This window comes from Streptomyces sp. NPDC000404 (assembly GCF_040300365.1).
Taxonomy (GTDB): domain Bacteria; phylum Actinomycetota; class Actinomycetes; order Streptomycetales; family Streptomycetaceae; genus Streptomyces; species Streptomyces ramulosus.
Window position 1 is genome coordinate 461,374 of sequence record NZ_JBEPDN010000004.1, and the last position, 57,671, is coordinate 519,044.

The window sequence follows — 57,671 nt, forward strand, 5'->3', positions numbered from 1 at the left end:
GTCCGGGAAGCCGGATCCGGTGTTCTGCGACAGATCCAGCGGAGGGGCGTCGAAGGAGTCGCTGTTGAGGAAGTCCAGAAAGCTCTGGTCCGGGTCGGGCAGCCAGGCCCCGCCCCCCTGCTCCGACGGCGGGAACTGCGGCTCCGAGGTGGACCGCAGAAGCCGTGTCGTCTCCGTCTGCGGCAGGTCGAGATCGAAAGCTTCCAGGTCGAGCGGGTCCGCCCCAGCGCCGTCCCCCATCGCTTCCAGCAGCTCCGGGTCGTTGAACAGCTGGTTCCAGTAGTCGTCCTCGGGCGCCTCGCTCCGGGGCCGGGTACCGGATTCGGAGGCCTCGCCGTGCTGCGTGGGGGCGACCGGCGGGCTGAGCGGGGCGGTGGAGCCGGCGGGCGGGCGCAGGAGCCACGGGTGGTGGGCGGCGAAACCGTAGAACGCCTCCGCGCCGCTGCGGAGCAGTTGCTGCCGGGCCGGCGAGAGCGGCCGGCCCGTCCCGTCTTCCCGGAGGGTGGCCAGGAACGTGGTGTACCCCGTGTCGACGGCCGGCGAGCGGTGGCCGTCCAGCGGATGGGTGCCGACGGTCGTGAGGAAGTCCGTCCAGGTCCGCATCCCTTCGATGAGGAACTGCCGTTGCTCGACGGTGAAGTCCTGCCGCATCCAGAAAGTCAGTGCCCCGGCCAGCCGCTGATCGGTTCCTGCCAGCTCACCGAGGAACGCGAACATGTCCTCGGGCCAGCCCTCGGGGCAGGTCTGCGGCACCGGAGGCAGGTCCTCGGATTCCCCGGTCAGGGGATCGAGGTCCGCCAGGTTCCGGCCCGGGGCGGTGACGTCGGAGGCGGGGAGGTCCGTTGCGGCCACCACTCCCCGGAAGGCCAGGTGCCGGTAGAAGCCGGACACGTGCCGCAGGTCCCCGAGCGCGGTCCGGGACTCCTCGGTGCCGAGCAGCCGGGGACCGTCGTTCAGCAGGTCGGCGCCGAGCGTTTCCAGGTAACCCCACCAGCGGGTCAGGAAGGTCGCCTTGGCGCTGCGCACGATGGCGCTCTCCTCGCGCTCCAGCCATGACTGGGCTTCCCGGACGGCGGTGCTCGCCGGGCCGAAGGCGTCCTTGAGGTCCTCCAGAAGCGCCCGTTCCCGGGGATGCCGGTGCGCCGGCCCGAGGGTTCCTGCCTCGTCCTGCACCGCTTCGGTGCCGCCGCGGCGCTCCGGCGCCCCTTCCGTGTGCGAGGTGGACCCGGTGCCCAGGGAGGCCATGAACCGCACGACCGTGGCACGTGCCGCCCGGGTGCTCAGCGTCGGGGACAGGAACTTCGAGCGCTGCAGGAACCGGATGAAGCCGCCGGTCCCGACCGCGGCGACCGGCTCCGTCAGCAACGACCGGCCGTTCTCCCGCAGGTACCGATGCCACAGCAGGACATGCCTGACCTCCGGGAGGCCCTTCCCCCGGGCCCAGCGCCGTACGGCGTCCCGCTCCTGCGCGTCGCCCTCCATCAGCTCCAGGACCTCCCGGATCGCCCGGGGCAACCCGAACAGGCGGGGCCCCGGGGCGTTCCGGAAGGGGTCCGTCTCGATGAAGCCGTGCTGCCGGAGATAGGCGTAGAACCTGCGGGGGCCGAACAGCGCCCGCTCCAGCTCGTGCCGCCTTCCCGTTCCCTGCCGCAGCTCGGAGCGGATCTGCGCCACGTACTCCGTGACCGTCTCCCGCGGCGGTGCGAACAGATCGCCTCCGGCGAGGTGACGCCACCACGACCGCAACCCCAACGCGTTCTGCCCCTGGGTGTACCAATTCACGATGTCGCCGAGGAAGGCCGCGGTCCGGTGAACCTCGTCGGCGCCCCTGCCGTGTTCCACCTCCATGTCGAGGAGGAGTGCCCGGACGCTGGGAGGCCAGCCGGAGAGGTCGAGGGTCTGGAAGATGGACGCGGGCGCTCCGGCAGGTCCGGTGGCCTCGGGTTCCGGTTCCGGAGTCAGGCTCAGGACCTGATCCAGGTGCGCGTCCACATCCATGGGCAGGGCCGGTTCCTGGCCGTCGTACAGTCCCAGGAGGGCGTCGAACTCCGGGTCGGGCGCCGGGAGCCCTCCGGTTACGGGGCCGTGCTCCGGGTGCGTGAAGAGGAACAGATCGAGCCCGAGGTCGAAGTCGTGGAGGAACCCGGCGTCACCCGGACCGGTGCCGTCCGCCTCCTGGTCCGGGGAACCGGATACGGCGTCCCGCTCCGCCGACCAGGGCGCCAGTGCCGCGTCCAGCTGATCGCGCAGTTCGGCCGCCCGGTCGTCGGGCACCCGGTGGGGTCCCGCCCCGTCCAGCTCCTGGCGGTAGGCCAGCGCACGGTCGGTCCACTCCGACCACGCCGACCGCATTTCGGCCGATACGCCGCCGTCCCCTGCCACGGCACGCAGCACCTGCAGCACCGCTTCCACGTCGTTCGTCCACGCGGTGGCGGTGTCCTCGCCCGGTCGCCCGGGGAGCAGTTCCGGGTGTTGGGACAGATGTCCGTAGAAGAGGGTGACCCATCCGCGCCGGGCCAGGCACACGCGCTTCGCCCCGGCACCCGTCGTGTTCTGGTGCGCCGCGAGGTAGGCGCCGAACTGCCCGTCCAGCATCGGCCGGCGGTTCGTGTTCAGCGGCCCCTCATCGGGGTTGCGGCCACGAAGGTAGTGGCGCCATGCCTGGAGGGCGCGGGCGCGCATGCCCCGCTCCCTGGCGGTCAGCGCCTCCCCGCCCAGCCAGCTGCGGACCGCCGCGGCGAGCTCGGTCTCGTTCTCCCGGTCCAGCTGCACCAGGAGTTGTGCCGCCTCTCCGATCCACTCCTCCGGTGCCACCGCGGCGGGCGAGCCCCGACGCGGTGTACTCCGTATACCGGCGGTGGGCACCGGCCGGGTGTCGTCGGCGCGAAGCCGGGCCAGCGCGCCATCGATCGCCCTGCTGTATTCGGCGCGCATGCTCACCAGGAAGTGCGAGGCCGTCAGGTCCCGCCACAGGTCCCGCCGGAACTGCTCGCCCACGGAGATCCGGACGTCCCTGAGGTTCGTCCGCGTCAGATTCTTGATCCGGAACGGTAGATACGCGGTGCCGGGCGCGTTGAGGAAGCTGCCCAGATAGCTGAACCACTTGGTCCAGGCGTCCCGCCCGTCGCGCTCCCGCGGCAACTGGGATGAGGTGTGCGGCACCGGATCCGGCGCCGTGCCCGGCGTGTCCAGCCGCCGCATCTGTGCGAGCAGCCGGTCGCGGAGACCGGGATCGGCATCGGTGAGATGCACCTCGTCGTCGGCGTCCGCGAGGTGGCGCCAGCCCTCGTCGAGCTGAGCGCGGGTGACCGGGCCCTCGTGCTGCTCGGCCCAGGCGAGGAAGGACTCCGCCTCGTCGGTGTCGTGCTCCTCGGCCGGCGAGTCCTCCGTGGCGCTCTCGTCGTCCGTCGGATGCCCGCCCGCATCAAGACCGTCGTCCTCCGGCATGAGGGGGCTCGGCGGGGCCGGCTCGGTGAACTCCGCAGCCGGTGTGACGGAGGGCTCGCGCAGGCCCGTACCGAGCGGGTCGAGCAGCCCGGGGTTGTCCCGCAGATACTCGTAGAAGTACTGGGCGGCCCGGACCCTCTGCCGCTCACGGAACATCTGCTGGTGGTACGCGTTGGGGCGGGAGGTCGCTTCCGACGCCGGCAACGGCTGCTGATGGACGCCGGCGCGGAAGGCCGCGTCGTCCTGGGGCGGGGTCACCCCCGACATCCTCCGCGGCACCTGTCCCAGGTGTGTCAGCCAGTAACGGACGCCGCGGGTGAGCTCCGACGAGAGACCGATCATGGCCACCCGGCCGAACCAGACCGTGAGCGCCGCGGCCAGATCCGGGTCGCTCATCCGCCGTGTGTCCACCATGTCGTACATCTCACGCGACCACCCCCGCGGGATCCGGCCGGGGAGGGTCAGCCGGCGGGCGGCCTGCACGACCTGCAGGATCTGCGCGTCGCTCTCGGTGCCGGTGAGGCGGAGGCTCACCACGGGCCTGGGGGAGACCGTCACAGGGGGCGGCGCCGGACTCCCCTGGGGACGGGGCCGGCGCTCCGTGGCGGACGGCGCCTCGGGCCCCTGAGTCCCCGCGGGCTCGGAGGGCCAGCCGAGCGGCCCCGACCGCAGCACCTCCAACTGCCCCAAGGCGCGCAGGTAGTCGTGGTAACCCTGTGCGTGCTTGATCCGCTGGGTCACCTGGTTGCCGGAAACGGGATAGTTGGTGATCCTGTCCTGCCGGTAGTGCCTCGCGTACCACACGAACCCGCCGTCGCGCTCCGGGGCGAGGATCGGCTGTTCCTGCCGGTGTGCCTCACTGCTGCCCAGGTAGTCGAGCCAGGCCCGGACCGCGGCGCCCATCAGGCCCCGAACGGACTTGGAATGTCCCGAGGCGTGCTGCATGAACCCGGCGATCGACCTGGCAACGGCCGGGTTGGGGTGCGTGGTGATCATCGTGCGGACGCTCTGCGGCCAGTCGTCCCGGTGCCTTCGCAGCACCTCCGGCAGGTCGTCCACCGGCCCGCCGGTACCGGGCTCCCGCACTTCGGCCTGATGCGGCTCGTCACCGTGCCACAGCTCATCCGTGGCGAACGGAACGGAACCGGAGTTCCCGGACGCCTCCTCCGGCGCACCGGTCCCGTCGGAACTGATCGAGATGACGGACATCTCGGACCCGTCATCCGACGCCATGGACGCGTCGGACTCCTCGTGGCGTTCGGACTCCTCGTGCGCGTCGAACCCGTCGTATGTGTCGAACCCGTCGTACGTGTCGGACTCCGTATGCGTACCGGGCTGCTCGTGCGCGTCGAATCCGTCGTACGTGTCGAGCCCGTCCCTCCCGTCGTCACCGCCGGGGCTCAAGGGCTGCGGCTGCTCGTGAACCATCGCCTCCGGGGTCCCGGGGTCTTCCTGGACCTCGTCCGCCTCGGACGGGGCGCGCTCCGCCACGGGAGTGACCGGCGACTCGTCCCGCACGGCGCCGAGCGGTTCCACGGGGGTCGGCGGGGCCAGGGCTTCCGTGGCGGGGGGCTGCGGGGTGGAAAGGTCCGGCAGCACCGCGCCCTGCGGCACCCGGGCGTTCGGCGGGGCGCAGCCGAGCGGCCCCGACCGCAGCATCTCCAACTGCCCGGTGGCGCTCAGGTAGGCGTAGAAATCCTGGGCGAAGTTGATCCGCTGGTTCACCTGACCGCCGGCAACCGGATACCGGGACGGCTTGCCCTCCCGGTAGAACGTGGCGAACTCCGCGAACCGGTCGTCGTCCTCCGGGGCGAGGATCGGCTGTTCCCGCCGGTGTGCCTCGTTGCTCCCCAGGTAGTCGAGCCAGACCCGGACCCCGGATCCCATGGCGCGCCGGTCCTTCTCGTTGTAGCCCGGGTGCTCCATGTATCCGGTGATCGACCTGGCGACGGCCGGGTTGGGATGGGCGAGGACCATCCGGAAGACCTGCACCGGCCAGTTGTCCGGGCACCCCGGTAGCTTCTGTCGCGCCGACGGGCGGGACGGCCACCCCGACGGACCGGTCGGCTGCGCCGAGGGGCGGGACGCCGGGGCCGTGAAGCCGTGCATCGTGAGGCCGCCGCCGGAGCTGGACCAGTGGCCGGTAACCGGCCCGGTGTCCTGGCCTCCTTCCGTCGTCCCGGTCGTGCTCCGCTCCGCCCGGTCCGTCGGAACGTCGTCCGTCGTGGGCACCTCGTTCATGAGGGACGCGAGGTTCATGGCCGAACTCGCCGTCCGAGCCTGCGGCGAGGACGGCTCGTCCGCCGTGGGCACCTCGTCCGTCACGGGCGCCTCGTTCATGAGCGACGCGAGGCTCATCGCCGACCTGCCGCCCGTCCGGGGCGGGGCAGGCGACTCGTCCGGCTCCGCCATCACGGTGTCGAGCGGCTCCATGGGCTCATCGGTTTCCTGGCCCCCTTGGAGCGCGTCGGTTGCCCTGGGGTGCTGCCCCCGCGTCACCGCGGCGGCCCCCTCACCGACCAGGTCCAGGCCGCCCGGCCCGCGGAAGGAGGAGGGCCGCGGGGGATGCTCCTGCGGCGCGGCGTTCCGCCGGCCCCGCCCTGCCGGTCCCCCGGACGACGAAAGGCGCAGGGTGCCGACAGCCTCGAACGGGCGGCCCTGGGGCCACTCGCGCTCCAGTGAGCGGTAGAAGGCGCGGAGGATCCTCAGGTGGCGCAGGCCCCGGTCGGTCAGTTCGGGCACGCACCGGAGCTCGATGTACTCCTGCACAAAGGCGGGCGACGGGTTCACCGTGCTCTGCCCGTTGCGCTGGGCCTCCTGCCACCACGCGTCGAAGACGCCGGCGCGCCGGGCACGTTCGTCCTTGTTGCGGCACCGCTTGATCCAGACCCGCAGCGGATCCGCCAACACCGCGTCCGGCCCGGAGCTGTCGCGCAGCGCGGCGATCAGTCCCTCGACGTACTTCGCGCCCCTCTTCTCCCGGAAATCCGCTCCCCCGGCAAAATCCGCGAGGTTCTGCTCCAGGTATGCGTCCGCGGGGTCCGGCTGGGCGGCCGACACCGGGAAGGCGCCGGCCACGCCACCGGAGCCGGACGAGGAACCCCGGCTCTGCGAACCGGAGGCCGCATACGGGTGGACCCGCCACTGGCTCCTGCGCCCGAGGCCCCGGGGCGCACCGCCCGCCACCCGGCTCCCGCGCTGCGCCTCGGTGCCGATCCAGGAGACGGCGCCCGCCTGCTGGTCCTGCGGCAGGCGGAGCACGGAGGCGGCCCGTTCCCGGTCGGAGGCGCGGCGGGCGGCTTCCTCGGCGGCCGCTCGGCCGTGCCGGAACAGCGCGTCCGCGACCTCTTGGAGTGCCTGGTCGGTCGCGGCACGGCGCAGCTTCGCCTCGGTGTCGCGGCCGATCACCATCGGCCAGCGAAGATGACCGGACGCCAGCCGCATGCGGGCCGCGGCGACGTCTTCGTCCAGCAGCGCATCGATCAGTTCCGCCGGGTCCCGCAGCACCGGGCCGTCCGGGGTCTCCCGGACCATGTCCACCAGGCCCTGCGGGACCATCTGCAGCTCTTCGGCGAGGGCCAGCAACGGACCGGTCTCCGTCACCCCCAGGTCATCGGCGAGCTGTTGCAGGGCGTCGGCGTCGTACCACTCGGGATTCTCGTCCGTCAGCCGGGACTCGCGCCATTCGTGGACCGCTTGGGTGGCCATGTCGACCGCGTTCGAGAAGTACTCCCACAGACCCCGGCGTGCGGCGTGGGTCGCGGTGTCGTAGTTGCTGATGTTGTTCTGCGCCCCGATCCCGGAGAAGCGTGCCAGGTAGTCGCCCAGGGAGGGCAGGTCGCCGAGGCGGATGTGGTGGGTGCCGAGCGCCGTCAGCAGCTCGCGCAGGTGCCGGAGTTCGCCGTCGTGGCCGCGGTGGACGGCGTCCGTTTCGACGCCCAGGGCCGTCCACTGCGTTGCGAGGGTGTGCTCCGGCCAGGTCCGGGGTGCCCCGCCGTCGGACAGGTGGTCCAGCAGGGAGGTGCGCAGGCCGCGCAGCAGGTGGTACTCGTCGGCGCCGAGGCCGAGGAGCTGGGCGAGGTCGTACAGGACCGGTGCCAGGGACCGGGGGACGTGCAGCGCCCGGACCAGATCGTCGAGCTCCTGATCGGGGAGACGGCCGTGTGCGCGGACGAAGTCGGCCACCCAGGCGTGCTCGTCGGCCGCTTCGATCTCCCGGGCGTAGGCCTCGATGGCCTCGGGCGTGAAGCCCAGGTCCCGGAGGGCCTGGAGCTGCGCCTCGGCGGCGGCGCGCCGCTGGGTCTCCTGGAGCAGCGCCTCGACGCGTGCGTCCGCCGCCCGGTGCGGCAGCTGGGCGAGGTACACCGACCGGGGCTGGTGCACCCGCTCGGTGACCCAGGTGACCAGCGCCCGGAACGCTGCGGTGCTCCCGGCCGGGACCGGTGCCAGTTTCTGGATGGCGCGGCGTTCGTACCGTTCCACCTGGCCGGCGCCGTCGTCCAGCGCCTCCAGGACGGCCGCGAAGCTCTCGGACGCCCGGAGCTGCTCCACGGTCAGGCCGTAGGGCAGGCCGTTGCGCAGCCATTCCTGGGAGAACTCCAGGAGCCGCAGGATCTGCGACGGGGCCCGCCAGGTGCCGTCCCAGGCACGGCCGGACAGGTCGCCGGGGCCGACGAGCGCCGGGTCGGCAAGGAGCCGGTAGAGCCAGGCGCGGTGCCGCGGCGCCACGTTCAGGACGTCGGCCGCGTCCCCGAGGACCAGCTCGACGTGGTCGCGCTCCCGCAGCCCGAACGTCTGCCGGAAGTGCTCGGCCGCCGCGACCGGGTCGGACACCTGACCCGGCTGCAGGGACCAGTGCAGGTGGCGTTGGTGTGCCTGGGCGGCGACCATGCGGGTCAGTGCGGCAGCGGCCTTGTGGACCTGCCGGCCGTGCCAGACCTGCCCGTTGTTGAGCGGCCGGAAGACCTTCCGCAGCTCCGCGTGGTCGAGCAGCGGGAGGACGTCCAGCCGGACCGGGCACCGCTTGAGTACGCGGTAGAGGTCCCGGGCGGTGACGTCCAGCCAGTCGGCATACATCGCCAGCGCGTGGAAGGGCGGCACCTCACCGGTGGTCTGTGCGAGGCGGACCAGGTTCGCCATCCGCCGTACGCCCAGGCGCCGTTGGAGGTCGTCGAGGCGGGCGATCTCCTCGGCCGTGAAGCCGCGCAGCAGGGCGGCGTGACGCTCCCAGGCCGCCCGGACGTGATTCTCGTCCGGGTACAGGGGCGCCTCGTCCCCGTCGCCCACGGGAACGTAGGACGGCGGCTGCTCGTCGGGCCGGAGCGCCGTGGACGGGGCGCCCGGCGGGGCGGAGCCGGCCGGCTGCGGGGCGGGCTCTTCCGGCGGCGGCTGTGTCGCCAGCCATGCGCGGGTCGCCTCGTGCGCGCCCTCCGGCGTCATATCGGCCCGGCGCTCCGGGGCCCGTAGCCAGGCGTCCAGGGCGGCGAGGGCGGTGGCGTCGGCGCGCAGCTCCCGGCGGGGCCGCAGGGCGCGGTGGATCGCGTCGGTGTACTCGACGGTGGACGGGCCGCGGTGCAGCAGCTCGGGGAACGACCTGTGCAGCCCCTCCAGGAACGTGCTGATCCGCAGGTAGCGGACGGTGCCGAGGAGGTTCTGCCCCGCCGCGGTGCCCGTGTCGCCCCTTTCGCGGCCGGTCATCGACGGGCTGTGCGCCACCAGGCGGGACAGTGCCACATGGTCGGCCGGACCGCGCAGCCCGAGGCGGTCGAACTGGCTGTTCATGAGGGTGACCCACCAGTCCGGCGGCGTCCAGCCGGCGGTGCCGTGCAGGCTGTCCCCACGGGTGGCGGAGTGCAGCTGCTGCACCTCCTGGGCGAAGAGGTGGTGCAGGTCCAGCGGGTCCGCGCCGAGGGCGCGGGCGGCCGCGTTCACGGTGGAGCGCATCGTCTCGTCGGGGATGAAGTGGCGGTCGAACGCGTCGCGGACCGTGTCCGGTCCGGGGCGGTTGGCCAGCCAATCCGTCACGATCGATGCGATCTCTTCCCTCGTCATCCGCCGCAGGGCGTCCGGCGACGTCCCGGCGCCCGCCACATGGCTCCGGAAGTCCAGCAGGTCGGCCAGGGTCAGCGGGCGGCCGGCGGCGGTGAACCAGTCGAGATCGGCGGGGCGCAGGTCCAGCAGGGCGAGCCGGGTGCGCAACCGGTACGCGCCGAGTTCGACGCGCTCGTGCGGTGCGGCGCCGCCCAGCCAGGTCAGCTCGTCGGTGAGCACCGCGAGCGCCTCGTGACTGACGCCGAGGGCATGGGTGAGGCCGGTGAGGTCGGCGGGGCGCGCGCCCGTGTCGAGGACGAGGAAGAGCTGTGCCTTCGGCAGGTGCGCGTTGTCGATGACGCGGCGGACCAGCGTGCTGATGCGGTTCTCGTCCGGCGTGCCGCGCAGGGCGCGGTCCAGCACCTGGGCGCCGTCGATGCCGACCGGCAGCGTGGAGTGCCCGTTCAGGCCCTGACGCCAACCGTTCAGCAGGTGGGCGAACCGGCCGCCTTCGGTCGGCCGCGAGCCCCGGGTGAGGGGCCGGACGGTCCGCGCGGACTCCAGGTAGCGGCGGAACAGCTCGTGCGGCAGCCCGCTCCCCCACTCCGCAAGGTCTCGGAACCAGGTCAAGTCCCGCAGGGAGTCCAGGCCGTGGTCCTTCAGATGGGCGATGAGCGTCGAGGCGGTACGGGCCGCGCCCCGGGCGCCCAGCAGGGCGATGACGGAGTCGTGGTCGAAGAAGGACAGCGCCTCCGAGCGCTCCCGGACCGGGGACTCGTGGTCGAAGAAGGACAGCGTCTCCGAGCGCTCCCGGCCCTCCGCCACCCGCAACAGGCTCGCCAACTCCGTGATCTGCAGGGCCGTCCGGGTGGCCGCCCCGGCGTCCGGCACGTGGCCGCCGTCGCCGTCGTTGTGGGACGGCACTTCCGCGGCGTGGGGGGCCGGGGCCGGCTGCGGGGTGAGCGGGGCGGGGGCAGTGGGCGGTACGGGCTCCGTGGCGGCCGATGCCACCTCGCGGGCGTGCCGGACGAGCCGGGTGGCCGCACGGACCGCGGGCATCGACCCCTCGGTCAGCAGGACGCGGGCGATCCGGTCCCGTGCGGCGTCGTCCAGCTCGTCACGGCCCTCGGTCCGGTACCTGTCCAGCAGCCCGTTCGCCAGTTCGCGCCGCTGGGACGCGCCCGCGGAACCGGTGAGGTCGCGCAGCAGATCGGCCGGGTCCTGCCGCAGCTGTCCGGCGATCCGCCGCAGCTGCCGCGGCACCCCGTGGATCTGCTCGGCCAGCGCCAGCACCCCGGCCGGGGACAGCGGGGCGGCCGAAGGGATCCCCCCGGGGCCGTGCGCCACCGCCAGCAGCTGGTGGACGTCGAACCACGTCTGCCCGTACTGCTGTTGCAGCGCGTCGTACCGCGACCGGTCGATGCCCAGCTGCGCGGTGCGCCAGGCGGACGCCAGATCGTCGGGGATCCGGTTCCAGACCTGAGGGCGCAGGGGGGCGGCGAGCGCGTCGTATCCGGTGTCCGCGAGTGTGCCGCCCGCCGCTTCGGCCAGGTAACGGCCCAGCTCCGGCATTTCGGCGAGGTGCGCGCCCGCCGTGTCCATGACCCGCAGGAGCTGCTGGATCTGCTCGTAGGCCTGCTGCTGTTCCTGCTCGGGCCGCTGTCCGGCCTCCGCCAGCAGCGCCTCGGTGTTCACCCCGTGCTCCGCGAACAGCGGCAGGACCTCGTGCCAGAGCCAGTCGTAGACGTCCACGCCGTCGCGGCGTGCCTCCAGAGCGGCGTCGCGGAGCGGCCGCATCAGCGTGTGGTCCTGCTGCCGGATACCGAAGTTGAGGGCCACCCGCAGCAGTCCGACGGCGGCCGTCGGCGGGATCTGCAGCACCGTGGCGAGGTGGAGCAGCTCCTGGTGCGGGATGTTCATCCCCCCGCCGACGAATTCCAGCAGGATCCGCAGCTCGTGGATACCGGCGTGGTGGCTGCCCGCCCCGTTGTCGAGGCGGCGGAGGTACTCCACGACCTCCGGGACCTGTACGCCGCTCCGCCCCAGCTCGGCGTGGGTCTGCGGCGTCAGGCCCAGCTGCTCCTGGAGCCACCGGACGAGGCCCTGCGTCACGTCCTGCTCGTCCGGCTGCTGCTGCGGCGGTCCGCCCTCGGTGTCCGGCGTCAGCGGGATGCGGATCGGCTCGCCCGTCGTCAGCTCGTGCTCCTGCGCCATCATGTGCAGGAACTCCGCGGCCGTCTCCGTGGCCATGTCCGCCAGATTGGCCAGGCTGTTGCCGCCGGTGAGGGTGTCGGGCTCGGCCCGGGCACCCCAGCGGAGCAGCGTCAGCACATCGCCGGGGAGGATCCGGCCCTGCCGGCGGGAGATCGCCGACAGCCGGTCCTCGTCCAGCGAGCCGACGGCCTCGGCGAGACGGTAGAACGCGGCCCGGGTACGCGCGTCCACGGCGCCGCCCAGGAGCATCGCGTCCCGGAGATGGTCGTCGACACCGGCTCCCCAGAGCTGGAAGCTCTGCATGAAGTACGGGTGCGCCACCAACTCCGCGACCTGCTCCGCGTAGGCGATGACCTGCCGGAGCCCGTGGACGATTCCGGTGGGGGTCGCCTGTACCGGGTGGTTCTGCTGGAAGAGCGCGCCCCCGCGTCCGTACTCCGACAGCAGGTCGTCGAAGCTGTGGAGGGCCGCCTCGAAGTCCCCGGCCTGCCGCAGCGTCGCGGTGCCGCTGCGGGGCCACCGGTTGCCGCCGCGTCGCGGGGAGGTGGCCCAGACCAGGGCCGTGAGCGTCTGGGACGGCGCGTACCACCGGCCGTTCCACTGCTCCGCCCCGTGGCCGGGACCGGCCACGGCGGGGTCGGCCAGGAAGTGGTAGAGCCAGGCTCGATCGCCCGCCGAGTGGGCCCCGGCCGCCGCGAGGGCCTGCTCCAGGAGGTGGTGGACGCGCTGCTCATCGGGCAGGGCGAACCGCTCCAGGAAGGCGGACCGGATCACCGGCTCGTACCCGCCCGCCCGCTCCGGTTCGCCCCATCCGGGCCACAGCGACCAGTGCACGGACGGGTCGGGACGCTCCAGGCCGTCGACCGGGGCGGGCGGGTCCGCGTCGCCGGCCGGGCCGGTCCCGGACGGCCCCGGGTACGCCGGTGACGGCACGTCGTCGTGGAGCGCCGGGGGCCGCAGGCCGGAGTCGTGCGGTGCGGACGGCGGGTAGGGCGGCGGCGGGGTGTCCGGGCCCTGGTACGCCGCGGCCCACTGCCGGACCAGGTGGGCGAGCGGCTGGTCGAGGAACCAGCGGCGGATGAGCTCCACGCGGTACGGCGGGCGCCACAGCGCGGTCGTCCAGTCCGGCGCGGGGATGCCGTCGCGTGCCGCCAGGAAGAGGTGGTTGGCGAGGTCGGCCACGGCCCGGGGCGAGCCGCGCAGTGCGGGGCGCTCGTGGAGGCCCGCGAAGACCGACTCCGCGATGCGGGACCAGGAGGAGTCCCGCAGCGTCGCGAGTGAGAACTGCCCGGGCAACGAGGTGCTGTCGCTCACGATCCGGGGGTCGGTGGGCCGGAAGGAGCGGAGGAAGATCTCCGCGGTGCGGTACGCGGTCGTGCCCGGATGCCATGGCGCGTCGTCGGAGGTCCGGCCGGTCGGGTGCGGTGCCGGGGTTTCGGAGCCGTGGGTGAACAGTCCCTGGTGGCTGCTGATGAAGTGGAGGAACCCGGCGCGGTCGGCGGGTCCGTGCAGCCCCGCGCCGCGCAGCGTGGTGGTGAAAGCGTCGAGCACCGCCTGCGTCGGCAGCCAGCCCCCGGCCGTCCCCGATTCCCGCCGCTGGTGGTTGACCCGCTCCAGGTCCGGGCGGAACAGCTGCACGAGGTCCACGACGTCGATGCCGAGTGCCTCCGCGAGGTGCGCCGCGGTGTCGGCCAGCTGGGGGGCGACCGGCCCGCCGTGGGCCAGCACGGTCCGCGCCAGCAGCACCCGCCGCTCGTGCCGCCACACCGTCCGGGGGTCGGCGTCGGCCGGGGGCAGTTCCCCGGCCCGCAGGGCCTCGGTGGTCTGTGCGACCAGTGCCGCGTGGGCCTCCTCGACCTCCGCGGCCTCGGCGGCCTCGGCCTGCCGCCACGCCGCGACGTGCTCCTGGCCCGCCTCGGGGCTCAGGCCGCGCAGGGCGGTGACGGAGGTCCCGGCGGTCTCCAGGTGCCGGCGGAACGAGGCGAGGCCGGACAGGGACAGATCCCGCAGTCCCTGGAACCACACGAGGTCCCGGGGCTGGAAACCGGTCATCGCCAGGCGGTTGGCCAGCGTGATCGCGGGGATCACGCCCCGCTCGTCGGGCCGCAGGTCACCGGCCCAGGAGAGCAGACCGGAGACGGGCAGCAGCGTCTCGGGGGTGATGCGCAGCCGCTGCAGCGTCCTTTGGAGCTGCTCGGGCGTCAGACCGAGGCGGGCCGGCAGCATCTCGGGCTCCCGCGGCAGCCGGCCGTGTTCCGTCACGAGCCGGAGCACCTGCGTCGTGCCGTCGACGGTGAGCCGGTACTCATGGGCCAGGCGCAGCAGGTCGCGGCTGTCCACCGTGTCCGGCAGGCCGTTCCATTCGGCGATCAGGTCGGCGACCTGGAGCGGTACGCCGAGTTCGTCGGCGAGCTGCCAGTGCTCCTCGTCCGCCTCCGGGACCGTGGCCAGGCGTCGCCCGCCCCCGGGCGGTGTGGCCTCGCCGGGCAGGCCCGGCTCAAAGGCGCCGTCGCTGAGGAAGAAGGGCTGGTACCGGTCGTCGCCGCCGAGTGCGCGCCAGCTGTCGAGCAGCACCTGCTGTGCGGCGGGTACGTCCCGGTGGAAGTGCCGCATCGCGCCCGTGAGCATGAGGTGGTCGGCGAAGCTCTGCACCGAACCGGAGGCCGGCTCGGAACCGGGCGGGACCGGCGTCCAGCTGAGCTGTTCCGTCCGGGCCACGCGGAGCAGTGCCCGCCGCTGCTCGGGGGAGGGTGCGCCGAGGGCCGCGAAGTCGCGGCGGAGCGTGTCGACGAAGCCGTGGTGGGCCCGGGCCGGGCCGAAGCGGGACGGTGCGGCGGAGCCGCCGCCCAGCGTACGCAGCCGTTCCGGGAAGAGGTGCACGAGATCGCGCGGGTCCGCTTCGAGGTCGCGCGCGGCGCGGTAGAGGTCCTTGGCGTCGGACATGCCAAGGCTCCGGGCCAGTTCGGGGATGTCGGACGGGAGCCGTCCGATGCTGCGGCCGAGGGCGATCAGACGGCGGATGTCGCGGACGCCCAGCTCGGTGGCGAGCCCGTCGAGCCGCTCCACGTCGGCCCAGTCGTCCTCCAGCAGCCGCCGGACCTCGCGGGGCGTCATCTCCCGGCGGGCGGCCCAGTCCTGGATCTCCCATGCGGTCAGCGCCCGGGGCCGGGGGATGACGGAGTGGGTGCCGTACCCGGGCAGCGGGGCCCGCAGGGCCCTGTTGCGGTAGTCGACGAGGAGTTCGTCGAGACGGCTGGGGTGCATCGTCCGCAGATGTGCCGCGAGGCGCGCGGACGGGAGATCGTCCGTGGCGGCGACGTACCGCAGGAAGGAGCGCATCGTCCCGTGCTGGATACGGCTGTCGCTGCTGCGGATCGCGGGGTCGCTGTCGGGCCACGGCAGCGACTCGCGGGCGGCGAGCGCGATCAGCCATGCGGCGTCGGACGCCCCGTTGCCCCGGACGGACGCGCCGTAGCGCCGCATGTGCTGCTCGACCCCGGCGATGAACTGCTCCGGTGTGCGGAGCAGGTTCTCGGAGTTCACGTCGCGCAGCGAGTGCGGGAAGAGCTGCGCCAGGTGCCGGGGGTCGATGCCGGTGTCACGGGCGATGCGGTACAGGTCCTTGACGACGGGCATCCCCAGCGCTCGGGCGAGCTGCGGGAGGTCCGCCGGGATTCGGCCGAGGGTTTCGCTCAGCTTCACCAGGTGCGCCATGCTCCGCACGCCCAGCGCACGGGCGAGCGGGACCAGCAGCTCCGGCTGGAACCAGGAATACGCGGTCAGCTCCCGGAAGCGTTCCCGGCGCAGCCCGACGGCCCGGGCCGACCGGTGGATCTCCTCCTCGGAGTAGGCACGCGACGGCCCGTACGCCGGCAGCTCCGGCGGTGTCGTCGGGTGCAGCGGCCGCCCTCCGGACGTGGCGGGCTCGGTCTCCTCCCGCGCGAGAACCGTCTTGTACGAGGGGGGCTCGTCGGTCGGCTCCTGGTGCGGCTCCTCGGTCGGCTCCTGGTGCGGCTCCTGTGCGGACGGTCCCGTCGGGGACGGTTCCCCGTCCCCGTCCTCCAGCAGGTGCGCCGTGGTGCGGTCCTCGGGCTCGGCCAGCAGCGCGTTCCAGGCGGGGATCTGCTCGTCGATCAGGCGCTGCAGTCCGGCGAGCTGCGCGCGCAGGGCGGACGGTGCCGAGGCGTGCGGGGGCAGGAGGTTCTCCGGGACGGCGGCGAGCTGCGCATCGAGCGCGTCGAGCCGGCCGCGGGCCCACACCGCGAGGTCGCGGCTGCGGCGCAGGGCGTCGTGGCCGGGCGCCGAGTGGATGTCCGCGGTGCCCGCCGCGCCGCTGCCGGCGTGCTCCGCGAGGCCCGGGTGGCTCAGTTGGGCGGCCAGCAGCAGCTGGAGGTCCGACCAGTGGGCGAGGACGTCGTGCCAGGTCTTCGGGGCGCTCTCCACCCCGGCCAGCAGGCCGGACAGCGCGGCGAACGCCTCGTGGTCGCCGCCGAATTCCGGGTGGGCACTCGCGGCTCCGGTGGCCACGAGCGGGGAGTACGGAACCGGGGTCCGCGGGGTGCCGGACGGGCCGGCGCCGGACTGCCGGAGGTCCGTCCGCTGCGGGGTGAAGACGCGGAACTCGCCCCGCTCGCCGCCCTTTTCGTAGGCGAGGGCGAAGCAGTACTCCTCGCCGGGCAGCACGGTGACGCGGGTGGTGGGCGCGATGGTCACCATGCCCGTCGTGTCCGCCATCTCCTGGGCCGCGAGGCGGCCCGAGGGTCCGACGGTCGCCGCGTTGCAGGAGAGCAGCAGCAACTGGGCGCGCGACCCGTGCCGCTGCCGGAGCTCGATGACGCTGCCCCGGCGCTTCACCCCCTGCCCGGCGTCCTCGCCGCGGAGGGCATGCGTGGTGTCCGGGCCGGTCATCAGGGTGACGCGGCCGGCGCCGCCGTGGAAGAGGCCCACGTAGAGCGGGCTCGCCGGGTCCCAGACCACCGGGGAGAGACCGTCCGCGGGCACATGTCCGCTCGTGCCGTCCTCGCTCAGCTCGTAGTGGGCGAACTTGGTCTTGGACAGGTCGATCCGGGTGTGCGGGGAGCCGCCCGCCGCCAGCGCCTGCGGGCTCAGGAACGCGCGGCCGATCTTCCGGCCGGTGCGGACGTCCCGGATCTCCTGGTGCTGCACGTCCTTGAGCCGGACGTGCCCGGCCTCGTGCTTGTCCGTCCCGACCGTGGGCAGCGACAGGTCCTCGTCGCGGAACGCCTCCCGGGTGCCCTGCCCGTCCTCGTCGTCCGGCCGGGCAAGCACGTCCTGGTCCGTGAGGCCGTGGGCCGGGGGCTCCTGGACCGGTGGCTCCGGCGGGGCGGACTTCTGTACGGGGGCCTGGCGGACGGCCCTCTCCTTCGGCGCCCGGCCGGAGAGCGCCGCGAGGATCTCGTCCTCCTCCAGCAGGGAGACCTGCGGCGGCTCGTGCTCGACGACGGTGACCGGGGTGGTCGGGTTGACCGGGTTGAGCGGGGTGGTCCGCGCGGGCCGCGGTGAGGTGGCCGGGGCGCCGCCGGTGTCGCCGTTGTAGTGGTTCTGTCCGTTGTAGCGGAAGACGACGGCCGGGCCGCCGGGCGGGCCGAGCCGCGTCCCGTCCAGACCGAGACCGGGACGGTGGACGTGGACGCCCACGCCGAACGCCTCGGCCAGCAGCAGGAGCAGCAGTTCGCCGTGGTGCGTCGTCGCATAGGCGTCCGGCCACCTTGCCACGGTGTCCCGCAGCCCCTCGAACTCCTCGGCGGTCCAGCCCGGCGCGTGCTCCCAGACGAACGCGGCGAACGACTGCAACTCGTCGAAGGAGAGCGCCTCCAGAACCCGGGTCATACCGTCCTGCCCGCCCGGCTCCGTCGACGGCGTCCGACCGGGACGCCACCGGTCGAACAGGCGGCGCAGTTCTCCGGGGCCGCTGGTGCGCTCGGACACCTCCCGGAGGCGTTCTTCCCGTGTCGGGATCTCACCGGGCGTCGAACGGTGCACACGGACCAGCGGCCGCGCCGCGAAGGACTGCGGCAGCTCGCGCACGCTATTGCCGAGGAAGTCCATGACGTGCCGGTGGACGAGGAGTACCGCGGTGTCGAAATGGCCGCGCGCCGTGCCGCTCCGGCTCCGCGCGGCGGCGCGCACCGCTTCGGCGTCGCCGAGCAGCCGGTACACCTCGGGGTGACGGGAGAGATCGAGCCGCTGCCGGACATGGCCGGGCGCGCCCACCAGCAGCGAGGAGATCTGGCACCAGCCGTCCCCGGGAACGGGCACCTCGGTGCCGAGGACCGGCAGGGGCGGGGTGTCGGACCGCTCCGGGGCGTGCGGGGGCTCCGATTCGGAGACGGGCGAGGCGGGCGGCTCCTGCTGCGCCGGCGTCAGGGGCCGGTCGGGGGTCGGGGAGCTCGGGGAGTGCGGCGGGGAGGCCGGTGTCGCGGGAGCGGGCGCCGGCTGCGCCGTGCCCGGGCGCGGGATCAGGGCCTTGACCGTGTCCTTCTCCAGCACCACGGTGACGGCCGGGACGCCGGGCCGCCGCGTGCCCTCGGGGCCACCGGGGTGGAAGACCTCGACGCCCGCCCCGGGGCGTACGACGTGGACCTCGACGCCGTACACCAACGCGAAGAGCTGCGGCACCAGGTAGAAGTCGTCGATCTCGTTGTCGTCGGGAGCGCCGCGGCGCAGCTCGCTGCCGGCCGGGCGCAGCAGCTGGAGGGCGAGGAGTTTGACGCGGGCGGCGTGCGGGAGAGGGACGTTGCCGTGCAGGACGCCGTCCTGCAGAAACTCCTTCTCGTGCGCGGGCAGCAGCCGGATGCCGCCCTCCGGGACCCTCTTCCCGGAGGTGCTCAGCAGGACCCCGGCGGCTTCGAGCTCCTTGGTGGTGAAGCGGTCGCGGCCCGGGTCGATCTGGAGCCAGGTGTTGCCGGTGGCCCCCGGGGCACCGAGCCAGGAGCCGTGGTCCTCGCCGTCCGCGAGCAGGCGGCCGGCCAGGGCCTCGTGGAGGGCCCGCGCAATCTCCTGCGGGGTGCCGGTGTGCGGGAGCACGGTCAGCGGTGTACCGGCCGCCGCCAGCGCGGCCAGCGCGGTGTTCAGGGAGAGGAACAGGCCCTCGCCCCGGGTGCTTTCCGGGTTCTCGGTGTCGTGCGGGTCGCGGACGTCGTACACGGTGCCGTCGTCGTGGACGTAGGTGGTGGGGTGGTCGTCCCCGTCCTTCGTCTCCCCGGCGGTGAACTGCACGGGGGCGTCGAGCGCCGCCAACTCCTCGGCGGCGAGGCGTGCGTCCTCGGCGAGATCCTTGACGAGCGGCGGTTCGGGGAACGACGACGGCGTCAGGGACCGGGCGAGCGTCAGGGCCCGCTGCTCCAGCCGGGCGCTGCGCTCCAGCCGTTCGATGGCTGCCAGGTGCTCCCGCACACGGGCGGTCGCCGCCTCGGTCTGCGCACCGGCCGCGGCCTTCTCCAGGGCGTCGCGGGCGGCGGCCAGCCGGGCCCGGTGTTCCGCGAGGTGGCCGTCGAGGTCGGTGAGGCGGACCAGGCCGCCCGTGCGCAGCTGCTCGGCGTACCCGGCCAGCAGCGCGGCGTCCTCGTCCCCCCGGGCGACGGCCTCCCGGATCACCGCCAGTTCGGCGTCGATCGCCTCCCGGATCCGCCGGGCGGCGGTCAGCGCGCCCTCGCGGGCCTGGCGGAGGTAGGCGCTCTCGCCGTTGCGCAGCACCTCCTGGCGGCGTGCGGACTCCTGGTCGAGCGCGTCCGCGGCCGCGTGCGGTTCGGCGGCCTTCTCGCCCCGCACCAGGTCGAGCGCCTGCGCCTTGAGCTTCTCGCGGAGTTCGGCGTGGGCGGGCGGCACCGCGCCGCCGGTCCAGATGCCGCCCTCGGACTCGGCGAGCGCCACCAACTCATGGACGGCGGGGTCCGTGAACAGGTCGTCGACGGGCGGATCGAGCGGCGTGGCCGGGTCGTCGTCCCCGGCGGCCGCCACCGGCCGGCGGGTGGTCTTCTCCTCCTTGTCGTAGGTGTACGCCTCGGGCTTGCCCTCGGCGTCGGGGTTGCCGGCGTTGCGCTCGTGCCACTCGCGCAGTGCGTCGGCGCTGACGCGGGCCTTGTGGAGTTCCTTGCGCAGCCGGTCCAGCTCGGCGTGCAGACCGGCACGTTCGATCTCGTGCTCGACGAGGCGGCGCAGTGCCGAGCGGTAGGCGCGGGCCGTGGCGTCGTCGGAGTGCGACGTGGTGAACGTGTCGTCGGCGTCGCGCCGCCCGCGCTCACGGAGCGCCTCGTACAGCTCCTCGTAGCGCTTCTCGACCCGGACCTCGGCCTCCTTGTACTTCTTCTCCGTCTCGACCAGCTTCTCCCGCACGTCCTTGACGTGGTCGTACGCCGTACCGACGGCTTCGGGGAAGGTGGTGTCGTCGAGGAGCCCGGCGTCGCGCAGCACCCACTCGGGCACCAGCGCCAGGACCCCGTCGTCGGAGGAGAAGGCGGTGGCGGCGCGGCCCTCCCGGGTCTCGACGTGGTCGCGCAGCAGCGCGGCTTCCGCGTCGGGTGCGGCCGTGACCAGCTTCTGCTTGAGGCGGGCCACGGTGTTCTGCAGGGCGCTCGATGCGGGCAGGTAGGCCGCGACGGCCGCCCGGAAGGCGTCCTTGCCGGACTTGAGGCCGTGCTTGGTGACGGTGGCGCCGACGAGGAAGTCCAGCGGGACCTCCACGAGGAAGCGGCGTTCCGCCTTGGGGGCCACCGCGGAGTTCACGGAGTTGGCGAAGGCGCTCTGCGAGGTGGCGACGTCGCTGCCCTGGAAGGCGGGCGGGGTGGCGCGGTGGGAGAGGTTGCCCGCGTCGTTCGCGGTGTACGAGGGGACGACGCCGGCGCTGAAGCTGGACGCGGCGGTGTATCCCTCGGCGTGCTGGAACGTCTGGGTGATCCGCTGGTCCTTGGTGACCGTCGCCTCGTCGAGGACGCCGAGGATCCGCGGCCGGTCGCTCTTCGCCCGGGCGTGGACGGTGACGGTGGCGCGCGAGGAGCCGAACCACGAGCTGTCCTCGACGGCGGGCTGCCGCCATCCCGAACGCAGCGCCTCGGAGAGCATCTCGCGCAGCGCCCGGGAGGTGTTCTGCAGGTTGAGCTGGCGCGCCGCGCCGGTGCCGGGCCGGGTCAGGCTGCCGCCGCCGACGGCGCGGCGCTCCGCGGGCGGGACCTCGGCGGTCCGCTTCTTCTCGGGGACGGTCAAGGTGGTGGTCTTCCCGTCGGCGGCGTCGACCGCGGCGGTGACGTGGCGGAGCAGCTCCTTGGCTCCGCGGGCGTCGAGGAAGACGGTGTGCTCGTGCGCCAGGACGTCGGTCAGGGCGCTGTTCCGCTGCCGCCAGACGTCGGGCGGCACCGGCTCGTTGAGGGGCTTCGGCGGCGTCGGCTGCCCGCTTCGGGGGGTGAGCAGCTGTGGGGACCGGTCCGCCGGCTTCGGCCGGTCGCCGGTGGCGGCGGGCGTGAGCAGCGTCTCCGGGTGCGCCTGGATCAGGGTGCCGGCGTCCTCGATGGCCCGGACGACCTCGCCGGACGCGTCGATGTGGGACAGCTCGATGCGGTAGCCGACGGCGTAGTCGACGTAGGGGCCGGGGAAGGTCAGCGTCGCGGTCTTGCTGACCGCCTCGGTGCGCGTCACCGACCGGGTGGTGGTGGCGGTGACGTTGGCGCTGACCGGGAGGCCGACGCCCACGGCGCCGGGCTGCCGCTTGCCCTCGGGGGTGTTGGGGTGGGTGGCCGGCGTCTGGGTGCTGGTCAGTCCCAGGCCGGCCGCCTCGGACCGGGAGAGCGCCTGCGAGCTGGTGTAGGAGACCGCGCGGTCCTCGTCGACCGAGGCGTTGTAGTGGGTCGCCAGATAGACCGGGTTACCGTCCGGGACGAGCCGCAGCCGGACGCCGCCGACGAGCGGGATGCCCTCGCGGACCAACTGGTAGTGGAGACCGCCGTTGAGGGCGTCGGGGGTCAGCAGGGTGTTCAGCTCGGTGCGCAGCGCGGCGCGGCGGCCCATGCCGTCCGCCGGGAGCACCGCGTTCGCCTTCCCCTTCTCCTCCAGGGCCTTCACGAACGACTCGACGACGGGCTCGGTGTCCAGTGCGCCGCGTACGGAGACGAAGGCGGGCAGCTGCCGCGGCGCCTGCCACAGGGAGCTGTGCGGCAGCTGCCCCAGCCCGTTGGCGACCCAGCCCAGGCTGCGGGCGTCGTCCCAGGTGAAGACGGACGTGTGGTCGCCGGCCACCGTGACGGCGCCGAAGCCGGACCGGCTCCCGCCGGTCCCCAGGGACTTCAGCTGCGCGCTGACGGCCCAGGTGATCGCCTCGTAGCCGACCAGCGCCATCCGGCCGGTCCGGGCCTCGGTGAAGGTGATGCCGATGGAGAGGGAGTGCGAGGTGGTTGTGGTGTTGCTGTGGTTGTGGAGCGTCCACACCAGGCCCCAGCTCTGCGACTCCTGGGTCGCTCCCGGCTCGCCGGCGTGGAAGGCGGTACCGGCCGACAACTGACCTTGGATGTTGAGGGTGCGGGTCACCGCGTTGCCGGTGCCGACGCTCAGGGCGCTCGGGATGGCGTGGCTCGCGGAGAGGTTGGTGTCGGCGATGTCGCGGACCACCGGGTTCAGCGGGTAGGCCTTGAGCCGCAGCCGCGTCTCGAAGCGGAACGCGCGGCCGCGGTAGTGCAGCATGTCGAGGGTGCGGCCGCCGTGCACCGCGGAGTCGAACTGCGCCTCCATCTGCTCGACGAAGGCCATCAGGTCGCCGTACTCCTGCGAGGCCCGGTAGGCGAGCCGGTCGTTGAGGTGCGGTGAGACGGCGCTGAGCACCTCCTTGGTGACGGCGGCGATGTACGGACCGTGGCCGTTGCGGACATGGGCGTGGAAGGCGTTGTCGCGTGGCCGGGGCGGGCGGACGGCGCCGGCCAGGGCCTTCGCCTGCGCGGCGGGCCACTTGGTGACGCCGTTCTCCGGGGTGTGCAGGGTGTTGCGGGCGATCTCCAGCGCGGTGGGCCGGTGCCCGGTGGCCGGGACGGTCTCCGGCGTGGGCGTGGTGGGCGGCGGGGTGGGCTGCGGGAGCGGGCCGGGCGCGCGGTAGGGCCGGCGCAGGTTGTGCGGCATCAGCGAGTCGGGCTGGAAGATCAGGACGCGGACCTTGCCGATGAGCTTGCCGTCGTTGTCGCGGCCGAGTTCGATCTGGTGCGGGGCGATGTCGAACAGTCCGTCGGCCAGGGTGCGCAGCAGTTTCCGCGCCGTCCCGTGGTGCTCGGCGTCGAGCCGCAGCACGCCGACGGCCTCGTAGGCGTGGGAGCCCTTGCCGGTGCTGAGGGAGTACTCCGTGCCGGTCTCCAGACCGGTCTCGGACTTACGGGTGGTGCTGCCGCCGTAGGTGGCGGAGACACCGCCCATCACGAGGTTCGTGGCGGCGACCGGCTTGACCCCGGCGTCGGCGCCGGCGCCGATCTGCCAGTTGGTCTGCGCCTCGGTGGAGTGGGCGAGGTTGCGGGCGCCGGAGGTGCTGCCGGAGGTGGTGACGTCCCGCCACAGCCCCGCGTAGGAGAGTTCGTCGAGGGTGAGGGTCATCGCGACGGAGACGCCCTCGTTGCGGAAGAGACCGGAGCGGCGGAGCACCACCATCGGCCCGGACGTCTCGACGGTCAGGTCGTCGAGGGGCTGGAGCGCACGCCGGATGAGCTTGGCGCCCTGGGTCTCGACGCTCGTCGCGCCGTGGTGGCGGAGGAACGACTGGTCGTTGGCGAGGGCGCGCCGCTGCCGGGAGTTGGGCTTCGGGTACGGGGTCGGGCCGGTGACCATGCCCAGGCGCTTGGCGAACGCCCGCACGGTGTGCTTGGCGACGAATCCCGGGTGGTACTTCCTGCTGCCCGGTCCGGGCTCCACCAAAAGCATCTGCCGGACGTGCCGCTTGTCGCTGTTGACCAGCGCCCTGCGGGCGGCTTCGCGCAACTGGCGGGCGAGCGGACGCGGGTCGCTGGGCGTCGTCGCGGTGACCGGCAGATCCGACGTCTGCGACAGCCGGGTCTCCGGCTCCGGGAAGCCGGCGGACGACGGGCTCGGGGACTGCTCCTCCTCTTCCGGTACGAAGGCCAGGGGCCGCCGGGGCGGCGTGATGGGTGAGCCCGGCGGGGTGCCGGGGATGCCGGACGTGCCCGGGGTGTTCGCCGTGTCGACGGCCATGGAGTCGGGCCGCCGCTTGCGGAGGGGCTCGGGGCCGGCCGGCGGGGAGCCGCCCGCGGGCACGGACGCGCTCCGCTGCATGCCGTGGCTCTTGCCGTACGGGGCGCCACCGATGTTGCGGCGGTATCCGAAGGCCAGCACCGACGCGGCACGCTGCGACAGCGGCCGCGGCACCGGGCGCTGCGGCGGCCGGGACTCGACGGTGGGGGCGTTGATCCGGATGTAGTTGTACGAGCTGAGCAGCAGCTTGAGGTGGTCGGCCAGCTCCTGCGGCTGCTGCGGCGGTACGAAGTCCGGTACGTGCAGGGCGTTGGGGCTGTCCTTGCCGGTCGAGCCGGGCAGGGCCAGCGGGTCGCGCTGCTTGATCACCCGGTTGGGGTCCAGGTCCGCCCATTCGCGGGCGGAGCCCATGGGGGTGCGCAGGACGGTGTGGGCCACGAAGCTCTTCCGGAGCGGCGGGTGGTTCCCGGCCCTCAGCTCCGGCGGCGTGTTGAGCCGGCTCAGCTCGTAGCCGGGCCGGAACCTGACGTTGATCCTCAGCTGGTGTTCGTAGAGCCCCTGGGCCGACTTGTCGGAGAGGCCGATCTGCACCTGCCCCTTGCCGGAGGAGGTCATCGTCCGGCTGACGGCGGCGCCGAGCTGACCGTTCAGGCTGACCTGGGCCCGGGCGGGGCCGTTGTACGCCGGACCGCCGGAGAGGTTGACGGTGAGGCTGTTGCTGATCGTGTTGCTGTGGTCGTCGCCGACCGCGGTGTTCTTCTGGACCTTGTTCTCGCTCTCCTGCGCCGCGATCGTCTTGACGAGGGTGGCGTCCACGGAGCGGACGATGTCGACGCTGTAGGTGAACACCCCGATGGTGTTCTCCTTCTTGTCGACGACCTTGATCTGCTGGACGTCGCCACGGATGGCGGGCACCAGGCTCTCGTGCATGGTGAAGGTGGCGAACCGGTGCAGGATCTCGCCCATCCCCGGCATGTCGGGCGTCAACTGGCCGTGCACGGTGGCGACCTGGAGCGCCCAGTCCAGCAGCTCCGGGGAAACGACGAGGTGGTCGGCGGAGACCAGGTCGGGGAAGACGCCCTGCGGCAGGGTCAGGGACTTGGGCAGACCGGTCGGGGCGACCGGGGGCTTCGCGGTCAGGGAGTCCGGGACACGCCAGGAGAAGCCGCTGTCGACGGAGAGCCGCACGGGGGCGGAGTGGGTCGGCCGCCGCACGCCCCGCTCGTCCAGGGTGTAGGTGCGGCCCTCGTACACCACGTGGTTGACGTAGGTGTGCGACGGGCCTTCCGAGCCCACGGTGCGGGTGTCGGTCGAGGTGACCGAGTGCGCGGTGGTGTGCGTCGCCTGATTGATGTTGCCGGTGACGGCGACGGTGATCATGCCGGTGGCGACGCTGGGCATCATCACACCGGTGTTGAAGCCGATGGCGTGGCTGGACGCCTGGACGTGCGAGGTGGCGTCCTTCTGGTTGCTGCGCTGGCCGCCCTTCACCTTGACGGTGAAGGCGTCCTCGTAGCGCGAGTACGCACCGTGGTTGAGAGCGCGGAGGCCGTACAGCCCCCTCCCGCCGGTGACGGTCTCGTACAGGACGAACGTGCCGTCGCCCAGGGCGGCGGGCAGCTCCCCGGCGCCGTGCTCCGGACGGGGCAGCAGGGTGTGCGGGCGGTGGGTCAGCAGCTGGAGGATGTCCTCGCGCAGCTTCGCACGGGCGTGCCCGGCCACGTCCGTGACGCCGTTGGCGAGCTTGTCGGCGACCTTCCCGGCCTCCCGCAGCTCGATCTCGGTGCCGCCGACCAGCGAGGCGTGCTCCTCCAGGCCGGTGCCGTCCTCGAAGGTGGTCCGGGCGCCCCTGCGGTAGATCTCGTTGATGCCGGTGGACGTCAGGTCGAAGAAGACCGGACGGTCGCTGTCGCGGTGGTGGATGCCGAGAATCAGCTCCTCGACCGGTGTCCCGGACAGCTTGCCGTTCTCGTCACGGGACGCGAACACGACCTCGCGCTGGAGGGTGTGCAGCAGCTCCTTGTGGTGCTTGATCTGCTGCGCCTGCCAGTCGGCCGCCCCGGCGGCGGTGACGGGGCGGCGCAGCAGCTCCTGCTCCAGGAGGTACTTCTGGAGCTCCTTCTCCGAGGAGACGTGCGCCAGCCACTCCGTCAACTCGTCGGCCGTCAGCGCGTCGGGGCGCTTGTCCTCGGCCTTGGCCTTGGTCTTGTCCTTGCCGCTGGTATCGGCCTCGGTTTTGTCGCTGGTCCTGTCCTCGGCCTTGCCCTTGCCCTTGCCCTTGTCCTTGGTCTGGTCCCCGGCCGTGGTCCCGGAGAGGGGTGACGCCGTGGACTGCTGCTCGGCGGGGGCGGCCGGGTACCACTTGCCGCCGAGCCGTTCCGGCACCGGGCGGCCCTGTTCCCGGTAGAGCCGGGCGCGCTCGGCCTCCAGCGTCAGGATCTTCCGCTGGATGCGACGGATCCGGTCGGGGTCGTCGTCCCCCGTGTTCGGCGCGGCCGGGGTGGCCGGCGGCGGGGTCTGCTGGAGCCGCTGGTCCCGGGACAGGTCCGGGTCCTGATCCTGGTGCCGGCTCCGGCTCTCCTGGCTCTCGGTGGGCCGGTTTTCGCGGTGGGCGCCGTTCGTCGGCGCCTGCTGTACGAGGTGCTGGTCGCGCACCTCGCGGTGCGGCGGCTGCTCCGTCGGCGGCTGCGGGCTGTAGGGCCGGACGGCGCGGTCGTGGCCGATGACCGGGGAGGGTGCACCGGAGTCGTCCGAGGACGTGTCGTGGTGGTCCCCCTCCTGCCACATCCGCTGCCGTACCGGCGGGGCCTCGGGCGGGTACGGGGTGCCCCGGCCGGGCGGGTCCAGGCGCCGGAGCATCCGCAGCCGGCGGTCCAGCTCCTCCTCGATGCTCTCCTCACGCACCGGAGGCGTGCCGCCGCCCGGCGTCTCCTCCTCCGAACCGGCAGGCTCCTTCCGGCGCAACGCCGCCAACCGACGCTGCATCTCCTCCTCGGCGCTCTCCTCGTGCGCCGAGGACTTGCCGCCGCCCGGCGTCTCCTCCTCCGCGGCGGCCGGTGCCTTGCCCCGCAACGCATCGAGCCGCCTCCGCAGCTCGTCCACGGTCGTCTCCTTGCGCGGAGGCGAGCCGGGCGGCAGGCCGTCGTCCGAGCCGGAATCCGGCGGGGCGGTGACGCTGCCGGGGCCGTCCTCCAGCAGGTGCGGTGCGGTGCCGGAGAGGCTGACGAGCGAGGAGCCGGCCTCCGGGGCAGGGGCGGTGGTCCCGAAGCGGTTGCCGTGCTCGGTCTCGTGCTGGAGCCAGCGTGCCGTGTCGAGGCCGTCCGGTCCCCAGGTCTTGTGGAAGGTGGTGAACCAGTCCTCGCGGGTGCGGGAGCCGATGCGGGTCAGGTCCTCCTGGGCGATGCCCCGGTCACCGGCCGCGCCGTGGAAGCCGTCGGCCCAGGAGTCCAGGCCACCAGTGGCGCTGATCTCGAAGTGCAGCCGGCTCGGCAACTCGTCGCCGAGGCTCCGGCGGCCGTCCGTCCAGGCGGCGAACGCCTGGTGGACCGGGGACTTCTCGTCCGTCTTCACGGCGCCGGCGGTCGGCTGCTCGCCGCCGTCCGTGGCGGGGCCACCCTGGTGCGGGGTGGTGTCCGTGCCCGGCGAGGTCTGCGCCTCCCCGGGCGTCACGGGCTCCGTGGGCTCGGCGGGCGGCGTGGTCCCGGCAGGCGGCTCGGTGGTGCCCGCCGGAGCGGTCGCGGAGCCCTCGTCCGCCGGGCGGCCGAAGACCGTATCGAGGGTGAAGACCGCGTCGAACTGGGCCGTCACCCGCTCGACGTGCTCGGTGACGAACCGCTCCCGGGCGTCGTGGGCGAGGAGTCCGGCCTCGTCGGCGGCGAGCGCCTCGGCCTCCGCGCGGGCCACCCGCTCCGCCTCCGCCCGCGCCACCGCGAGCGCGATCCGCTGCCGCACCACCGCCGGCTTCGTGTACTCCGACAGGAGAATGCGCGGATAGGCCGCGTCCCGGGGCGTCTTGTCCGCCCAGCTGTCGAGCCGCTGGTGCAGTTCGTCGCCGAGCTTGCGGGCGGCGGTGCGCTGGGCGTCGCGGGAGGCGGTGCCCGTGCCGTCCAGCCCGAAGTCGTCCTTCAGCTTCTGCCGGACGTCCTCGGGCAGCCCGTCCAGCGCCTCGCCCCAGGAGGCCGCCGCGTCCTGAACCGCCGCGACGGCGTCCTTCGCGGCCGTCTCCTTGGCGAGCTGCACCTCCAACCGGAGGTGCAGCTCCGCCTCCCGGGACGCCCGGAGCTGCTCCCAGCTCCGCTCCGACGGGCCGGAGCCGGTACGCGACCCGTTGCCCGCGGCGCCGTAGTGGTGCAGACGGTCCTGCTGGTACCGGTCCAGCCACTGGCGGCGCAGCCGGCGGCGCCCGCCCTCGGAGAGCTGCGAGGAGTTCGCGGCGGCGAGGGCGCCGTCGGACTCGGTCGGCTGCGCCGCGGTACGCAGCGCGGCATGCTCGGCGGCCCCCTCGAAGGCCTCCTCGGCGGCTCGGTGGTGCACCACGTCCTGCACCGCGTCGCCGAACGCCTTGTACAACTGCGGCAGCGCACCGGCCAGCGCCTCGCCCACGGCACCGGCCCGCCCGCCCAGGTGCTGCCGGAGCGTCGCGGCGCTGAACGCGCCCTCGCTCAGCGCGTCGAGCGTGGCGATCAGCCGCCGCGGGTCGGTACGGAGCGCACCGTTGCCGAGCAGCCGCTCCACGATCGCGGCGGCGTGCTGCTCGAACGCGTACTCCGCCTCGGCCAGGGCCGTTTCGCCCCTGGTACGCGGCGGGGGCACCTCGTCCGGCTCCGGTGCGGAGCTCTTCGGGAAGACGGTGGCGGGGTCGGTCTCGTCGAGCAGGGCCCGGGTCTCGGGCGGGAGGCCGCCGCGCCAGTTCTCGAAGGCGGCCTCGGCCCACCGGGAGAGGTGTTCCAGCGCGTGTTCCCGCACCCAGGCACGGTCGAGGTGGGCGCGCAGCCCGTCGGCGGTGGCGAGCGTCTCCTCGCCGCCCGCCCGGAAGTGCTGTGCGGTGCGCTCGCGTTCCCGCTCGTACAGGCGGGTCAGGACACGGGAGCGCATCTCCTCGTCGGCGGCGCGTGCCGTGCCGCCGCCCAGCCGGTCCGTGGCCCACTGCTCGAAGACGTCCTCGAAGAACGCCATCCGCAGGGCGTCCTGGTGGGCCTGGGACAGCTCGGCGTCGTACTGGCCGGCCATCCGCTTCTGTTCGGCCTGCCACCGTGCGGCGCGTGCCGCGGCGTCCTCGTGGCGGGACCACTGCGGCGCCGGGGAGAAGTGCTGCTGTGCCTCGGCGCTCGCGGTGAACTCCGTCAGCAGATCGGTGTGGAGCTGGGCGAGGAACTCCTCCCGCTCCTTGCGGAACGCGGCCTCGGCCGCCCGCTGCTGCTCCTGCGGCGCCGACCCGGCCGTCGGCTGCCGCTCATCGGCCGACGAGCCGGCGCCGGGGGTGTGGTCCCCGGTCTGCCGCTCCTCGTCGGTGGAGGCGTGCTGCGGCGGCTCCTGCTGCCGGGCGGCCTTCTTGCGGAGCAGCTCCTCTTGGAGCCACTCCTGCCGTTCCCGTTCGGTCAGCGGACGCAGTTCGCCGGAGTCGTGCGGGTGGGGGGCGGATGTCCGAGCGCCGTCGACGGTGGTCTCGTGGCGGGCGTCGCGGACCCGGATCATGCGGTCCACCAGCTCGGTCACCGGCTCCTCGCGGAGCGGGGCGCCGCCGCTCTCCCCCGGCGTGTGCGAGGTCGTCGCGTGCGGGCCGCCGCCCTCGGTGACCACGGGGTGCGGTGTGCCGGAGGTATCCGTGGGGTCGGGGAATCCTGCGGTGCCGGTGTCGTCGGTGCTCGCTGCCGGGTGCTGTACGGGCGGGGCGGGCGGTGTGTCGCCGGACGCGGTGACGGGGTGGGAGGCCGAGGTGGTGGACGGGTGCTCGATGGGGGTCTCGGGCGGGGCGGACTTCTGGTGGCTGGTGGTGACGATCTTCCGCGGGGGCGGCGGCGGGACGACGCCGTTGTCCGGCCCGCCGGTCGTACGGTTGCCGGCCTGCGGCGTCTCGTTCCGTGTGACGGGGGTGTGCTGCTGGTGCGGCGCGGTGCTGCCGCCCTGCCCGGTGCCCGGTGTGCCGGAACCGGGCACCGGGGACTGCCCGTCGGTCGTAACCGGGGTCGCGGGCGTCACGGGCGTGGTCCCCGCATCGGTCGGGGAGTCGGTCTGCGGGGCGGACGGGGAGTGCGCGTCGTTGCCGGTGGCGGAAGGTGTCTCCACGTGATCCGCGGCGGACGTGCCCGCCATCGGGCCCGTCGGATCGTCGGAGCCGGTGAGCGGCGCGCCGTCCGTCCCGCCGTCGTGGCGGGCGGGGGAAGCGGGGTTCTGGTCCGTGGTACTGACGGGGGAAACCGTGGGCGGGCCCGCGGGCGGTTCGGCAAGCATCGGTGCGACCGCGTTCGGCGCCGACGGGCCGAAGACCTGGTCCTTGAAGCTCTTGAGGCCGCTGCCCACCGCGCCCAGCGCCGGATGGATGACGTGCTTCTGCACCGGAGGCATCGCGTATTCGCCCAGGCCGCGCCCGGCCGCGCCCATGACCGCGCCGCCGAGGAACGCGCCGCCCGTGGTCTCGAACTTGCCGTTGTAGACGTAGTTGACGACCGCGTCGGACAGGGCGTTGTTGGCGCCGTCCGTCAGCGTGCCCGCGGCGGTCCCGGCCAGGCGGTAGCGGAGGTTGCCTTCGAGGTGGTCGCGGAGCGCCGCGTTCATCGCGTCGGGCACCTCGTGCGTGAACACCTTCACGCCGTCCGCGCCGAGCTGCTTCTCGTACTGCTTCAAGGTGGTGGCCAGGGCGTCCTTGGCGGCGTTCTGCTCGGCGTCCCGGCCCCAGTTCCTGACGACCTCGCGGCCCCAGGCGCGGCCCAGGTCCCGCGCCTCGCCCTCGCTCAGCCCCCGGGCCGCGCCGCCGAACGACTTGCCGCCGCCCAGGTGCTTGGCGAACAGGTCGGCGGACTTCTCGGTGAAGGCATGGGCGATGGTGCCCCGGCCGCCCTCCGCGCCCTTGCCGAAGCCCTTGGACAGCTGTGCCTGGGTGTTGCTGATGAGCGACCCGAAGTCCTTGCCGAACGCCTGGCTCTCGGCCTTGCCGAGCGCGTTCCCGAGGCCGGCGCCCACGCCGGTCTTGGCCGCGCCCTCGGCGGCGGCGTGCTCGAAGACGTTGCCCAGCTCCTTGCCGAGCGCGCCCTTCACACCGGTGCCGATCTTGTTGCCGATCCACTTGCCGAGGCCCACGCCGACCAGGTCGAACGGCGCGGCGATGGCGCCGCCGATCGCCCCGGCCACCGCGGCCTGGGTCAGCAGCTTCTGGTCGTAGCCGTCGCGGTGGCCCTGTCCGATCTGGATGCCCTGGACGGCGGCGTCCACCGCCGCGCCCACCCCGGCGCCGATGGCCGCCTGCGTCGCGATGGACCGCAGCAACGCCGTGATCAGGTTCCGGATGAACTCCCGGACCAGCGTGTACTCAAAGCTCAGGCCGAGCATCACCTCGGGGCCGAGGAAGAAGCTCAGGAACGCCATGGCGGCCTGCATCGCGATGAGCGCGATGGCCTGACCGATGATCGACCACTTCGTGTGCTCCACATCGGTGGCGGTGTCCCGGGCGTTCTTCGCCAGCTGTTCGCACTGCTTCGCCGAGGCGTCCAGGATCGAGGTGTCGCCGCTGCACAGGTAGTCCACCCAGTCCGCGAACTTCTGCGCGCTCTCCCCGCTGAAGTTGAGGTTGACGCCCCGGGCGATGTCGACGAAGTACTCCTCCGCCGTCCGCAGATCGCCCGCGGTCCGCAGGTACGCGGCGTCCGCCTCCCGCAGCAGGTCCTCGTTGGCCTGCGGCCATTTCATGCCCAAGGAGTTGAGAAGGTTGATGACGTCCTGGGAGGGCATGAGGGCCACGGCCGACCCCTTTCTGAGACCACGGGCGGCGGGCCCGCTTGACGGAGTGCACGGCGAGTGCGGGTGGACGGGGAGAGTGACGGAACGCGGGTGCGCGGAAGCCGGGACGCCCGCGCGCCCGCCCCGTCCCTCCGGTGCGGGCGGTAGGCGGCCTCCCGCCGGGGCGGCACGGACCGGGCGGGACGCCGCGGGCGACGACAACAGTCCGGCGGGAGCCCGGCGGCAGATCTAATGCCCCGGCTTGCCCTCCTTCGGCTCGCCCTCGGTGTCCATGGCCTTCCATGCCTGGACGAGTTCCTCGCTGTCCCGCTTGGCCGCGTCGAAGATCTTCATGATGTTGTCCCCGGCCTGACCGGTGGAGTCGGTGAGGTCGGACATCAGCTTGACGACCGTCTCCAGGGCGTGCGTGCCGGGCCCGGCGACGCCCATGTACTGGTCGTGGACCTCGTCGTCCCGTCCGGCGCCGTCGGTGTTCAGGCGGTTGATCTCCGCGACATCCGCGTTCAGCGCCTTGATCGTCTCCGCGAGGCGCGGATACTCGCCGAACAGCCGCCGGAGGTCGTCGGTGGTCTTGATCTCCTCAGCCATCGGTCTCGTCCTCGTCGTCGCCGCCACGCCGGGCAGCGGCCGCGCCCGGCTGCGGCCACATCTTCCGGGCCTGCTGCATGGCGGCGAGCTGTTCCGTGCCGCCGAGCATGGACTCGCGGACCTCGTCGCCGAACCCGGTGAACGGCGCGACGGCGCTCTGCACCTTGGCGTGCACCTCGGCACGGGCCTGCGTCAGCAACTGCACCAGCGTCCGGCTCAGTTCGGCCGGCGCCATGGTGCGGTACTGCTCACCGTGGAACTTGATCTCGCGGACGTCCGAGCGGGTCCCCATCACCACGGTGACCGCCCGGTTCTTGGACGTGACCTTGACGGTCTCCTGCGCCAGCCGCTCCTGCGTCTCGCGCAGCCGGTCGCGGTGCTCGGCCAGCCGTCCCATCATCTGGTCGACCTGGTCCTGGAATCCGGGGCTCATCGCCTGCCCTTCCGTTCGTCTGCCACTGTCCGTGCGGTCATCGGCCGATCACGCCCGGTGTGGCGCCCCCGTCGGTGCCCCACACCTCTTCCTCTTCGTCGACCCAGGTCGCCCGCTCCCGGTCGCCGCCCTGGCCGCCGGCGCCCGCACCGGCCCCGCCCGCGCCCATCGGCGGCACCATCGGGGAGCCGCCGGACGAGGTGGACCGCCCCATCGAGGTGGCCTCCTGGAGCGCACCGCCCCGGCCGCCCCGGCCCCCTGGGGGGAACTCCTCGGGCGGCGGGGGCGGCAGCGAACCGCCGTTCTTGAACGCCTTCGGGCTCATGCCGGTGCGCGGCGGCTGGATCTCGCCGGACGATGCGCCACCGCCCCCGCCCGCGCCGCCGCCGCCCAGGCCGCTCACCGTGCTCAGGCCGCGCGGCATCACCGGCGGATGGGCGGTGGCGCCGCCCGATCCGCCCTTGCCCCCGGGCAGTTGGACGTTCTCGGGCATCTTGCGCTCGCGCCACACCGAACCGTCGTGGGGCGGCTCCGCCACGGGGTGGAGCTTGGTGCCGCGCGGGACGGTGAGCTGATTGCCGTTGCGGTCGGTGGCGAGCGTGCCGTCGGGGCGGGTGACGGTCCCGTCGGCGTTGATCTTCGAGCCCCGGGGGACGTCGACCGCGTGGCCGTTCCTGTCGGTGAGCGTCCTGCCGTCCGGCCCGACCAGCTTCGCGGCGCCGCCACCGGAGCCGAACGGGGACGTCTTGAGGCCGGACCCGCCACCGCTGGTGCCGGTCATCGGCGGTTGGATCTTCGGTGGCGGGGGCGGGATCATGCCCGGCGGGACGTGCCCGCTCCTGTCGCCCTCCCCACCCGCGTGCCCGTCCGTGCTCCCGTCGCCGATGCCGCCCGTTCCGCCGCCCAGCTGCTGGGCGAACTGCTTGACGTCCGGGATCTTGCCGCCCTCGGGGCCGTCCTTGCCCGAGCCGCCGGGCAGCCGTGCGCCGTCGCCCTTGCCCTGCTCGTCCACCGAGGAGCGGGCGCCCTCCGGGCCGGCCCCGGAACCGTCCGGGCCACCGGCGCCGTCGGGACCGGTCCCGGAGCCGTACCCGTTGTTCTTGAGGTACTGCTGCGCCTCGGGCGGCAGCGCCTTGCGGTCGATGCCCGAGCCGTACGGATCCGTACCGGAGCCGAACGGGCTGGTGCCCGGGCCGAACGGGTTGGTGCCGCCCGCGCCGCCGCCGGGCATCCTGAGCCGCAGCGGGGTGATCTGCTGCGGAATGGCGGTGCCGGTGGAGCCGACGGTCGAGGTCAGCGCCTGCATGTGCTGCCCTGCGGGCTGATCGAGCCGGGTGTACACGTTCGCCAGCCACAGCGCCTTGGCCCGCGACTGGACCCGGTCCCAGAATCCCTGGGTGCTCGGATCCCCGTACGAGGAGGTGACCTTGGCCTCCGGATTGCTGCCGTCGCCCACGGTCTGGTAGCCGAAGCTCACGCTGGCGCCCTGCATCGCTTCCTGCAGGGCGTCGTGCACCGCGTTGACCGGCCAGGCCATCCGGTCGGCCCGCCAGTCCCGGTGGGCGGCGAGCAGCGCGGTGAGCGTGGAGTGCATCTGGGTACGGGTGCGGTCCAGCTCCGCGGCGATGTCGCGCGGGGTGGTCATCTCGATGCGCAGCCGGTCGAGTTCGTCGGCCATGCCGTGCAGCACCGTCCGGAAGACGCCCGCCGCGCTGCCCTGCCAGTTGGAGTCGTCCTCGTTGACCTCGCGGGCCCAGGCGTCCAGGATGCCCCGGGCTCCGTCGAGCCGTCGCTCCAGACCGCGCAGGGTGATGCCGGCGGTGTCGAAACTTCCCAGGCTGGCGACGTCGTTGCCCTTGAGGGAGCCGGCGACCGGGCCGAGGATCGCCTCGGGCTGCTGCACGAAGTGGTGGAACGGCCCGGAGTCCAGCCCGCCCCAGTCCATGGTGGCGCCGAGGAAGTACTCCAGGTCGCTGGAGCCCACCGAGAAGCGGAACGACCACCACACGTCCTGGCCGTGCGCCATGTCCCCGGCACCGGCGAGCGAGGTGCCGGTGGTGAACCCCGAGAGCCAGCTCGGCGTGCCGTCGGTCCCGACCGCCGAACTGTCCGTCACGTTCTGCCCGCTGCCGGCGAAGGCTTTCATCGCCTCTCCCCAGTTCACGCGCGCACCCGCCCCTTCGGCCCGTACCGGTTCACGTGGTGGCCCCTCTCCGGCCGGTCCCCGTCGCCGGACGGGCCGCGAGGGGCCGCCCGGGGCGGGGCCGGTGTGTCGTCGATCGTTGCTCGCCGGACATGTTCGGCTGCCGCGGAATTTCTCTTACGCGGTTCCCGGGGAATTCCCCTGCGGCGGCGGGGTCTTGCCGCCGAAACCGTTCAGGATGTCCTGGAGGTCCTGCATCATCTGCGATGCGGACAGTTCGGTGTCCGCCTCCGCCTTGTCGAGCACCTGATGCACCGACAGCAGGTCCTTCGACAGGTCGGTCATGGACTGCGCGAATCTGTCCAATTCCTGTTTCAGGCCCTTGCAGAATGCCGCGTACCGCTGCTGGAGTTCCTGGCCTGCGGGGAAGTCCTTGCTCCCGGCGAGGAGCTTGGCATAGCCGCCGGGACCTGCGGCGCCACCGGCGAAACCCTCGATGTTGCGGTAGTCGTCGTTGTCCCGCAGGCCCATGATGAAGTCCTGGATCCGTTGCTGGGCGAAGCTTTCGAGATATCCCTCGGTAATCTTCACCCGGCCGGTGCCGGCCCCCTGATCCTCATCCGCCATGGACCTGGTTCCCGCCGTTCTGGTCGGCCCGGAGCATGGTCTCCCTGATTTCGCGGAGTACGTGCACACCCTGCGCATGGGAGGAGTTCAGCGCATGGATCTGATTGTCCAGATTCCGCTGCACCTCGTTCCAGGCATCCGCCGTGGTACCGCGGGTGCTCTTGAGCAGCGGCGCCAGATCCTGCTTCATGGTGTTCAGCGCCTCGACCATGCTGCGGTTGGCGGTATCCAGATCTTCGATGTCGTTTTCCAGCTCTTGGGTTTCCATCCGGAAGGACATATCGCTCCTCGCGAGGCTGAGGGATGAGGGTGAGGGGCGCCCCGACCGCGCTGTCGCCTGCGGGGCGGTGGTGCCGGGGGCGGCGGCGTCAGGACGCGGAGCCGCCGAGCACACCGTGGATGTTGTCGAGGTCGCCGCCACCGGCGTCCCAGCCGGCAGCCAGGTCGTGGGCGTCCGTGTCACCCGTGTTGAGCGTCTGGTTGGCAGCTTCGAGATTGTCGTGCAGGGTGTTCACCTTCTGCGACACCTGGTTGTACGTCTCGATCCATTCCTGCATCTTCGTCTGGAACTGTCGGCTGGCGCCGGAATCGAAGTTCCGGGCGACGGATTGGACGGTGGTCTCCACCGTCTGCCCGGCGGTGCGCATCTTGCCCATCTGTTCATTCAGCAGCGAAAGCGCCTGCCGAATGTCCTCATCCTTCTTCTCCATGCCACCGGCGCTCATGGGGTCGTCCTCTCCGAAAAATCTGGGGGTTGGGGACATACGTCGACGACGCCGCACACGACGCCGCGGTGCGGTCCGGACAACGCAGACGAAAGGCGGGCGGGACCCTTCGCGAGGAATTCACGTTCTCCGGGCGCGCCGCTCCTGGGCTCTTCGGCCCGGTGTCGCTGCCAGGGAGTCGCCGACGCCACCGGCACGTACGCCTGCACGACGGCAGAAGATACGCCGGTGATCCGGCTGCCACGACGCCGACTTCACGAGGGAATCAGCTTCGGGAAACAACATCGAATTCAGGGTAACGGCGACGGCACGGGGTGTAGTCATACCAAAGGCTGATGTTCGAAAATCCCTTTTCCCGGCCTCTCCGTCACGGCTCACGAACCGGCGCCGGAGGGCCCGCAGCCGGTGGCCGAGGACGCGGGGGGCACGATGCCGCCCTTGGCGATCCGGGCCGGATCGAGCCGCGGCCCGGTCGGCAGCAACTTCACCAACTGACCGGGCACGGTGGCGGGTTGGGTCTGGCCGTAGCCGAACCGCTCGGCGGCTCCGGCGCTCAGCGGGTAGGCCGCTCCGGCGTCGGTGACGAGGTAGTCGGTGGCCCCGGCGCCCGCCGAGGACAGCGACCGCACGAGGACGCCGCTGCCCGGCCGGACCCAGACCCGGTCGGACGGCAGGCACGCCGCCTGGATGCCGGGCTGGGCGTTGGGCGCCCCGGCCGGTACGTCCTTGCTGTCGAGCACGGCGATGCCGGTCGTGGGGCCCTTGTTCCCGCGGCCCGGGGTGACCTTGGTGCAGACGCTCTGCGTGGCGCCCGCGGTGACCAGCCGGGGCGCCGTCGCCGGCAGGCCCTCGGCCAGGGAACTCCCCAGCCCGGGTGAGGCCTGGTGCTCCGACAGGTCGGCCGGCCCGATGGCCCGGGCCTGGACGGGCGCGCCGTCGTAGGCGTCCTTCTGGGTACGGGGGTCGCCGCGCAGCAGGTCGAACAGGAGCGGGGTGAGCGGGGTGAGTCCCTCCTTCCGCAGGACGTAGTGCTGCCCGTCCGAGCCGGTGAACAGCTGGCCGACGCGGGTGGGGGCGCCGGCCAGTTCGGGTCCGTCGGCGCCGCGGTCCGGTACTGGCGGCGAGTCCACGTCGGTGCCCGCGGTCAGGGTGTTCAGGAACTCGTCCTTGACGTGGAGGGGCGAGACGCCGGCCCAGCCGACGGAGGTGTGCGCACCGTGTTCGGTGTGGACGCGGTGCCGGGTGCCGTGCCACAGCAGCTGCACACCGCCGGAGGGCGAGGTCACCAGCGTGCCGGTGGCGTCGTCGAGGGCGTCGCCCGCCTCGGTTGCGCCGACGGCGAGGCTCAGCACCTCGCGCTTCTTGCCGTAGGGGTTGGTGAGGTGTCCGGCGCAGGCCAGCCAGGCTCCGGTGTCCAGCGCGCCGGGCGCGGGCACGGAGTCGGGGGCGCCGACGATGCCGACGGGCGCGCCGTGCGGGGTGCCGCCGAGGGAGGCGGCGCTGACGTGCTGCACGGTCATCCGGTCACCGGCGACGAGCTTCGCGGACGCCTCGTTGAGCACCGGGTGCAGGGCGTCGCCGGCGTAGAGGTAGCGGGTGGTGGAGTCGTCGACGAGGACGAGGGTGCCCGGTTTGCGCCAGGAGGTGGCGCCGCCCGGGGAGATGACGCCGTAGAGCGCCACGCCGATGCCGACGAGCACCGCGACGACGGTGCCGCCGATCAGGCCGCGTTTGGTGCGTGCGCTGGGGGCGTCGGCGGCGTCGGGCTCGACGCGGAGCATGCCCGCCGACAGCCGGCTCATCACGAACAGGTGGGCCTGTACCTGGTCCCGCCTGGATTGCATGTCTTATCCCCTTCCCCGGCCGTGCGGCCGGCGGCAGTGCGGCGGGCCGGGTCAGCCGTTGACGGCGCGCAGTTGCTGGTAGATGCCGGCGACGAGGATCGCCAGCGGGACGAGGGCGACGGCGGTCGTGGTGTGCAGCAGGTCGCCGATGCGGCCCCAGTACGGCACGAGGCGGCGGCCGGGCACCGTCCAGGCGGCGACGGCGGCGACGGCGGCCGCGGCGAGCAGCGCCGCGATCAGCGCCAGGCGGGCGGGGAGTGCCAGCTCCGTCGCGCCCGCGGTGGCGGCGAGGGCGAGTCCGCAGGCGCCGGGCAGCACCATCGACAGGCGCTGCCAGAGGCTGCCGAAGTGGCGCGAGTGGAGCAGCAGGAGCAGGCTCAGCACGCAGGCGCACACCAGCGGCGGCCAGCCGTCGGCGGCGGGGGCGGTGAGCAGCGCGGTGAGGCAGCCGGTGGTGACCAGGCCGAGGGCGGCGTAGAGGCCGGTCAGGTAGCTGTCCGCGAGAACGGCGCGGGAGGTGACGTGCTCGGCGGGGTGCGGGTCGATGCCTTCCTGGAGCTGGTCGGCGTTGGCGGGCAGCACCGGAAGCCGCAGGCCGGAGAGCCGGAAGCCGAGGCCGGGGACGAGGCCGCCGCAGACGAGGACCAGCAGGACGACGACGCCCGCGGCGTGGGCGAGGGGCAGTCCGGCGACGACGGCGCCGCCGCCCACGGCGACGAAGAGGCCGGCGGTCAGCGCGCCGAGGAAGAGCGGGGCGCAGGCGGCGACCGCGGCGAGGGCGAGCACCGAGGCGCCGGCGGCCGCGGCGCCCGCCGCCAGCAGCCGGGCGCCGAGCAGGACTTCGGGATCCCCGCCGGCGGGGACCAGGGCGCCGGCGAGCGCCATGCCGGGCACGGCCATGATGCCGAGGACCGCGCCGCCCGAGGCGTCACCGACGGCGCGGGACGCGGCGCCGGAGCAGCCGATCAGCAGGAGTGCGAGTCCGGCGGCGAGCGCGGCGCGCAGCCCGGTGGGGCCGGGCAGGGCGAGGACGGTGAGGGCGACGGCGAGCGCGGTGGCGGTCAGGCCGAGGAGGAGGCGGCGGGTGAGTTCGGGCCGCCAGGAGTCGGGGCGCCCGCGCAGCGCGTCGCCGACCCCGTCCACCAGGTCGTCGTAGGCGACTTCGGGCAGCGTCTCGTTGCGGGGGCGCAGGTAGAGGGTCTCGCCGTCGCGCAACTCCAGGGAGCGGGGGGTGCCTTCGTCGTCGAGCGGGGGGCGGCCGAGGCGCTGGATCGCCCAGCCGCCCTGCTCCAGGCCCGCTTCGTGCAGGTCGTCGCCCGCGTAGTCGACGAGGACCGGCAGCAGGTCGGCGACGGGGACGTCGACGGGCACGCCGATGTCGAAGGTCCTGTCGGGAGATCGGACGGTGAGTCGGCACAGGCCGACGGTGGTGTCGCTCACGGCGGCTCGCTCTCTTCGGCCCGGAAATTCCTCCGGGTCGACGCGGATTGAGGAGAACACTATCGTGACTGCTTATCAGTAATGCGATCACAGAGGGTACTCCCGAGAGCGGAAGAGGTATCCGGATCCATCCGGTCACCGCATCTCGATCTCCCTTTACCCAACCGCCATTTGCTCCCTCGCACATGCGAAGTGTCCTCGCTTCCGCGCCCGGTGATCCGCACCGGGTGCCGGGCAGCGCGGGATACGGCCCCCTCCCGAAGGAAGGTCCGTCTTGAGCACCGTCACATTCCGCCGCCCCCCACGAAGGCCGGGGCCCCAACTCCCGCAGGGCGAGCTGAGCCTTCAGGAACCGCCGACCCTGCCCGAGCCGCAGAGCGCCGTGTCCGGCATGCTCATGTACCTGCCCATGGCGCTCAGCTCGATGGGCATGGTGCTGATCTTCCTCAAGCCGGGGGGCGGCGGCGGGGCGCTGACCTACGTCGCGATCGGCATGATGGCGCTCTCCGCCGTCGGGATGCTGGTCACGCAGTTCCTGCGCACCACCCAGGACCGCAAGCGCAAGCTGCGCGGCGAGCGCCGGGACTACCTGCGCTATCTCTCCACCACCCGCCGCCGGGTCCGCAAGGTGATCACCCAGCAGCGGCAGGCGCTGGCCTGGCAGCACCCCGAGCCGCCCGCCCTGTGGTCACTGGCCCGCACCAGCCGGTTGTGGGAGCGCCGGCTGACCCACGAGGACTTCGCCGAGGTCCGCATCGCCCGCGGCTCCCAGGCCCTGGCGCTCACCCTCTCACCGCTGTCGACCAAGCCCGTCGAGGACCTCGAACCGCTCTGCGCGCACGCGCTGCGCCGCTTCATCCGGGCGTACGGCACCGTCGCCGAACAGCCGGTCGCCGTCCGGCTGCGGACCTATGCGCGGATCGTGTTCCACGGCGACGAGGCGGTCTCCCGCGGCGCGGTACGGGCGCTCCTGGCCCAGCTGGCGGTGTTGCACGCGCCGCGGGAGCTGGACATCGTGATCGTCGCGGACGGCGCGGCGCGCCCGGAGTGGGAGTGGGCGAAGTGGCTGCCGCATGTGCACCACCCGGCCGAGACGGACGGCGCGGGCGCCGCCCGGCTGGTCATCGACACCGTCTCGGAGCTGGAGTCGCTGCTCGGGGAGGAGTTCGCGCAGCGGCCCAAGTTCGACGCCGAGCGGGAGCCGAGCCGGGACGAGCCGTACACCGTGATCGTGCTGGACACCACGAACGTGCCGCAGGGTGCGCGGGTGGCGGGCGCGGGCTACGCCAACGCCGTGGTCCTCGACGTGCGCGGCGTGCTGGGCGGGCAGCACTCGCGGCAGGTGCTGCGGCTGCGGACCGGCGACAACGCGCTCCACATGCTCGGCACCGACCGCAACGGCAAGGAGACCGAGACCGCGATCGGCCGGCCCGAGCAGCTCGGCACGGCCGCCGCGCGGGCGCTGGCCGCCACCGTCGCGTCGTACCGGCCGGGCGCGCGCGCCCGCGGCGACCAGCCGCTCCAGGAGGACATGGACCTGGCGGGGCTGCTGGGCATCGCCGATCTGCGGACGGCGGCGCTGGAGCGGTTGCGGCGGCGCACCGGCGGTGAGCGGCTGCGGGTGCCGATCGGGCTGTCGGCGGACGGCGGGCCGGTCGAGCTGGACATCAAGGAGTCCGCGCAGGGCGGTATGGGCCCGCACGGCATGCTGATCGGGGCGACCGGCTCCGGCAAGTCGGAACTGCTGCGCACCCTGGTGCTCTCACTGGCCCTGACCCACTCGTCCGAGACGCTCAACTTCGTCCTCGTCGACTTCAAGGGCGGCGCGACCTTCCTCGGCCTGGACGAGCTGCCGCACACCTCGGCGGTCATCACCAACCTCGCCGACGAGACGGCGCTGGTCGAGCGGATGAAGGACGCGCTGCACGGCGAGCTGATCCGCCGCCAGGAGCTGCTGCGGAAGGCCGGCAACCACTCCTCCGCGCTGGAGTACGAGCGGGCCCGGGAGGGCGGTGCGGCCCTCGCGCCGCTGCCGACGCTGTTCGTGGTGGTCGACGAGTTCAGCGAACTGCTGGCCGCGCACCGCGACTTCATGGAGCTGTTCGTGATGATCGGCCGGCTCGGCCGCAGCCTCGGCGTCCATCTGCTGCTCGCCTCGCAGCGCCTCGACGAGGGCCGGATGCACCAGCTGGAGTCGCATCTGTCGTACCGCGTGGGCCTGCGGACGTTCTCCGCGATGGAGAGCCGCGGGGTGCTCGGCGTGCCCGACGCGTACCACCTGCCGTCCCAGCCGGGCAGCGGTCTGCTCAAGAACGACGTGGGCACGCTGACCCGCTTCAAGGCCGCCTACGTGTCCGGGTCCTACCGTCCGGTGCGGCGGGCCGCGCGGCAGGCGGTCGTGGCGGGCCAGGTGGTGCCGTTCAGCACCGCGTGGGTGCCGCAGCGGCAGGTGCCGCAGGCCGTCGAGGAGCTGCCGGAGGAGAGCGACGAGGCGGCGCCGAGCCTGCTCTCCGTCGCCGTGGAGCGGCTGCGGGAGCCGGACGCCGCCCCGGCCCACCGGGTGTGGCTGCCGCCGCTGGACCTCGCGCCGACGCTGGACGGACTGCTGCCGCCGCTGACCGAGACCGCCGGGCGGGGCCTGGCACCGGCCGGCGCGGCCGCCGGCCCCCGGCTGACCGTCCCCGTCGGCGTCGTCGACCGCCCCTTCGACCAGCGGCGCGACCCGCTGACGGCCGATCTGTCGGGCGCCGGCGGCCATGTCGCGATCGCGGGCGGGCCGCAGAGCGGCAAGAGCACCCTGGTCCGCACCCTGATCAGCGCGCTGGCGCTCACCCACACCCCGCGCGAGGTGCAGTTCTACTGCCTGGACTTCGGCGGCGGTTCGCTGTCCGGGCTGTCCGGGCTGCCGCACGTCGGCGGCGTCACCGGGCGCCTCGATCCGGAGCGGGTGGTCCGTACGGTGGCCGAGGTCACGGCGGTCATCGCGCGGCGCGAGCAGCGGTTCGCGGAGCTGGGCATCGAGTCGATGGACGACTTCCGGCGGCGCCGCGCCGCCGGTGAGCTGCCCGATGAGCGCCACGGCGACGTGTTCCTGGTCGTGGACGGCTGGAGCACGGTGCGGCAGGACTTCATGGATCTGGTGCCGGCCTTCAACCTCATCTCGTCGCGGGGGCTGAGCTTCGGCGTCCATCTGGTCATCGCGTCGTCGCGGTGGTCGGAGATCGGCAGCGCCCTGCGCGATCAGCTCGGCACCCGCTTCGAGCTGCGGATGGGCGACCCGGTCGACTCGGTGATCAACATGCGGGCGGCGGACACCGTCCCGAAGCTCCCCGGCCGCGGACTGACCGATGAGCGGCTGCACTTCCTCACCGCGCTGCCGCGGCTGGACGGCGACCCGCAGGTCGCCTCGCTCGCCGAGGGCGTGACGGCGATGGTGAGCCGGGTCAAGGCGGCGTGGGAGGGACCTGCGGCGCCCGCGGTACGGATGCTGCCGCTGGAGCTGGACGCGGCGACGCTCCCGGCGCCCGACGGCGATCTGCGGGTACCGCTCGGCCTGGAGGACCAGCGGCTGGAGCCGCTGGTGCACGACTTCGAGGCCCATCCGCACCTCATCGTCATCGGCGACGCGGAGACCGGCAAGACCAATCTGCTCTCGCTGATCTGCCGCGCGGTGACCCGGCGGTACTCCCCCGACGAGGGCCGGATCATGCTGGTGGACTTCCGGCGGTCGCTGGCGCCCGCGGTCCCCGAGGAGTCGCGGCTCGGGTACGCCGTCTCCACCGACAAGCTGCGGAAGATGATCGAGAGCGTGGCGCGGGCGATGCGGGACCGGGTGCCCGGCCCCGAGATCACACCGGAGCGTCTGGGGCGCCGCGACTGGTGGACCGGGCCGCAGCTCTTCCTGGTCGTCGACGACTTCGAGATGGTCGGGGGCGGCGGCATCTCCGGCCCGAGCCCGTTCGCGCCGCTGATGGAGTTCCTGCCGCAGGGCAACGAACTGGGCCTGCACCTCGTCGTGGCGCGCAGCGCCAACGGCGCCTCCCGCGGCATGGGTGACCCGCTGCTGCGGAAGCTGCTGGAGGCCAACACCCCGGCGCTGATGCTGTCCTGCCCGCCGTCGGAGGGGATGTTCCTGCCCGGTGTGAAGCCGCGCACCATGACCACCGGACGCGGTCTCTACACCACCCGCCGCGGCACGACCCAGGTGCAGACCGGCATGCTCCGGGCCCCGGACGCCTCCTGAGCGACGGCCCCGGCGCCCGCAAAGCCCCGCGCGGATACCTTCCCGGCATCCGCGCGGGGCTTTGCTCTTGCACATTGAACCGTTCGCTTCGCATCCCCGGCGCACATTTCTTCCCCCTTTCTCCGACCACCGCGATATTCCTCCGCGGCGAATCCGGAAAATGCCACCCCCAGGTGGAGGGTCTGCGGCTCCGATATCGATGGAGGAAGAGGAAAGAGATGGCGCGAAGCGGCGGCTGAAAGAGGGTGGGGGCCGGAAAGAATTCTTCTCCGTACGGTGCGAGCGCACCGTCACCGCGCGGTTCGGCACGGGCCCTCGGCCCGGCGCCCATGGCCCGGTGACGGCGCCGCGTCCTCACCGCCCGCGGGAAAAGAGAGGCGCCCGGGGCGGTTCCGCCCCGGGCGCACCCGTACTCCGTTCTCAGGCCCCGCAGTCCGTTCTCAGGCCCCTGCGCCGGAAGCCACCGCGCCGGTGCCGGACGGGTCCTCGGCGGGCGCGGCACCGCCCGTGGTGCCGACGGTGAACCGGCCGGGGCGCCAGCCGCGGCGCCTGCCGCGCGGTACGACCACGGCGACGAGGCCCACCAGCGCCAGCAGGGCGGCCGAGGCGCCGGCGATGATCCAGGCGCGGTGCGCGGCGGCGCGGGACGGCGCGGCGGGCATCCGCAGCGCCATGGCGTCGTCCCCGCCCGCGCCGTGCCGCGCGGCGCTCAGGTTGGCGCTGACCGCCGGCCCCGGATCCACCGTCCCCGCACCGGCCAGCGGGCCCGCGCCCTGGTCGTAGGCCGTCCGCTGCAACCGCGTACGGACCTGGTCGGCCGTCAGATCGGGCCGGTAGGAGCGGACCAGGGCCGCCGTGCCGGCCACGAACGCGGAGGCGTAGTCGGCGCCGCTGCCCACGAAGTGGCCCTCCCCGCGCGGGCCGATGCTCAGCACGTTGTCGCCGGGGGCGGCGAGCGCCGGTGCGGTGCGCGGCGGCAGTTGCCGGTCGGGGAGGCCGTCGGGCGGGGCGAGAGCGGCCACGGCGACCACACCGGGCAGCTGCGCCGGGTAGGCGGCGGGCGCCGCCGCGCCCCGGTCCTGCTGCTGATCGCCGTAGGCCGGGGCGAGGATCAGCGCGTCCTTGGCGCGGGCCGCCCGCACCGACGCCGTCAGCTTCGCGCTGCCGGACGCCAGGGCCACCGGGACGTCGATCACCGTGGCACCGCCCTTCACCGCCGCGTCGATGCCGGCGGCGAGGTGGTCGGCGGTGATGGTGCCGTCGTGCGACGAGGCGCGGACGGCCAGGACACGGGCGCCGGGCGCGACCCCCGCGAAGCCGACGTCCGCCGGTTTCGCCGCCGCGATCAGCCCGGCGACGAAGGTGCCGTGGCCGACGCAGTCCGTACCGGCCGAGCCGCCCGAGACCACATCGGGCCCCGCCTTGACCCGCCCGGCGAGGGCGGGCGCGGACGCGTCCACGCCGGTGTCCACCACGGCGACGGTGGTGGCGTCGCCCTCGGTGAGGTCCCAGGCCAGCTCGGGCCGCAGGAGTTCTTGCTGCCACGGCGGCGCCGGGGTCCTCTTCGCGGACGGCTTGGTGCAGCCCTTGCCGTCCAGCACCCGGGGGATCTGCGGCAGCGCGGGCGCGTCGCCCCCCGGGTCCGCGGCCGCCGCCGGTGCCGCGCCCGCGGCCAGCAGCCCGAGGGCGGCGGCGGCCGCCAGGGTCCGCCGGGCGCCGGGCGGCCGGCTCCCGGCGCGGCCCCGGACGGTGAACCGGGCGGCGTTCTCAGGGCAGTTGTCCACCGGCGGCGTTCCCCACTTCCGTTGCGAACCATCCCCCGCCCTCCCGGGGCGCCGGGGCGCGGCGGCACCGACCGGGCACCCCCGCACCCGGTCCGCTGCACGACGGCAGGGGCCGCCACGCCCTCCCATTCACCCAGCCCCGCAGGGCGCCCGCCACCTACAAGTGGGGGGTATGGGCGGGGAGTTCAGCCGGCGGGCGGCATCCGGGAGCGCGGGCCGGGCCGTTCACAGGTGGGCGCTCGCCAGGTCCTCCGGCAGCAGCCTGCGCAGCTCGTCCAGGCCCGCGTCCGGCATCCGGCTCAGCCGGCTCGCCTGGCGGGTGACCATCGCCTCCATCACCTTGCGGGCGTAGCGGGCGTTGCCGAAGTCCTCGCCGCGTTCGACCTCCTCGAAATGGCGGCGCAGGCCCTCGACCGTCTCGGGGACGCACTCGTAGCCGTCCCGCTCGCAGGTGCCCAGGACGATGGCGAGGAGTTCACCCGCGGTGTAGTCCTCGAAGTGGACGGTGCGGGAGAAGCGGGAGGCCAGGCCCGGGTTGGAGGCGAGGAAGCGCGCCATCTCACCGGAGTATCCGGCGGCCACCACCGCGACGTCGCCGCGGTGGTCCTCCATCAGCTTGACGAGGGTGTCCACCGCCTCCTGACCGAAGTCGTTGGAGGCGCCGCCGGACGGGGTGAGGGTGTACGCCTCGTCGATGAAGAGGACGCCGCCGCGGGCCCGGGCGAAGACGTCGCGGGTCAGCTGGGCGGTGTGGCCGACGTACCGTCCGACGAGGTCGGCGCGGGCCACCTCCACGAGCTGGCCGCGCGGCAGCACCCCGAGGGAGCCGAGGAGTTCGCCGTAGAGCCGGGCGACGGTGGTCTTTCCGGTGCCGGGCGGCCCGGCGAAGATCAGGTGGTGGCCGACGGAGGTGGCGGGCAGTCCGGCCGCCTGCCGCCTGCGGGCCGTGCCGAGGAGGTTGACCAGGTCCTCGACCTCGTTCTTGACCGCCTCCAGACCGGTCATCGCGCGCAGCCGGCCCAGCACCTCGTCCAGCGCCCCGCTGTCCTGCGCCGCGGTGCCCGCGCCGACCGCGGCGGCCGCCTGCTCGCCGACGTCGGAGGGGACGAAGGCGGTCAGGTCCTCCTGGGACACCTCGGCCCGCTCCGCCAGCCGGAACGCCTGCCGGTCCACCATCTCCTCGAAGACCTTGCGGGCGGCGCGCGCGTTGCCGAACGACTCGTCCTTGGGCATCCGCCCGAAGTGCACCGCGAGCGCCTTCTCCGTCTCCTCGGCGAGGGTGTAGCGGTGCGCCTCGCACTGCTTGCGGACGATGGTGACCAGCTCGGGGACGGTGTAGTTCTCGAACTCGATGGTGCGGCTGAACCGCGAGCCCAGGCCCGGGTTGGAGTCGAGGAAGTTGCTCATCTGGGAGGTGTAGCCGGCGGCGATGACCACCACCTCGTCGCGGTGGTCCTCCATCAGCTTGACGAGGGTGTCGACGGCCTCCTGACCGAAGTTGGCGCCGCTGCCCTCCTGGGCGGTGAGGGTGTACGCCTCGTCGATGAAGAGGACGCCGCCCAGCGCCTTCTCGAAGACCTCGGTGGTCTTCAGCGCCGTACCGCCGACGAACTTGGCGACCAGATCGGCGCGGGAGACCTCCACCAGATGGCCGGAGCGCAGCACGCCGAGCGTGGCGAGGATCGAGCCGTAGAGCCGGGCGACGGTGGTCTTGCCGGTGCCGGGCGGGCCCGCGAAGACCACATGGCGGGAGTTCTGGGGCACCGGCAGCCCGGCCTCGCGGCGGCGCCGGGCCAGCCGGTTGAGGTTGACGAGCATGGTGACCTGCTCCTTGACGCCCTGCAGGCCGACGAGTGCGTCGAGCTTGGCCAGCGGCCCCTGGGTGTCGGCGCCGCCGCCCGGGCCCGCGGCGGCCGCGGCCTCGCCCCAGATGTCCGGGTCGGCGTTGTCGGCGCTGGTCAGGTCCTCGACGCTCATCTCGCCGTCGGGTGCGGTCTGGCGGACGCCCGCGCCGCCGTTGCCGGTGGCGGTGCAGCCGGTCACCCGGACGCGCTTGCCGGTCTCGGCGCGGACGCCGTCCCCGGTGTTGCCGGTGAGCCGGCAGCCGTTGAGCGCGCCGCGCGCCTTCGGGCCGACGCGTACGCCGTTGGCCTTGGCGCCGTGCACCCAGGTGCGGACGGCGGTCAGTTCGGCCTCTTCTTCGAGGGCGATGCCGTCGTCCCCGGCGCCGGCGATCTCGCAGTCGAGGAGGGTGACGGCGGCCCGCGCCCCGACCAGGATCCCGGCGCGTGCGGCGCCGCGGACCGTCGTGGCCTGGAGGGTGGGCCGGGCGCCCTCGGCGAGCGCGACGCCGCACCGGCCCGCGCCGGTCAGCTCCCCGTCCTCGATCTGGGCGCGGCCGGTGGAGCGCACCTCCAGCGCGTGGCCCTCCGGGTCGGTGACGCTCACCCGGCGCAGCACCGGTGCGGCCTCGCCGTCGATGAGGACGGCGGTGCCCTTCGCCGCGGTGATCTCGGCGCGGTCCACCCGGGCCGCGCCGTCCCCGCCGAGCGAGAGGCTCTCCGCCGCGCAGCCGCGGAGCGTGAGGCCGGTCAGGACCGGTGCGGCGGACTCCTCGGTCACCACGCCGGAGCCCGCCGCGTCCTCGACGGTGCAGTCGGTGAAGGTGCCGCGGGCGTGGCCGGTGACGACGATGCCGTGGCCGTCGCTGCGCTCGACGCGTACGCCGCGCAGGACCGGGTCGGTGTCCCCGCCGAGCGTCACACCGTGGCTGGAGGTGGCGCCGACCGTGCACTCCTCGACGGTGACCTGGGAGGTGGTGGACAGGTGCAGGCCGATGACGGTGTCGCGCAGACGGCACCGGACGAGGCGGGTGGCGCTGTCCTCCTCCAGGGCGACGGCCGGTTTGCCGGTGGTGGTCACCGTGCAGTCCTCGACGGTGCCGCGGGCCCGGCCGTTGGCGAGGACGCCGTTGCCGCGGGCGTCGCGCACGGTGCAGCCGCGCACGACCGGGTCGGCGTCCTCGCCGATCACCACGCCGGAGCTGCCGAGGCGTTCGAGGAGGCAGTTCTCGATGATGCTGGGGGCGCGGGAGATGTCGACGATGCCGGCGCCCGCCTGGTTGACGACATGGCAGTTGCGCATCGCCAGGGAGCCCTCCTCGCGGGAGAGCAGCGCCGTCCAGGACGCACCGGTGATCTCGCAGTCGTCCAGGGCGGCCTGACCGCGCGGCACATCGACGACCGGCAGTTCCGTGTCGTCGCTGCGCAGCCGCAGTCCGGAGAGTTTGACGGCCTCGGCCAGCACCTGGACGGCGCTGCCGGTGCGGGGCGCGATGTCGACGGCCGCCCCGGCCTCGTGGGCGACGAGCGTGACCATCTTGGTCACCACGAGATTCTCCTCGTAGCGCCCGGCCCGCACGCTGATGACGGCGCCGCTGCGGGCCGCCTGGATGGCTTCTGCGATGGTGCGGTGTCCGTCGACCCCGTCCGGGTCCACGATCAGCAGGTGGCGGGCCAACGCCGCTCCCCCTTCGTCTGGGTCGGGTCGGCGACCGTCCCGGTCGTGCGCCGGAGCGGGTCGGCTCCCTGATTCGGTGTGGTGGGTTCGGGCCGCCCGCGTCCGTGGCCCGGAGGGCCGGACGGCGCGGCGGCCGGTGGCGGCGGACGGCTCGGGAGCTGCGCCGGGTGCGGCGTGGCGCCCCGGCTCCGCCGTGCCGGCGTACGTCCGGCACGGCACGCGCCCAGGGCGCGGCCGTGGGCCGGTGCCGGTTTCCGAGGTGACTGCGGTGGCGGGCCCGCCCGGCCCCGGCGCGCCGGGGGCTGCCCCGGCGGCCTGCGCGGCGGGCACACCGGGTGCGCCGCGCCGCTGCCGCCGCGAAGTGTACGCGCAATTCCCGTACGGCGAACGGGCGTTGCGGGTCGTACGCGGCGAACGGTCCCGCTTCGTCCCGTCATGCTTCCCGGGGTGCGGAAGGGGCGCCGGGCGGCGGGGCGGCGGCGTTGCCGGGGGTGGGCAGGGTGACGCGGGCGACGGTGCCGGGGGCCGGTCCGCCGCTCTCGATGGCGAGTTCGCCGCCCATGCCGTCGACCAGTCCCTTGGTGACGTGCAGGCCGAGGCCGGAGCCGGGGTTGCGGCCGCGTTCGGCGCCCAGCCGGTCGAACGGGACGAACAGCCGGTGCTGGAGGTGGCGGGGGATGCCGGGCCCGTCGTCGGTGACGACCAGCGCGAGCCGGCCGCCGCCGGCCGGGGCGGTGCCCAGGAGGACGCGGCCGCCGGGGTGATTGTACTTGATGGCGTTGGTGGCGAGGTTCAACAGGACCTGCCGCAGCCGCCGTTCGTCGCCCGTGACGGCCGGCGCGCCCTTTGGCAGCTCGACGTCGAACGTCACCGACGCCTCGTGTGCCGCGGTGGTCAGCAGCCCGTGCACATCGGCCAGGAGCGGTCCGACGGGCACCGGCTCGGCCCGCAGCCGCAGCGCGCGGGCCTCGATGGCGGCGACGTCGCTGAGGTCGTCGACGAGATCGACCAGATGGCCCGCGGCGGAGCTCATCCGCTCCAGCGCCTCCGCGCTGCGCTCCGGGGTGAGGGAGCCGGAGCGCAGCATCTCGCCGAAGCCGACGACGGCGTGCAGCGGGGTGCGGATCTCGTGTCCCAGCGCGGTCAGGAACTGCGACTTGGTGCGGCTGTTCTCCTCCGCGTGACGCTGGGCGATCTCCGCCTCGGCGCGCGCCCGCCGCTCCTCCTCGGCGGCCTTGCGGTCGGTCTCGTCGACGAGGTTGACGCACCAGGAGACGATGTTGCCGTAGGCGTCGCGGACGCCGGAGTACGTGGTCGAGGTGACGATGGGCGCGTCGTCGAGGCGGTGGAAGCGGAGTTCGAAGCGGTGCCGCTCGCCGGTCTCGGCGGCGACGCCGTGCAGCAGCGAGGCGCGGTCCTCGGCCTCCACCAGATCCTGGAAGAAGCGCCCGACCAGGTCGGACGCCTCCCGGCGCAGCAGCGCGCACAGGGCGCGGTTGACCCGCAGCACCCGCCCGTCCAGGCCGAGCAGCGCCATCCCGGCGGCGTTGTCGTCGAAGGCGCGGCGGAAGCGCTCCTCGCTCTGCGCCAGGCTGCCGAAGAGCCGGTCGTGGTCGATGGCGACGGCGGCGAGGTGGGTGAAGCGCTCGACGAGGTGGCGTTCGTACTCGGTGGGGGTGTGCGGGTCGTCGTGGTAGACCGCGAACGTGCCGAGCACCTGGCCGTCCTTGCCGGGTATGGGCGTCGACCAGCAGGCCCGGACCCCGGCGATGGCGGCGGCCGGGCGGAAGTCGTCCCACAGGGCGCTGCGGTGGATGTCGGGCACCACGACGGGCACGGCGGTGTACGCGGCGGTGCCGCACGAGCCCGCGCAGGGGCCGGTGTCCATGCCGTCGATGGCCTCGATGTACTCCTGCGGCATGCTGGGCGCCGCGCCGTGGCGCAGCCGTCCGGAGCGTTCGTCGAGGAGCAGCACCGAACACCGTGTACCGGGCAGCAGATCCTCCAGGGCGCCGGTGACGGCGTCGAGGACGGGCCGCAGCGGCGCGCCCTCCGCCATCATCTCCAGCACCTGGGCGTGGTGGACGAGCAGCTGCGGCATGGCCTCGGTGTCCGGGCCCGTACCGAGGGAGGCACGCCGGTCGAATTCGCGCAACATGACACCTTCTGCTTTTTTCAGGGCTCGAAGCGGTAGCCGACGCCGCGGACGGTGCGCAGCCAGTGCGGCCGGTCCGGGTCGCGTTCCAGCTTGCGCCGCAGCCGGTGCACGTGCTGGGTGACGGTGGCCGGCTCCTGCCAGTCGCTGGAGGACTGCCAGACGTGTTCGAGGAGTTGGTCGCGGGTGTAGACGTGGCGGGGCGAGGCGGCGAGGAAGGCCAGCAGGTCGAACTCGCGGGCGGTCAGCTCCACGGCGTCGCCGCGCACCGTGACCGTCCGCGTCGCACGGTCGATGACCAGGCCGTCCCGGATCCGCGCGGGCGCGGGCGCGGGCTCCGGCGCGGCGGCCGCGGGCGCGGGCGCCTCCCGGCGGCTGCGGCGCAGCACCGAGCGGACCCGCGCGGCGAGTTCCGCCGGGGAGAAGGGCTTGACCACGTAGTCGTCGGCGCCGAGGTCGAGGCCGATGATGCGGTCCGTCTCGCCGGACCTGCCGGAGACGACGATGACCGGGAGGTCGGCGGAGCGGCGCCGGATGTGGGTGAGGACGTCCAGGCCCGCGACGAGCGGGAGGGTGAGGTCGAGCAGGACGAGATCGGGCGGTCCGTCCGCGACGGCGTCGAGGGCTGCCTGACCGTCGGCGGCCGTCACCACCTCGAAGCCCTCGGACTCCAGCTGCCATCTGGCCAACGTCCGGACATCCTCGTCGTCGTCCACCACCAGGACGTGAGCATGCGTGCCACTGCTCGGCAAAGCGCCTCCCCGCATCGATCGAACCGCACTTCGCGGGGTGTCGATGATCTCATCATTCACCCCTTCGCGTCACCACGCGATCACCTTGAGCGAGCAGTTAAGCAATATTTGATGAACCGTTGCGGACCAAGTGAGGTGGCCGAACAAGAGTCACAGCCGTGAGTACGAGATCCGCGGACACCGTCGCAGCCGCACTGGCCCAGGGAGCCGCCCGCCACGGCGCCGAGACCTTCCTCGTCGCCGAGACCCCGGCGGGCGGCCGGCTGTCGGTCAGCTGGGCCGAGATGGACGCCCGGGCGACCCGCACGGCACGGCTGCTGCGCTCGCTCGGGCTGCGGATCGGTGACCGGTTCAACGTCCACACGGCCAACTGCCCGGAGTTCTACGACCTGTGGTTCGGTGCGGCCCGGATGGGCGCCGTACTCGTCCCCAGCGATCCGCTGCACACCCCGGACGAGCTGGGCTATCTGCTCGCCCGCTCCCGCTGCCGGGTCACCTTCGTCCAGGCGCCGTTGCGGGACACCGCGGTGCGCGCCTGCGTCCAGGCGACGGACTGCACCCATCTGCTGGTCGTCGACGGGGACGGCAACGACGCGTTCGGCGCCGCGCGCGATGCGCAGTCCGACGCGCCGTGGGACCCGGAGCGCGACGGCCCGGGCCCCGGTCCGCACGACCTTCTCGGGGTGCTGCACGCCGCGTCGGGCCCGGGCCCCGCGGAGGAGGTGCCGCTCAGCCATGCCGCGTATCTGGGGGCCGGGCGGAACATCGCCGGGCGGCTGCGGATGGGGCCCGAGGACCGGCAGCTGATCGTGCTGCCGCTGTTCCGCGGCAACTCCCAGCAGTACGCGTCGATGTCGGCGCTGGTCAGCGGCGGTTCGATCGCGCTGGCGCCGGGTTTCACCGCCGCCCGCTGGGCCGGTCAGGCAACCGCCCTGCAGGCGACGCTGGCCGGGCTGCTGCCCGCGCCGCTGTGCATGCTGCTGGCGCGGGAGGAGAGCGTGTGGGACACCGCGCACGGTCTGCGGGCGGTGATCGCCACGCAGAAGGTGTCCGAGGAGCGGACCGTCTCGTTCGAGAAGCGGTTCCAGGTCTCCCTGCTCCAGCTGTACGGCATGCAGGAGACCGTCGCCCCGGTGCTGGCGTCCGCGCAGGCCCGGCGCCGCAAGCGGGAGCGCGGCGCGCCCACGCGGCGGGCGCGGGGCGGGCGTACCGGCCCGGAAGGGGTCCGCCGGTCCGGTGCCCGGTTAGCCCGCGTCCACGTGGTGGGCGGACCTGCGGCGGTGGGCGGGGTACCGGGAAGATCATGTGAGATCCGGTCGGCGGGCTTCCGCGCCGACCTGCTGTCGTCCTTGAGAGCCGCCGGCTGCCGGCGGCCCGTGAATGAGCGCGCTGAGGCGGAGTGACATGGTCAACGTTGTGGGTATCGGCGGCGGCATCGGCGCATCGCGCCTGTGGCTCACCCTGAACGAGGCACTGGACGAGGGGACACCGGGGCTGCCGTCCCCCCTGACCCTGGTGGTCAACACCGGGGACGATCTCTGGGCGCACGGGGTGCGGGTCTGCCCGGACCTCGACACCACGCTGTACGCGCTCGCCGGCCGCCAGGACGTGGAGCGCGGCTGGGGCACCAAGGGCGAGACCTGGCGGTGCATGGAGACGCTGCGCGAGCTGGGCAACGAGGTGTGGTTCAACCTCGGCGACACCGATCTGGCCACCCATCTGCTGCGCACCTCGTGGCTGCGCGACGGCGTGGGGCTGGCCGAGGTGACGCGGCGGCTCGCGGCGGCCATGGGCGTGCGCTGCCGGGTGCTGCCCGCCACCGAACAGCCCGTCGCCACCCAGCTGTTGTGCACCGACGGCAAACGCCGCAGCTACCAGGAGTTCCTGGTGCGGGACGCCGCGGCTCCCCGGGTGCACGAGGTGACGTACGCCGGCGTCCGCGCCGCCCGCCCGGCGCCCGGCGTGCTGGAGGCGCTGGCCGGCGCCGACCTCGTCGTCCTGGGGCCGAGCAATCCGGTGGCGAGCCTCGGCCCGGTGCTGGCGGTGCCGGGCATACGGGAGGCGCTGCGGGAGGCGCAGGCTCCGGTGGTGGCGGTCACCCCGACCGTCAGCCGGGTGCCGTTCGAGGATCCGGGCGAAGCGCGGCGGGCGGACAGCAGGCAACGCCTCATGGAGTCACGGGGCGTGGCCGCCACCGCCACCGGTGCCGCGGAGCTGATCCGCGATCTGTGCGACGTCTTCGTGCTGGACGGCGCCGACGCCCAGGAGGCGGAGGCGATCCGGGCGCTGGGACCGGAGGTGCTGGTCACGCCGACGCTGGCGCGCGGCGGCCGGGTCCCGAGGTCGCTGGCCGACGCCGTGCTCGGCATGGTGAACGCCGGCCGTCCGCTGCGCGGCGCCGCGATCGGGGGCGTGCGGCGATGACCCTCGTCAGCCCGGAGAACCCGGCGGCCGCGCAACGGCAGCGGCCGGACGGACGCCCGCGCGGCGAGCGGGAGCGGCCGCTGCCCCCGCCGCCGCCCCGCCCGCGGGTGCGGGCCACCGGCGACCTCCAGGTCGGCCTGAAGGGCGGCGGCACCGCGGTCGGTACGTCGTTCACCTTCAGCGGACTGTCGCACGGCGGTGAGCACGTGGCGCTCGGCTTCGGCTCGCCGGGCGGCGGCGGGCGGGTGCCGCTGGTGGGCGTGCACAGCGAGTGTCTGAGCGGCCAGGTGCTGGGCGCGCTGCACTGCGACTGCGCGGCCCGGCTCCAGCAGACCATCCGCACCGTGCACGACGCCGGCGGGGTGCTGCTCTACCTGCGGCAGACCGGCCGGGACTTCGGTGCCGTCGGCGCCCTCGACAGCTGCGCCCGGCGGCAGTCGTCGGTGGCCGGTCCGCAGTACCGGGTGGAGCGGGAGAACGGCAGCCGGGTCGTCGCCGAGATGCTGCTCGCGCTCGGCCTCTCCCGGATCGCGCTGCTGACCTGCCATCCGGACTGGGCGGCGCCGGTCGCGCGCCACGGCATCGCCGTCGAGCGGGTGACGGCCGCGACGGCCGCCGCCCCGGGCCCGGCCGAGGCCCCGGACCGGCAGCCGGCCGCGTCCGCCGTGGACGGTTTCGTCACGCCCCGCGAGCACGAGGTGCTGCGCCGGGTCGCGCTCGGCCAGAGCAACCCGGAGATCGCCAGCGCGATGTTCATCTCCCGCAACACCGTCAAGAGCTATCTGCAGAACGTGCTGCAGAAGCTGAACGCCCGCAACCGCGTGGAGGCCATCGCCCGCGCCCGTGAGCTGGGGATCCCGCTGTGAGCGCCGCCCCGGCACCCGGCTCGCCCCCGATCCGCCGCCAGGACGCCCAGGAAGAAACGTGAAGGAATATCCCGGCTTTCCGCAACGACCGAATGAGCAGCGATGAACGGCCAGGCCGTCTTCCCCTCCCTGCAGGAGCGCGCGGACGATCTCGCGGTGCTCCACCAGCTGCTGACGCACGACCGGCCGGGCCCGGCGCGGTTCGCCTTCCTCTCCGGGCCGACCGGCTGCGGTAAGTCCGAGCTGCTGCGCACCTTCGCCCGCCAGGTCACCCACGGCGGCGGCACCTACCTCGGCGCGACCGCGTCGCGGACCGAGCACCTGGTGCCGTTCGGCGTGTGGGCGCAGCTGTTCCGCGGCGCCGCCGCCCTGCTGCCCGGCGACGGCGGCGAGCGGCCGCTGCCGGACGGCGCGCAGCTGTGCGCCGCGGGCGGCGCGGACGGCTCCCTTCCACTGTCGGCGCAGGTCGTCAACTCCCTCTGCCTGCCGCTGCTGGACGCCGTGGAGCGGCTGCCCGGCCCGGTCGTCCTCGGCATCGACGACTTCCAGCACGCCGACGCGGTCTCCCTGCAGTGCCTGGCGGCGGTGGTCCGGCGGCTCGGGACGAAGCCGGTGCTGATCGTGCTGGGCGAGGCCCCCGACCGCCCGTCCGCGCCGGCCGCGCTCCAGGCGGAACTGCCCCTGGAGCCGCACTCCCGCCGGCTGCGGCTGCGTCCGCTGTCCCGGCCCGCCGTACGCGATCTGCTGACCGACCACCTGGGCGCGGCGGCGGCCGAACGGCTCTTTGACGCCTGCTACGACATCACGGCGGGCAATCCGCTGCAGCTCCACGGGCTGATCGCCGACAACCGGCGGGCGGACCCGGCGGACGGGACACCGGCCGTCGACTCCGGGTACACCGCGGCCGTCCTGTCGTGTCTGCACCGCTGCGGCGACGAGGCGCAGGCGCTGGCCCGGTACATCGCCCTCCTCGACGATCCGCCGAGCACCCGGGTCCTGACGCAGCTGGCCGGTGTCGACACCACCGCGCTGATGCGGACCGTCAACACCCTCACCAACGCCGGGGTGTTGTCGGGCAGCCGCTTCCGGCACGCGAAGGCGCGCGCCGCGGTGCTGGACAACACGGCGCCGGCCGAGCGGGCCGCGCTGCGCGGCCGGGTCGCCGAGGTGCTGTACCGCGGCGGCGCCGCGCCCGTCACCATCGCCCGCCAGCTGCTGGGCGCCTCGCCCGTACCGGACGGCGACTGGGCCGCGGAGATCCTCGACGAGGCCGCCCGCACGGCGCTGCGCGGCGGCGAGCCGGACCTGGCGCACGACTGCCTGGTGCGCGCCCGGGAGCTGGAGCCGTCCGACGAGAAGCTGCGGGCCGCCATCACGGCCACCTTGTTCGACATCGAGTGGCGGACCGATCCGTGCGCCGCGGTGCGCGGCCTCCCGGCGCTGGCGCCCGCCCCCGGCGGCCCGGACGGGGCGGACGAGGGCGCACCGGCCACCGTTCCGCTCTGGCTGGACGACGTGGAATCAGCCGTCGCGGATCTTCAGCGGATCAACGCCGCGCCGGAGGTGTACGCGCCGGGCGCGGCGGCCCATGTCCAGGCGTCGTTGCAGTGGCTGCGGCTGGGCTATCCGACGGCGACCGGCCGGTGGGAGACGGTCGACGTGCCGGAGGGCCCGGCCCCCGCGACGCCGTTCACCGATCCGCTGAGCCCGGAGGTCCAGGGGGCGGTGCTGCTGAGCCGGCTCAGCGGTACCGGTCCCGACACCGAGCTCGCCGACGAGGCCGAGCGGCTGCTGCGGCGCTACCGGCTCACCGAACGCAGCTTCGCGGTGCTGCTCTCCGCGCTGATCACACTCCTCTACTCGGACCGGCTGGAGTCCGCCGACGCGGCCTGCCGCCGGCTGGCCGCCGAGGCGCAGCGGATCCCGGCGCAGAACTGGCAGGCGCTGTTCACCGCCGCCCGGGCGGAACTGGCCCTGCGGCGCGGCGCGTTGGCGGAGTCCATCCAGCTGGCGCACACCGCGCTGTCGACGACCTCGCAGGACAGCTGGGGCGTGGGCATCGGGATGCCGCTGGGCACCTTGATCAAGGCGGGGATCGCCTCGGGACAGCTGGAGATCGCGCGGCGGGCGCTGCGGGTCCCGGTGCCGGACACGCTCTTCGAGACGCCGATCGGGCTGCACTACCTCTGCGCCCGTGGCCGGCACCATCTGGCGTCGGGGCAGCCGCGGGCGGCGCTGGACGAGTTCACCGCCATCGGCGCGCTGATGACGGAGTGGGAGATGGACGTACCG

General features: G+C 73.7%; 18 protein-coding genes (2 of these 18 only partly in view). 5 read left to right on the top strand and 13 right to left on the bottom strand.

The window, feature by feature from the left end:
• The 9 genes from ABT345_RS10035 to eccD form a co-directional block, all read right to left on the bottom strand.
• Nucleotides 1-31,827, bottom strand: partial view of a protein-glutamine glutaminase family protein gene (locus tag ABT345_RS10035; protein ID WP_345088169.1) — the 5' portion only. Its footprint begins 8,538 nt before the window's first position; the window shows 31,827 of its 40,365 coding nt (coding positions 1-31,827); its start codon is at nucleotides 31,825-31,827; its stop codon lies off the left edge, out of view.
• Nucleotides 31,828-32,064: 237 nt separating this feature from the next.
• Entirely contained in the window at nucleotides 32,065-32,424 is a 360-nt protein-coding gene (locus ABT345_RS10040) for a hypothetical protein (protein ID WP_345088051.1), read from the bottom strand.
• On the bottom strand, nucleotides 32,417-32,857 hold the full coding sequence (locus ABT345_RS10045; protein ID WP_345088053.1) for a YbaB/EbfC family nucleoid-associated protein: 441 nt from the start codon (nucleotides 32,855-32,857) through the stop codon (nucleotides 32,417-32,419). Before ABT345_RS10045 ends, ABT345_RS10040 begins: the two co-directional genes overlap by 8 nt.
• Nucleotides 32,858-32,894: 37 nt before the next feature.
• Entirely contained in the window at nucleotides 32,895-35,003 is a 2,109-nt protein-coding gene (locus ABT345_RS10050) for a hypothetical protein (RefSeq protein ID WP_345088055.1), read from the bottom strand.
• Nucleotides 35,004-35,177: 174 nt separating this feature from the next.
• Complete coding sequence (locus tag ABT345_RS10055) at nucleotides 35,178-35,627, bottom strand: hypothetical protein (RefSeq protein ID WP_345088057.1); 450 nt, start codon at nucleotides 35,625-35,627, stop codon at nucleotides 35,178-35,180.
• On the bottom strand, nucleotides 35,617-35,907 hold the full coding sequence (locus ABT345_RS10060; RefSeq protein ID WP_345088060.1) for a WXG100 family type VII secretion target: 291 nt from the start codon (nucleotides 35,905-35,907) through the stop codon (nucleotides 35,617-35,619). The genes ABT345_RS10055 and ABT345_RS10060 overlap by 11 nt, the downstream gene beginning before the upstream one ends.
• Before the next feature lie 88 nt (nucleotides 35,908-35,995).
• On the bottom strand, nucleotides 35,996-36,352 hold the full coding sequence (locus ABT345_RS10065; RefSeq protein WP_345088063.1) for a WXG100 family type VII secretion target: 357 nt from the start codon (nucleotides 36,350-36,352) through the stop codon (nucleotides 35,996-35,998).
• Between the two features lie 374 nt (nucleotides 36,353-36,726).
• Nucleotides 36,727-38,196: a type VII secretion protein EccB gene (gene eccB, locus ABT345_RS10070; RefSeq protein ID WP_345088066.1), complete on the bottom strand. Its 1,470-nt coding sequence runs from the start codon at nucleotides 38,194-38,196 to the stop codon at nucleotides 36,727-36,729.
• A gap of 51 nt (nucleotides 38,197-38,247) precedes the next feature.
• The gene (gene eccD / locus ABT345_RS10075) at nucleotides 38,248-39,636 is read right to left on the bottom strand and encodes a type VII secretion integral membrane protein EccD (RefSeq protein WP_345088068.1); all 1,389 of its coding nucleotides are present in this window, start codon (nucleotides 39,634-39,636) and stop codon (nucleotides 38,248-38,250) included.
• 274 nt (nucleotides 39,637-39,910) lie between these two features.
• On the opposite strand from eccD, the gene eccCa reads away from it, so the two are divergent.
• Nucleotides 39,911-43,879, top strand: a complete 3,969-nt coding sequence (gene eccCa, locus ABT345_RS10080) for a type VII secretion protein EccCa (protein WP_345088070.1) — start codon at nucleotides 39,911-39,913, stop codon at nucleotides 43,877-43,879.
• Between the two features lie 440 nt (nucleotides 43,880-44,319).
• Here the strand turns inward: eccCa and ABT345_RS10085 are convergent, their stop codons facing one another.
• The 4 genes from ABT345_RS10085 to ABT345_RS10100 form a co-directional block, all read right to left on the bottom strand.
• The gene (locus ABT345_RS10085) at nucleotides 44,320-45,663 is read right to left on the bottom strand and encodes a S8 family serine peptidase (RefSeq protein ID WP_345088072.1); all 1,344 of its coding nucleotides are present in this window, start codon (nucleotides 45,661-45,663) and stop codon (nucleotides 44,320-44,322) included.
• A 225-nt stretch (nucleotides 45,664-45,888) separates the two neighbouring features.
• Nucleotides 45,889-49,182 (bottom strand): right-handed parallel beta-helix repeat-containing protein, encoded by a 3,294-nt coding sequence (locus ABT345_RS10090; protein WP_345088074.1) that lies wholly within the window; start codon nucleotides 49,180-49,182, stop codon nucleotides 45,889-45,891.
• 433 nt (nucleotides 49,183-49,615) lie between these two features.
• Nucleotides 49,616-51,340 carry an ATP-binding protein gene (locus ABT345_RS10095; protein WP_345088076.1) on the bottom strand — a complete coding sequence of 575 codons (1,725 nt, stop codon included), beginning with the start codon at nucleotides 51,338-51,340 and terminating at the stop codon, nucleotides 49,616-49,618.
• Between the two features lie 17 nt (nucleotides 51,341-51,357).
• On the bottom strand, nucleotides 51,358-52,089 hold the full coding sequence (locus ABT345_RS10100) for a response regulator transcription factor (protein ID WP_345088078.1): 732 nt from the start codon (nucleotides 52,087-52,089) through the stop codon (nucleotides 51,358-51,360).
• 158 nt (nucleotides 52,090-52,247) lie between these two features.
• Between ABT345_RS10100 and ABT345_RS10105 the strand changes: the two genes are divergently transcribed.
• The 4 genes from ABT345_RS10105 to ABT345_RS10120 form a co-directional block, all read left to right on the top strand.
• On the top strand, nucleotides 52,248-53,492 hold the full coding sequence (locus tag ABT345_RS10105) for an AMP-binding protein (RefSeq protein ID WP_345088080.1): 1,245 nt from the start codon (nucleotides 52,248-52,250) through the stop codon (nucleotides 53,490-53,492).
• A gap of 1 nt (nucleotide 53,493) precedes the next feature.
• Nucleotides 53,494-54,513 (top strand): 2-phospho-L-lactate transferase, encoded by a 1,020-nt coding sequence (cofD, locus tag ABT345_RS10110; protein ID WP_345088082.1) that lies wholly within the window; start codon nucleotides 53,494-53,496, stop codon nucleotides 54,511-54,513.
• Entirely contained in the window at nucleotides 54,510-55,379 is an 870-nt protein-coding gene (locus tag ABT345_RS10115) for a LuxR C-terminal-related transcriptional regulator (protein WP_345088084.1), read from the top strand. The genes cofD and ABT345_RS10115 overlap by 4 nt, the downstream gene beginning before the upstream one ends.
• A gap of 102 nt (nucleotides 55,380-55,481) precedes the next feature.
• A protein-coding gene (locus ABT345_RS10120) for a helix-turn-helix transcriptional regulator (protein WP_345088087.1) crosses the window boundary here: on the top strand, nucleotides 55,482-57,671 show its 5' portion. Its footprint extends 768 nt past the window's final position; the window shows 2,190 of its 2,958 coding nt (coding positions 1-2,190); its start codon is at nucleotides 55,482-55,484; its stop codon lies beyond the right edge, outside the window.

Coding starts and splice junctions, on each gene's coding strand:
- ABT345_RS10040 (WP_345088051.1), bottom strand. CDS start 32,424: ATGGCTGAGGAGATCAAGACCACCGACGACCTCCGGCGGCTGTTCGGC.
- ABT345_RS10045 (WP_345088053.1), bottom strand. CDS start 32,857: ATGAGCCCCGGATTCCAGGACCAGGTCGACCAGATGATGGGACGGCTG.
- ABT345_RS10050 (WP_345088055.1), bottom strand. CDS start 35,003: ATGAAAGCCTTCGCCGGCAGCGGGCAGAACGTGACGGACAGTTCGGCG.
- ABT345_RS10055 (WP_345088057.1), bottom strand. CDS start 35,627: ATGGCGGATGAGGATCAGGGGGCCGGCACCGGCCGGGTGAAGATTACC.
- ABT345_RS10060 (WP_345088060.1), bottom strand. CDS start 35,907: ATGTCCTTCCGGATGGAAACCCAAGAGCTGGAAAACGACATCGAAGAT.
- ABT345_RS10065 (WP_345088063.1), bottom strand. CDS start 36,352: ATGAGCGCCGGTGGCATGGAGAAGAAGGATGAGGACATTCGGCAGGCG.
- eccB (WP_345088066.1), bottom strand. CDS start 38,196: ATGCAATCCAGGCGGGACCAGGTACAGGCCCACCTGTTCGTGATGAGC.
- ABT345_RS10095 (WP_345088076.1), bottom strand. CDS start 51,340: ATGTTGCGCGAATTCGACCGGCGTGCCTCCCTCGGTACGGGCCCGGAC.
- cofD (WP_345088082.1), top strand. CDS start 53,494: ATGGTCAACGTTGTGGGTATCGGCGGCGGCATCGGCGCATCGCGCCTG.
- ABT345_RS10115 (WP_345088084.1), top strand. CDS start 54,510: ATGACCCTCGTCAGCCCGGAGAACCCGGCGGCCGCGCAACGGCAGCGG.